The 56533-nt window shown below is 46.2% G+C and carries 65 protein-coding genes, 1 pseudogene and 1 riboswitch (1 of these 67 cut by a window edge); of the genes and pseudogenes, 10 read left to right on the forward strand and 56 right to left on the reverse strand.

Annotated elements, in window-relative coordinates:
* Positions 1 to 207 precede the first annotated feature (207 nt).
* From C7R92_RS05860 to C7R92_RS05895, 9 genes and pseudogenes are all read right to left on the reverse strand, one after another.
* Complete coding sequence (locus C7R92_RS05860) at positions 208 to 738, reverse strand: 3'-5' exonuclease (protein ID WP_106833538.1); 531 nt, start codon at positions 736 to 738, stop codon at positions 208 to 210.
* A 26-nt stretch (positions 739 to 764) separates the two neighbouring features.
* Entirely contained in the window at positions 765 to 1181 is a 417-nt protein-coding gene (locus tag C7R92_RS05865) for a GNAT family N-acetyltransferase (RefSeq protein WP_106833539.1), read from the reverse strand.
* 35 nt (positions 1182 to 1216) lie between these two features.
* Positions 1217 to 1396: a hypothetical protein gene (locus C7R92_RS31860; protein WP_146147601.1), complete on the reverse strand. Its 180-nt coding sequence runs from the start codon at positions 1394 to 1396 to the stop codon at positions 1217 to 1219.
* Between the two features lie 357 nt (positions 1397 to 1753).
* Positions 1754 to 1972, reverse strand: a complete 219-nt coding sequence (locus C7R92_RS05870) for a hypothetical protein (protein WP_069849310.1) — start codon at positions 1970 to 1972, stop codon at positions 1754 to 1756.
* A gap of 43 nt (positions 1973 to 2015) precedes the next feature.
* On the reverse strand, positions 2016 to 2420 hold the full coding sequence (locus tag C7R92_RS05875; RefSeq protein WP_106833540.1) for a hypothetical protein: 405 nt from the start codon (positions 2418 to 2420) through the stop codon (positions 2016 to 2018).
* Positions 2421 to 2441: 21 nt separating this feature from the next.
* A complete protein-coding gene (locus C7R92_RS05880; protein WP_106833541.1) occupies positions 2442 to 3215 on the reverse strand; it encodes a CPBP family intramembrane glutamic endopeptidase in 774 nt (257 codons plus the stop codon).
* Positions 3216 to 3271: 56 nt separating this feature from the next.
* Positions 3272 to 3886, reverse strand: coding sequence for a hypothetical protein (locus C7R92_RS05885; protein WP_106833542.1), 615 nt, complete (start codon positions 3884 to 3886; stop codon positions 3272 to 3274).
* 30 nt (positions 3887 to 3916) lie between these two features.
* Complete coding sequence (locus C7R92_RS05890; protein WP_106833543.1) at positions 3917 to 4465, reverse strand: hypothetical protein; 549 nt, start codon at positions 4463 to 4465, stop codon at positions 3917 to 3919.
* A gap of 463 nt (positions 4466 to 4928) precedes the next feature.
* Positions 4929 to 5570 (reverse strand): annotated as a pseudogene (locus C7R92_RS05895) (magnesium chelatase domain-containing protein).
* A gap of 253 nt (positions 5571 to 5823) precedes the next feature.
* Between C7R92_RS05895 and C7R92_RS05900 the strand changes: the two are divergent.
* The gene (locus C7R92_RS05900) at positions 5824 to 6132 is read left to right on the forward strand and encodes a hypothetical protein (protein WP_106833544.1); all 309 of its coding nucleotides are present in this window, start codon (positions 5824 to 5826) and stop codon (positions 6130 to 6132) included.
* A 273-nt stretch (positions 6133 to 6405) separates the two neighbouring features.
* Here the strand turns inward: C7R92_RS05900 and C7R92_RS05905 are convergent, their stop codons facing one another.
* The 38 genes from C7R92_RS05905 to C7R92_RS06090 all read right to left on the reverse strand — a co-directional run bounded on the left by C7R92_RS05905 (position 6406) and on the right by C7R92_RS06090 (position 39595).
* A complete protein-coding gene (locus C7R92_RS05905; RefSeq protein ID WP_017249353.1) occupies positions 6406 to 6951 on the reverse strand; it encodes an RNA 2'-phosphotransferase in 546 nt (181 codons plus the stop codon).
* 211 nt (positions 6952 to 7162) lie between these two features.
* Positions 7163 to 7354 carry a hypothetical protein gene (locus tag C7R92_RS05910; protein WP_007719678.1) on the reverse strand — a complete coding sequence of 64 codons (192 nt, stop codon included), beginning with the start codon at positions 7352 to 7354 and terminating at the stop codon, positions 7163 to 7165.
* A gap of 105 nt (positions 7355 to 7459) precedes the next feature.
* Complete coding sequence (locus tag C7R92_RS05915; RefSeq protein ID WP_106833545.1) at positions 7460 to 7789, reverse strand: low molecular weight protein tyrosine phosphatase family protein; 330 nt, start codon at positions 7787 to 7789, stop codon at positions 7460 to 7462.
* Entirely contained in the window at positions 7786 to 8340 is a 555-nt protein-coding gene (locus C7R92_RS05920; RefSeq protein WP_106833546.1) for an NADAR family protein, read from the reverse strand. The genes C7R92_RS05915 and C7R92_RS05920 overlap by 4 nt, the downstream gene beginning before the upstream one ends.
* A gap of 43 nt (positions 8341 to 8383) precedes the next feature.
* Positions 8384 to 9160: a nucleotidyltransferase domain-containing protein gene (locus C7R92_RS05925; RefSeq protein WP_106833547.1), complete on the reverse strand. Its 777-nt coding sequence runs from the start codon at positions 9158 to 9160 to the stop codon at positions 8384 to 8386.
* 96 nt (positions 9161 to 9256) lie between these two features.
* Positions 9257 to 11101 carry an Ig-like domain-containing protein gene (locus C7R92_RS05930; RefSeq protein ID WP_106833548.1) on the reverse strand — a complete coding sequence of 615 codons (1845 nt, stop codon included), beginning with the start codon at positions 11099 to 11101 and terminating at the stop codon, positions 9257 to 9259.
* Positions 11102 to 11435: 334 nt separating this feature from the next.
* On the reverse strand, positions 11436 to 11813 hold the full coding sequence (locus C7R92_RS05935) for a YraN family protein (RefSeq protein ID WP_106833549.1): 378 nt from the start codon (positions 11811 to 11813) through the stop codon (positions 11436 to 11438).
* The gene (locus C7R92_RS05940) at positions 11813 to 12103 is read right to left on the reverse strand and encodes an EscU/YscU/HrcU family type III secretion system export apparatus switch protein (protein ID WP_017249360.1); all 291 of its coding nucleotides are present in this window, start codon (positions 12101 to 12103) and stop codon (positions 11813 to 11815) included. Before C7R92_RS05940 ends, C7R92_RS05935 begins: the two co-directional genes overlap by 1 nt.
* On the reverse strand, positions 12100 to 13992 hold the full coding sequence (locus C7R92_RS05945; protein WP_106833550.1) for a hypothetical protein: 1893 nt from the start codon (positions 13990 to 13992) through the stop codon (positions 12100 to 12102). Before C7R92_RS05945 ends, C7R92_RS05940 begins: the two co-directional genes overlap by 4 nt.
* A 43-nt stretch (positions 13993 to 14035) precedes the next feature.
* A complete protein-coding gene (locus tag C7R92_RS05950) occupies positions 14036 to 14812 on the reverse strand; it encodes a ribonuclease HII (RefSeq protein ID WP_106833551.1) in 777 nt (258 codons plus the stop codon).
* 125 nt (positions 14813 to 14937) lie between these two features.
* Positions 14938 to 15831 carry a ribosome biogenesis GTPase YlqF gene (gene ylqF, locus C7R92_RS05955; RefSeq protein ID WP_007719698.1) on the reverse strand — a complete coding sequence of 298 codons (894 nt, stop codon included), beginning with the start codon at positions 15829 to 15831 and terminating at the stop codon, positions 14938 to 14940.
* Positions 15832 to 15859: 28 nt separating this feature from the next.
* Positions 15860 to 16423 (reverse strand): signal peptidase I, encoded by a 564-nt coding sequence (gene lepB, locus C7R92_RS05960; protein WP_106833552.1) that lies wholly within the window; start codon positions 16421 to 16423, stop codon positions 15860 to 15862.
* 135 nt (positions 16424 to 16558) lie between these two features.
* Positions 16559 to 16906 carry a 50S ribosomal protein L19 gene (rplS, locus tag C7R92_RS05965; protein ID WP_007719703.1) on the reverse strand — a complete coding sequence of 116 codons (348 nt, stop codon included), beginning with the start codon at positions 16904 to 16906 and terminating at the stop codon, positions 16559 to 16561.
* 167 nt (positions 16907 to 17073) lie between these two features.
* Positions 17074 to 17805 carry a tRNA (guanosine(37)-N1)-methyltransferase TrmD gene (gene trmD / locus C7R92_RS05970; protein WP_106833553.1) on the reverse strand — a complete coding sequence of 244 codons (732 nt, stop codon included), beginning with the start codon at positions 17803 to 17805 and terminating at the stop codon, positions 17074 to 17076.
* 12 nt (positions 17806 to 17817) lie between these two features.
* A complete protein-coding gene (gene rimM, locus C7R92_RS05975; protein ID WP_069849337.1) occupies positions 17818 to 18345 on the reverse strand; it encodes a ribosome maturation factor RimM in 528 nt (175 codons plus the stop codon).
* Entirely contained in the window at positions 18342 to 18779 is a 438-nt protein-coding gene (locus tag C7R92_RS05980) for a YlqD family protein (RefSeq protein ID WP_106833595.1), read from the reverse strand. Before C7R92_RS05980 ends, rimM begins: the two co-directional genes overlap by 4 nt.
* 86 nt (positions 18780 to 18865) lie before the next feature.
* Positions 18866 to 19093 (reverse strand): KH domain-containing protein, encoded by a 228-nt coding sequence (locus C7R92_RS05985; RefSeq protein WP_007719711.1) that lies wholly within the window; start codon positions 19091 to 19093, stop codon positions 18866 to 18868.
* A gap of 23 nt (positions 19094 to 19116) precedes the next feature.
* The gene (gene rpsP / locus C7R92_RS05990) at positions 19117 to 19389 is read right to left on the reverse strand and encodes a 30S ribosomal protein S16 (protein ID WP_007719713.1); all 273 of its coding nucleotides are present in this window, start codon (positions 19387 to 19389) and stop codon (positions 19117 to 19119) included.
* 112 nt (positions 19390 to 19501) lie between these two features.
* Positions 19502 to 20914, reverse strand: a complete 1413-nt coding sequence (gene ffh, locus C7R92_RS05995) for a signal recognition particle protein (RefSeq protein WP_106833554.1) — start codon at positions 20912 to 20914, stop codon at positions 19502 to 19504.
* Positions 20915 to 20924: 10 nt separating this feature from the next.
* Positions 20925 to 21263 (reverse strand): putative DNA-binding protein, encoded by a 339-nt coding sequence (locus C7R92_RS06000; RefSeq protein ID WP_017249368.1) that lies wholly within the window; start codon positions 21261 to 21263, stop codon positions 20925 to 20927.
* A gap of 142 nt (positions 21264 to 21405) precedes the next feature.
* A complete protein-coding gene (gene ftsY, locus C7R92_RS06005) occupies positions 21406 to 22413 on the reverse strand; it encodes a signal recognition particle-docking protein FtsY (RefSeq protein ID WP_017249369.1) in 1008 nt (335 codons plus the stop codon).
* Positions 22414 to 22458: 45 nt separating this feature from the next.
* Positions 22459 to 26031 (reverse strand): chromosome segregation protein SMC, encoded by a 3573-nt coding sequence (gene smc, locus C7R92_RS06010; protein WP_106833555.1) that lies wholly within the window; start codon positions 26029 to 26031, stop codon positions 22459 to 22461.
* A 259-nt stretch (positions 26032 to 26290) separates the two neighbouring features.
* The gene (gene rnc, locus C7R92_RS06015) at positions 26291 to 26977 is read right to left on the reverse strand and encodes a ribonuclease III (protein ID WP_232030391.1); all 687 of its coding nucleotides are present in this window, start codon (positions 26975 to 26977) and stop codon (positions 26291 to 26293) included.
* 54 nt (positions 26978 to 27031) lie between these two features.
* Positions 27032 to 28273, reverse strand: coding sequence for a beta-ketoacyl-ACP synthase II (fabF, locus tag C7R92_RS06020; protein ID WP_017249371.1), 1242 nt, complete (start codon positions 28271 to 28273; stop codon positions 27032 to 27034).
* 136 nt (positions 28274 to 28409) lie between these two features.
* Positions 28410 to 28643 carry an acyl carrier protein gene (gene acpP / locus C7R92_RS06025; RefSeq protein ID WP_005834336.1) on the reverse strand — a complete coding sequence of 78 codons (234 nt, stop codon included), beginning with the start codon at positions 28641 to 28643 and terminating at the stop codon, positions 28410 to 28412.
* Between the two features lie 85 nt (positions 28644 to 28728).
* Positions 28729 to 29469: a 3-oxoacyl-[acyl-carrier-protein] reductase gene (fabG, locus tag C7R92_RS06030; RefSeq protein ID WP_017249372.1), complete on the reverse strand. Its 741-nt coding sequence runs from the start codon at positions 29467 to 29469 to the stop codon at positions 28729 to 28731.
* On the reverse strand, positions 29463 to 30413 hold the full coding sequence (fabD, locus tag C7R92_RS06035) for an ACP S-malonyltransferase (protein ID WP_106833557.1): 951 nt from the start codon (positions 30411 to 30413) through the stop codon (positions 29463 to 29465). The genes fabG and fabD overlap by 7 nt, the downstream gene beginning before the upstream one ends.
* A 2-nt stretch (positions 30414 to 30415) precedes the next feature.
* A complete protein-coding gene (locus C7R92_RS06040; protein WP_026043147.1) occupies positions 30416 to 31432 on the reverse strand; it encodes a beta-ketoacyl-ACP synthase III in 1017 nt (338 codons plus the stop codon).
* Positions 31433 to 31437: 5 nt separating this feature from the next.
* Positions 31438 to 32445 carry a phosphate acyltransferase PlsX gene (gene plsX / locus C7R92_RS06045; protein WP_017249375.1) on the reverse strand — a complete coding sequence of 336 codons (1008 nt, stop codon included), beginning with the start codon at positions 32443 to 32445 and terminating at the stop codon, positions 31438 to 31440.
* A 13-nt stretch (positions 32446 to 32458) separates the two neighbouring features.
* Positions 32459 to 33055, reverse strand: coding sequence for a transcription factor FapR (fapR, locus tag C7R92_RS06050; RefSeq protein WP_412678981.1), 597 nt, complete (start codon positions 33053 to 33055; stop codon positions 32459 to 32461).
* Positions 33056 to 33176: 121 nt separating this feature from the next.
* On the reverse strand, positions 33177 to 34145 hold the full coding sequence (locus tag C7R92_RS06055; RefSeq protein WP_106833558.1) for an ABC transporter ATP-binding protein: 969 nt from the start codon (positions 34143 to 34145) through the stop codon (positions 33177 to 33179).
* 11 nt (positions 34146 to 34156) lie between these two features.
* Positions 34157 to 34945 carry an ABC transporter permease gene (locus tag C7R92_RS06060; RefSeq protein WP_106833559.1) on the reverse strand — a complete coding sequence of 263 codons (789 nt, stop codon included), beginning with the start codon at positions 34943 to 34945 and terminating at the stop codon, positions 34157 to 34159.
* Between the two features lie 4 nt (positions 34946 to 34949).
* On the reverse strand, positions 34950 to 35729 hold the full coding sequence (locus C7R92_RS06065) for an ABC transporter permease (RefSeq protein WP_106833560.1): 780 nt from the start codon (positions 35727 to 35729) through the stop codon (positions 34950 to 34952).
* A 186-nt stretch (positions 35730 to 35915) separates the two neighbouring features.
* Positions 35916 to 36677, reverse strand: a complete 762-nt coding sequence (locus tag C7R92_RS06070) for a DeoR/GlpR family DNA-binding transcription regulator (RefSeq protein ID WP_106833561.1) — start codon at positions 36675 to 36677, stop codon at positions 35916 to 35918.
* Positions 36678 to 36822: 145 nt separating this feature from the next.
* On the reverse strand, positions 36823 to 36993 hold the full coding sequence (gene rpmF, locus C7R92_RS06075; protein ID WP_005834357.1) for a 50S ribosomal protein L32: 171 nt from the start codon (positions 36991 to 36993) through the stop codon (positions 36823 to 36825).
* Between the two features lie 140 nt (positions 36994 to 37133).
* A complete protein-coding gene (locus tag C7R92_RS06080; RefSeq protein ID WP_069849346.1) occupies positions 37134 to 37652 on the reverse strand; it encodes a YceD family protein in 519 nt (172 codons plus the stop codon).
* Positions 37653 to 37736: 84 nt separating this feature from the next.
* Positions 37737 to 38804: a SepM family pheromone-processing serine protease gene (locus tag C7R92_RS06085; RefSeq protein ID WP_106833562.1), complete on the reverse strand. Its 1068-nt coding sequence runs from the start codon at positions 38802 to 38804 to the stop codon at positions 37737 to 37739.
* The gene (locus tag C7R92_RS06090) at positions 38801 to 39595 is read right to left on the reverse strand and encodes a patatin-like phospholipase family protein (protein ID WP_106833563.1); all 795 of its coding nucleotides are present in this window, start codon (positions 39593 to 39595) and stop codon (positions 38801 to 38803) included. The genes C7R92_RS06085 and C7R92_RS06090 overlap by 4 nt, the downstream gene beginning before the upstream one ends.
* 147 nt (positions 39596 to 39742) lie before the next feature.
* Here C7R92_RS06090 and ylbJ point away from each other — a divergent pair, with 147 nt between their 5' ends.
* Positions 39743 to 40975, forward strand: a complete 1233-nt coding sequence (ylbJ, locus tag C7R92_RS06095; protein ID WP_106833564.1) for a sporulation integral membrane protein YlbJ — start codon at positions 39743 to 39745, stop codon at positions 40973 to 40975.
* A 1-nt stretch (position 40976) separates the two neighbouring features.
* Here ylbJ and coaD read toward each other — a convergent pair whose 3' ends face one another.
* A complete protein-coding gene (gene coaD, locus C7R92_RS06100) occupies positions 40977 to 41456 on the reverse strand; it encodes a pantetheine-phosphate adenylyltransferase (protein WP_106833565.1) in 480 nt (159 codons plus the stop codon).
* A 46-nt stretch (positions 41457 to 41502) separates the two neighbouring features.
* A complete protein-coding gene (gene rsmD / locus C7R92_RS06105; protein WP_069849354.1) occupies positions 41503 to 42069 on the reverse strand; it encodes a 16S rRNA (guanine(966)-N(2))-methyltransferase RsmD in 567 nt (188 codons plus the stop codon).
* A gap of 442 nt (positions 42070 to 42511) precedes the next feature.
* Here rsmD and C7R92_RS32255 point away from each other — a divergent pair, with 442 nt between their 5' ends.
* Both C7R92_RS32255 and ku read left to right on the forward strand, forming a co-directional pair.
* Complete coding sequence (locus tag C7R92_RS32255) at positions 42512 to 42655, forward strand: hypothetical protein (protein ID WP_167403187.1); 144 nt, start codon at positions 42512 to 42514, stop codon at positions 42653 to 42655.
* A gap of 123 nt (positions 42656 to 42778) precedes the next feature.
* Positions 42779 to 43738, forward strand: a complete 960-nt coding sequence (gene ku, locus C7R92_RS06115) for a non-homologous end joining protein Ku (RefSeq protein ID WP_106833566.1) — start codon at positions 42779 to 42781, stop codon at positions 43736 to 43738.
* 58 nt (positions 43739 to 43796) lie between these two features.
* Here ku and C7R92_RS06120 read toward each other — a convergent pair whose 3' ends face one another.
* On the reverse strand, positions 43797 to 44678 hold the full coding sequence (locus tag C7R92_RS06120; RefSeq protein WP_017249387.1) for a cation diffusion facilitator family transporter: 882 nt from the start codon (positions 44676 to 44678) through the stop codon (positions 43797 to 43799).
* A gap of 249 nt (positions 44679 to 44927) precedes the next feature.
* A riboswitch (TPP riboswitch) is annotated at positions 44928 to 45040 on the forward strand.
* 151 nt (positions 45041 to 45191) lie between these two features.
* Between C7R92_RS06120 and thiC the strand changes: the two genes are divergently transcribed.
* Together thiC and C7R92_RS32260 are read left to right on the forward strand one after the other, a co-directional pair.
* Positions 45192 to 46946: a phosphomethylpyrimidine synthase ThiC gene (thiC, locus tag C7R92_RS06125; RefSeq protein ID WP_106833567.1), complete on the forward strand. Its 1755-nt coding sequence runs from the start codon at positions 45192 to 45194 to the stop codon at positions 46944 to 46946.
* A 15-nt stretch (positions 46947 to 46961) separates the two neighbouring features.
* Positions 46962 to 47132 carry a hypothetical protein gene (locus tag C7R92_RS32260; RefSeq protein WP_016743262.1) on the forward strand — a complete coding sequence of 57 codons (171 nt, stop codon included), beginning with the start codon at positions 46962 to 46964 and terminating at the stop codon, positions 47130 to 47132.
* Positions 47133 to 47180: 48 nt separating this feature from the next.
* Here C7R92_RS32260 and C7R92_RS06130 read toward each other — a convergent pair whose 3' ends face one another.
* On the reverse strand, positions 47181 to 47510 hold the full coding sequence (locus C7R92_RS06130; protein WP_106833568.1) for a DUF1904 family protein: 330 nt from the start codon (positions 47508 to 47510) through the stop codon (positions 47181 to 47183).
* A 397-nt stretch (positions 47511 to 47907) separates the two neighbouring features.
* Here C7R92_RS06130 and C7R92_RS06135 point away from each other — a divergent pair, with 397 nt between their 5' ends.
* Positions 47908 to 48849, forward strand: coding sequence for an ATP-dependent DNA ligase (locus tag C7R92_RS06135; protein WP_017249391.1), 942 nt, complete (start codon positions 47908 to 47910; stop codon positions 48847 to 48849).
* 21 nt (positions 48850 to 48870) lie between these two features.
* Here C7R92_RS06135 and C7R92_RS06140 read toward each other — a convergent pair whose 3' ends face one another.
* The 4 genes from C7R92_RS06140 to C7R92_RS06155 are packed head-to-tail and all read right to left on the reverse strand — an operon-like array spanning position 48871 to position 53241.
* Positions 48871 to 50229: a GerAB/ArcD/ProY family transporter gene (locus C7R92_RS06140; RefSeq protein WP_106833569.1), complete on the reverse strand. Its 1359-nt coding sequence runs from the start codon at positions 50227 to 50229 to the stop codon at positions 48871 to 48873.
* Between the two features lie 12 nt (positions 50230 to 50241).
* Positions 50242 to 50415, reverse strand: coding sequence for a hypothetical protein (locus C7R92_RS06145; RefSeq protein ID WP_244195659.1), 174 nt, complete (start codon positions 50413 to 50415; stop codon positions 50242 to 50244).
* A 55-nt stretch (positions 50416 to 50470) separates the two neighbouring features.
* Positions 50471 to 51640, reverse strand: a complete 1170-nt coding sequence (locus C7R92_RS06150; RefSeq protein ID WP_106833570.1) for a Ger(x)C family spore germination protein — start codon at positions 51638 to 51640, stop codon at positions 50471 to 50473.
* Positions 51637 to 53241, reverse strand: a complete 1605-nt coding sequence (locus tag C7R92_RS06155; RefSeq protein WP_069849376.1) for a spore germination protein — start codon at positions 53239 to 53241, stop codon at positions 51637 to 51639. The genes C7R92_RS06150 and C7R92_RS06155 overlap by 4 nt, the downstream gene beginning before the upstream one ends.
* A gap of 149 nt (positions 53242 to 53390) precedes the next feature.
* Here C7R92_RS06155 and ligD point away from each other — a divergent pair, with 149 nt between their 5' ends.
* The 3 genes from ligD to C7R92_RS06170 all read left to right on the forward strand — a co-directional run bounded on the left by ligD (position 53391) and on the right by C7R92_RS06170 (position 55529).
* Positions 53391 to 54293, forward strand: coding sequence for a non-homologous end-joining DNA ligase (gene ligD, locus C7R92_RS06160; protein ID WP_069849378.1), 903 nt, complete (start codon positions 53391 to 53393; stop codon positions 54291 to 54293).
* 73 nt (positions 54294 to 54366) lie between these two features.
* Positions 54367 to 55164, forward strand: a complete 798-nt coding sequence (gene lgt / locus C7R92_RS06165; protein WP_017249397.1) for a prolipoprotein diacylglyceryl transferase — start codon at positions 54367 to 54369, stop codon at positions 55162 to 55164.
* A gap of 125 nt (positions 55165 to 55289) precedes the next feature.
* On the forward strand, positions 55290 to 55529 hold the full coding sequence (locus C7R92_RS06170; protein WP_017249398.1) for a hypothetical protein: 240 nt from the start codon (positions 55290 to 55292) through the stop codon (positions 55527 to 55529).
* A 65-nt stretch (positions 55530 to 55594) separates the two neighbouring features.
* Here the strand turns inward: C7R92_RS06170 and C7R92_RS06175 are convergent, their stop codons facing one another.
* Positions 55595 to 56533 carry the 3' portion of an inorganic phosphate transporter gene (locus C7R92_RS06175; protein ID WP_017249399.1) on the reverse strand. The gene runs 81 nt beyond the window's last position, so only the last 939 of its 1020 coding nucleotides appear in the window; its start codon lies beyond the right edge, outside the window; it ends in the stop codon at positions 55595 to 55597.

Below are 56533 nucleotides of genomic sequence, written 5' to 3' on the forward strand. Positions count from 1 at the left end.
CACAAAAGATTTTACAGTCTCCATTTTTATTAGTAAGGAAAATCAGTAAAACTATTAAATTGCATTTTGAACACTCCCCCCGAAATTTCAATTAATTCAAATGTTCTTTTGTTTTGACTCTTCCCATCGTTTCCTGTAATTTATCAAATCATTATCAGCACATTCCTTTGAACAATAAACACCTTCAGTGATAAAACCCTCATTTGATTAGAATTCCAACTTGTCAAAAATCTTAATAAAGATTTTAGCTATATTTCTTGCATCGTCAATTCCGCGATGATGGGTGCCATCAAGAGGAATGTTGAGCATTTTCAGCGCTTTTTCCATGCCCACACCACGTTCAGTACCAATCATCTTTCCATGCTGATGCTTGATACTAATATGATTTCGAATCCAGTTTGTAGGTGTCTTATGTAATTCGCAATCCATCTTGAATTGCTTCTTGTCATAGAAACCCCATGAGCATAGATAGTAGTCATTACCAATCCAGTTTTTAAAATTACTTATCGCTTTCCCAAAACTAGGAGCATTATCAACTTCTTCTTGTTTTATGGATGTAAGACTCTTACAGAAATCTGACAACACAGGATTTAATTTGGGTTTGATAAATGTCTGAAATTCTCCCACTACGTTTAAGTTCTCATCGAGTTTTACAGCTCCTATTTCAATGATTTCATTTTGTTTTGTTCTGTCGTTTTCCCAACATGTCGCTTCTAAGTCTAGTATAATATAGCTCATTAGGCACTCTCCTTCTTCCGATCAAATTAACATTTCATCCATTCCCAAATGTTGCTGCCTGTCTTTTCTTCTTTCAATCTCCAACTACTTTTCTCATAATACTCATTCATTTTAGAAGTAATCGGACATATTACCTCAATTGGGTACTCCCCCAAGATCTGAAGCATTTTATCCATTAACCTTTGCCCTCGATGGCTTGAACGAATCGCAAACTGATATAGCGAAATAGTTTGATCAGACTTTCTAGGATAAAAGCGCAATGCTCCTACAATTTGGTTATCGTCTATTGCTACAATCATCTGCCTTCTTCGAACAGCGGCTAACGCTCCATCAGGACATAAAAATTCCCTATTAGAAATACCGTCATTATCCTCTTGAATGTTGTTCTGAAAGAAAAATACAATGTCATTCCCTAACCATGAATCTGCAATTGTTATCTTCATTGTTCAATCCTCATGAAATCCCCACTTTATTCCTTTTAGTTATAACTTTCGCACAGCTCATCTTCTTCAACAACCTTCTTATGATATGCACACACCAAAACTTGTTCTCCATGCTTATCGTCACCACTCATGGAATTGCTGCATCCAAAACAATCTAAAAATCGATGACTTTGAAATTCTTTCTGTAGTTGTTTAACAATTTTATCTTTGCTCAATTTTATCTAACACCTTTGACAGTCCTTTAAAATGCCAACTTCATTCAATTTGCTCCCATTCCCACTCTGAAATGGTATTAGCTATAGCTTCTTTACATTTCCTTTTAGCCCAAGTAAGTGATTTCGTCTATTTAGGTGGTCGTATGTAAGGCTCACTGTAGTTTCCTTTTGAATCAATGTCCTAAATCTGATAGGAGTACTGACCATCAAAGTACGTAAAAAAGGAAACTACAGGTATTTCTACTCTAGTATCAAATTTAACTTCCTGCTCTGCCCAAGTACGAAAAACTGTTCTTTTCCACTTCAAGCTTTCCCCCCATTTCCCTTAAAAACGATCTTTCACTCATTACTTTTGCATTAATCAATCGGAAATAGCTCTTTCAATTCATTTATGATCGTTTCAGTCTGTTCAGCTTTGACTCGATTTGTATCATATGCAGCACTATTACCAATCTCTTTAGCAGCGTTACTAAGATAGGTGTAATTGTTTACATCGTTTTCAAGCTTTTCGATATATCTATGTAACTTTCCAACTCTAATCTGTTTTGTACCTCTTGTTTTCTTTGTGTTTTCCATCTTAAACTCCTTCGCTCACTGCTGTTTGAATCAAATCGCTGTTTTATTCTAATTTCAATAATATCTTTGAATTGTCTTCGATTTGATAACCAAGTTTTTCATAAATTGTTTTCAGTTCTTTTGAAGTAACATTTGCGTCTCTGGGAACGATTTCACCACGAATAAAAGATATAGATTTCTTATACCCTTGTGCAAGAATATCTTGTGTTATGGATGAAGCACTATCAACTAGAAGTTTATTCATGAGTCTTGCATGTCCACGTTTTTTATATTCTGATTTTATATCGTTTATATACAATCCCCCCTCAAGGATGTACTCAAAATTAAGAAAGGAAATCTGCTCTTCTTTGAAATTGTAACCCCTAACCCATCCAGAAATGCTTGAAAAATTACATTCTAACCTTATATAGTCCTTAAAATCGTCTGATGTTTCTACTGTTAGTCTCATTATTAATCACTCCCCACGAAATTACCTTTTCATTTGAACTCTTGGCGTAACATCCCGTACAATCCTAAAGCCGATTACCGCTGTCAGGATTAGAAAAAGCAATGCAGTTACTATACTACCTTCAATACCATACACTCCGCCATGTATCAAAGTTCCTTGGGAAGATTCTGTTATTAATACGAGCTGTTCACCTCGCCAAATTCCCAAAATTCCAGAAGTATAATTCCACGCAAAATGGAAACCTACTGGAAGCCAAAGTGCTCCAGATTTTTCTCTCATGAAGGCATACATGATTCCAGCAAAAAACAACGTAGTAAATGCAGTTAATGTGAATCCCGCTCTAAAGATATGTAAAGCAGCGAATAATCCAGAGCTGATTACTGAAGCTACTAATCCACTGAACACATACCTTAGACGCCCATAAACGTATCCTCTAATAAATATCTCCTCAGACAAAGCTACTACAAGACATATAACGAACCAAATAAGAATTGCCTCTTTATCAAAAGCAACACCCACTAATTTATGTCCGTCAAACAAATAAACAATCGCATAAATGGTAATGAGTGTTAGAAAACCCGCAACCATCCCTTTTGAAAAATCAGAAGTCAACCTGTCCATAGTAAATCCTATTATCCAACGTTTTCTTTCAAACACAATGTAATCAACTAATGAAGCAATTGCTAAACCCACAGCCGTTGCGTAATCTTGACTTTGCAAGGTAAGTCCAACAATGAAGAATAAAAATACAAATAATACTAATCTCAATAGGATTTGTACTAGATTCTTTATCAACACTTCTCATCCGTTCTAATCAAATCACCGTTTTATTCACTTCTTTACTGCCCCTCTTAGTCACCTTTGAAGATAAACCAACTTTCAAACCTTTTCACCACATCATTGGCTAACTCAAGGTCAAACTCTAAAAATCTATTGAAGAGAGGCACTCTTGCAAATTCCATTAAGTTCGATTCAACCATTTCTAGCTTTGCAATAAACTCCACATAATCAAAATCAATATAGTACAGTTCATTCTTGTCTACATCTTCTTCATTAGAGTCATCCGACCAAACACGCACTATATTTTCAGCGAATTCCATTCTTGGTGTTGGATTATGACCCATCCAAGGGCTTTTCCTGTTAATAACACTATCTAGCACATCTCTCCAAGCTTCTAGACCAGAACAACAACTCGGAGGAATTATCCTATCATTGCTTTCGAAATAGATTCCTCCTCCAATTACTACATCCGATTCATCAAATAATCGCTTTAACACTTCATGAGGTGTACCCTTAATGTCTATATTGTTGTATCCCAAAAGCATCGCAATAAACAAATCAACTTCATCACTAGTAGTTTGACCTGTTAACTTGACATATTCAGTATAAGCCACATCTGTATTCAACCAATCAGGTATCTGATAATAAGGCTCTTTTATAACTGCAACAACTAAAGGGTAATGCATGCAACTCTCTCCCTAATTAAAATCTTCATTTTATCGTAATTCGCTTGGTTCGCTTATAAATTCAAGAAATTGAACTCCCATCCTACTCAATCTTGGTGCAACCATTCCACTGCCTGTCATCATAGTGTTTAACCCACTTGCTCCAGTTCCTGATAGCCCTTTATTGTATAGATCATTAAAAATCTGTTTAGTAAATTCATCATTTGACCTTAATTCAGTGTATGCGAGATAAACTACATCACTGAGCCCACCCATAGAAAAATTAGAATTTAATCCCGCAGCTTCAAGGTATTGTTTAGGATCTTTTAATAAAACAAGAATCCGCAAGTGCCACTCATTAAATATGTCGATAAAAGAAAGAAACATTTGTTGTAAATTCTCATCGACACTCGTAGACAGTGCAGAATTTGTTATAGCATTTAACAATGCCACTCTTTTATCATCTTGATGTGTTCTTAGAGAAATCTGGGTTGCTTGTAGTGTTACCGAAAGAAAGTTTTCATTTGTAGACAATTGTTCAATATTGAACCTATCTACTTTAACTTCTAGTTCTTTAAGCCGCTCATCTATCATAATCAAAATGTTTTCTTTCCTTTTCTCAGAAGGCTGAGTCACGAGCAATGTAAATAGTTCAGAAAGTCCATTCCCAACAACGGGTACCTGCCCAAAGTTGCTTTTGCTAATCCGTGTGCATAATCGCCAATAGTGTTTTTCAGACCTTTCTTAACATCCACCAATAACCCCTCCAATGAAAACCATCTTGTATCGTTATTTCCTTTGCAATAATAAAAGCTCTAAGATTTTTCATTCTAGCCCAACTATTTATGATCCATCTTCTTATAAATTCGAAATAATATTCTTATGACAATTATACCAAATATTTCTGGCACCTTCGATCTAGCACTGGTAAATATTCCTTTTTTGAATACTACTCACTAGTGCAGTATTGTGACTATTTATCCGCTCAAATAAATACAAAAAGACACAAGCATTTGGTTACTCATGTCCTTTCGCATTTACTTGACTTTGTTTCAGTTAACGTTCACATTATGAAGATCTCCAAGCCATGTTTTACAAATTGCTGTCCGTAAACATTGGCAAAGTCGGGAGGCAGCTGGTTCGTATTCGTCTTGCCTGTTTCCAATTCGGAAATAATCAAGTCTGAGTTCTTACTATGAAGTCCTTCTTTCCAGTAGTTCACGGCCTCTTTCAAATTACTCGCAGGCAATACGGTAATGTCGACGAGCCGTGCTTCCGCTGCATTTTGCCCGGGGAGGATCACGTGGGTAAATCCTGCAATTTTAGCTTCTAGCAGAATGGGGAGTCCACCCGTTACAGGACGAAGAGAACCGTCTAATGCCAACTCTCCAAGAACGAGGATTTTCTCTGGTCTAGAGAGCATTTACTTCGAGGCGAGTAAAATACCAAACCCAATAGCTAGATCGAAACCTGAGCCTTCCTTGCGCTGGTCTGCCGGTGCCAGATTGACTGTGATCCGCTGCATTGGGTAGTCGTATCCTGCGTTACACAGGGCAGCACGAACACGATCTCTCGCTTCTTTTACAGCAGAACCACCCAGTCCGACCAAGTCGAATTGAGGTAAGCCTTTTGCTATGTCTGTTTCTACAGTGACGACCATTCCATCTATGCCGAGCACCCTGCCTGAATAACTGCATGCGTACATGTTCTCTCCCCCTCTGGTTATAGGGTAGGAAAAGAGAGAGGGGGTGGGCAAGTAAATTGATGCTTGTGGCTAATCGTTGATACCACTTTGTCAATATAGTTAGGAAAATAGTTCCAATTACCTACTGTTCATTCAATTTAAAACAACAAAACCTCTTGATCAATGATCAAGAGACATAGTAACCCATACATTTATGGAAAACTTTCTCTCCAACAGGTATACTGCAAATAAACAGGTAAGGAGTTGGTTCGATTTGATTTTTACTCTTGATCATCATCAAATTTCCATCCACCACGAACATGCTGAACCTGTTCAGATCGACTGGGACGAAGTATACAGTGTCTCTTACTATAAGATCGATTGCATCGAGTACGAAATGGGTTACCTCGTTTTTGACTTGGTATACGGTGAGTTCATTGAGATTAATGATAGTGATCAAGATTGGGAAAAAATCGTCAATGATCTCGAAAAATACTTACCCTCGCAAACAAGCGATTGGAGGCATTCATTACGTAGTTGGTCGATCGACGACGGTATTCTTTATCTTTATGAGAAAACGTAAGAACGAGGCGAACTGAACCTCCTCACTTTATCCAACGATTTAGAACTTGTATTATTGCTGAAACCATTTGAATATGATGGGGAAAACGATAATCGCTCGGTCATCTTTATCTTCACTGCTTTCTCTTCAATTCATTCAGTAGTTCAATGATTTGCTGGTTTTGATCCACTTGCTTTTTACCTCCTTACGATTAACGTTGATATAAAAAAAAGACCCGCGTTCCGAATGCGAGTCTTTTCTCATGCTTTGTTGTTTCTTCTTGATCAAATCGAGCTACTTCTGATAGACAGAGATATACTCTTTTTTCACGTGATCTGCTAACCAAACGAGCTCATTTCCATGGTAAAACTTCACACCATCTTGCCAAGCTTGCCTCGCATCGATTCGCAAAAGTACCGGATGATCGTCTCGTCTTTTCCCAACCTGCTGTGCTGTTTGGACGTCTTCAGACAGATGCACATACTGTCTTCCTTTTGGAACAAGCCCGCTAGTCAAAATAGAATCGAGGAATCTTTGCGGCGTGCCGTGAAAAAGAAACGCAGGTGGTTCTTTTTCTTCCTTTTGGATCTTTTGTGGCACTGAATGTCCATAGAGGGCGCGAATTTTGCCTTGATTGATCTCATGGCGCTTTTTTTCTGATAACGCAATCATCGTATGTAAATCTTCTTCGGTAACCGCTCGCCACTTGCGCTGTTCATGAAGTGACAAAAGTAATTGCTTGATAGGAACCCATCCTTGTTCGTCTAACTCAAGCTCATATTCATGGGGGGCATGACGAAGCGCATAGGACAGTTCTTTACTCAATTTTTGATAATCCATACACTCATCTCCCATTACAACAGGTCATAGCCACTTCTTTTACGCAAAAAAGTAACCAAGACTCACGATTGCAGCAATAAATAGGTGAACGATGAAATTTCCTGTTAGTCGAACCCAGAGCAGTTGGCTTTTCATCGTCCAAAATCCATAAAGGAGAGCAACGATCAGGTAAGCCAGAACATAAATGAAAAACAGAGGACTGCTCTCCTCTTTAGGACATTTCTTTTTTTATGTTAGCAATTAGCTTGTCAGCATTGTTTTCATCGTTATCAAACATAACCAGGTCTTGCAAAGCAATCCCTTCCACGGATTGAATTGCTGTGGACATAGAATCGGCCAGTTGCTGCATATCAGCTTTGTCTGCTACTTCAACATCTAGAACCAGTACAAGTTTTTTCTTCATGGTGATAATCCTCGCTTTACGATAAGTATGGATAATGCGATCGAGCCATATCATCCCCATTATACATAATAATCCGGTATACATCGACAACTGGTAATCACAGATTTATTCCGGGATCTCTATATATACGGAAACACTCGATTTTAATATCTCGATCAGCACCTCATCCATGTATATGTATTCATCAGGAATGCCCAAGCAAATGATCCTTTTATCCATCAGTTCCGAGCTAAACTTTTCTCGTAACCGCCTTACATGTTTTTTCTCCATACAAAAAATGAGATCAGCCCAGCCGATAAGACCACTTGTTACTTTGATGCGCGCCCCAGTTTCAGTACCTGCTGATCTTACTTCATAATCATTGATCCCGTGAAAAATCTTTTCTGCTGTCAAGCTCCTCCATTTATTTCTACTGCAAATGAACAGTAGCTTCATTCTTCCTCCTCATCTAAATCTTCAAACTTCCATTCCTCTGGTACCGGATAATAAGCGTCATACTCTTTCTTGGCATCCTCGCTCATTTCCTCTAGCCATGGCCAATAATGCATGACATAGTCCTCACCAAATCCCATCCGCCAAAACAAACTATAAGGATGCTCTTCTGGAAACACAATCCATGGTGGCAAATAGAAATGCGGTTGATACCCCTCTAGGCTTTCACGTACTTCCATCCACAATCTTCCTAGTATGTTTCGATCGTTACTCGTACGATCGATTAAGGCTGCATCCCCAGTAGAAAGCAGAATTTCACGAATGACAGGATACTGTTCTACTTTTGCTTGTAATATCTTGCGCATGATCTCTTTTTCAAGGATAGTTCCCGAAACTTTCTTGGCTTGCAGATAGTGTTCCGAAGTTGTCCATCGTTCCCCTTCCACCTCTATCGGATGACCAGAGAAATGGGAGAAGCAGCCGTAAGGTTTTTCTGGTTGATCGAAGTGAATTTCAAGAGGTTGCTGTATATGTTTTCGGATATGATCCTGCATGAATATTTGTACCTCCCTATCTAGCGTAGCGTTTTCATAATGACTACCTGACATTCCACGCCTTCTGTAAATACTTCCGAAATATATCATCCAGCTTGTCTGTTGGGTCATCCAGCTCATTTGTATATTGGCTAGTCAGTGCAGTCAGACGCTCAATTTGTTCCTCAATAAAATGGTGAAGCTCTTCGATTCTTGGCTCCCAGTTCAACTCATCCCCAGCTATTTTTCTTTGGAGCAGCTCAGAAATTTTACCTTTTAACCTAGAATCGGTTATCAGCGCTTCAACTAACTGATCAAATCCAATGGGGGGGTTCGTATGATTCGTTTCGATCCAGATGCATGCGAGGATCGGGCGTAACACGTAAAAATACTTTTTGATTTTGACTTGCTCCCCTTGCAGATAGTCCCGAAAATTCCCCTTTGCCATACTGAGGTAATGATGCAAGGAAGCCTTTGGCGAAAATACTTCCCCTTGCAACCTTACCAGCTCATCTCGAAAGCCAAGTGTATCGAGATAGACGATATCTGACACAAGCCATTCTTGTAGAGGCGGATTCGATTTTCGATATAGCTTGAGGGCTTTTCGAATATCCCAGCCATTTATATCTAAAAGGTCATTGATCGGTACATCTACAACATCCCGTTTGTCGTCAATGGACAAATACCATTCTGGTTTCTTCACATAGACAAAACGTACATCATAATCGCTATCTTTGGACGGAAATCCCCATGCCCGGCTTCCTGATTCAACAGCGAACAATATTTTCAAGTCATGCTCTTGCTCGATTTCTTTTAACTTTTCCAAGATGATCTCTCGCACGGTACATTCCTCCTCCACAAGAAATTACAGGGATTACTTACACTTTGAAAAAAACTCGCTGAACCAATTAAGATTCAGCGAGCTTTCTATCCTATCTTATTTTACGGTAACTTCAATTTCAACTGTATAGCCTTTGTATTTTGCTGTAATAGTAGCCTTACCTTTCTTTTTCCCTTTTACAGTTCCATTGTCTGATACGGTGGCTACAGAAGACTTGGAGGACTTCCATGTAGCTTTGGTACCACTGATACCATCGCCATCATAGGTGAGTCTAATCTTTTCGGAGTCACCTTTTTTGAGCGAAATAGAGTCGTCATCTGCCTCCAACTTGCCTGAGCTTGAGCCGTCAACTTTTACCTCAATCTCCACTTTTTCGCCTTTATACGTAGCTGTAATCGTTGCCGTTCCTTTTCCTTTTGCAGTAATCGTACCATTGCTGCTGACAGTCGCTACAGAAGTTTTAGAGGATTTCCATGATGCTTTAGAACCACTGATGATGTCGCCATCATACTTCAATACAACGATTTCTCTGTCACCTTTATCCATGGTGAGGCTGGTATCATCAGCTTCCAGTAATGAGGAGGAACCATCAACAGTTACATCGATATCTACTGTTTCGCCTCTGTAACTAGCTGTAATCGTTGCCTTACCCTTACCTGTCGCTGTAATAGTACCGTTGCTGCTGACAGTTGCTACGGAAGATTTAGAAGTTTTCCAGGTTGCTTGGGAATTACTGATCACAGCACCATCGTAAGTCAGAATAATGATTTCACGATTTCCTCTCTTCATGGAGAGTTTGGTGTCGTCCGCTACCAACTTACCTGAGGTATTTGCATCAACTTTTACTTGGATCTCTACCTTGTTACCTTTGTATTCAGCTGTAATGTAAGCAGTTCCTTTACCTTTAGCTGTTACAACCCCGTCACTTACAGTTGCAACAGACGAATTGGATGTTTTCCAAGTTGCTTTGGAACCAGACAATCTTTCATCGTCATATCTTAACTGAATAGTCTCTTTTTGTCCGTCTTTCAAGGAAATACTAGTATAATCCGCTTCCAGTCTACCTGAAGCATCTGTATCGACATAGACGTCAATTTCTACCTCGTCGCCTTTGTATTTTGCAGTAATCGTAGCTGTACCCTTGGCTCTAGCAGTAACGACCCCATCATCACTGACTCTAGCTACGGAAGTATCCGACGATTTCCAAGTTGCTTTGGAACCAGACAGTTTATCATCGTCATAAGTCAATTTAATTGTTTCTTTATCGCCTTTTTCCATCTTGAGTCGAGAGACGTCTGCTTCTAGTTTCCCATCTGAGTTGCTTTGGCCAACATTTACTTGAATTTCTACTTTTTGGCCTCTATATTCCGCAGTAATGATTGTGCTTCCAGAAGATACACCTTTTATTTCACCATCATCTACAGTAGCAATGGATTTATCCTCAGTACTCCAATCTGCCTTTGATCCAGCTAGAGTCTTATCAGCATATTTCAAACTAATTGTCGATTTCTTACCTTTTTTAATATTGATTTCAGAACGATTTGCTTCCAAAATCTCAGCTTTTGAAACGGTGACTCTGATTGTTACTTTATCTCCATTATATTTTGCTGTAACAAAAGTCGATCCTGCCTTCTTACCTGTCACGACTCCATTGTAAACAGTAGCGATACTAGAAGTGCCTACTTCCCAGTTAACCAGTCCATTATCGATCGTGCTGCCATTATAAGTCAGGCGAATCGTTTCCGTTGAACCTGCGGAGATATTCATTGAACTCGAGTTGGCTTTCAGGCCAGACGTGCTTGCTACCACGCTATAGGCTTGTAAAGGTTGTGGTGTCGTGACTTGTGCAGAAGCAATACCTGTAACTGAAAACTGAACAGTACAAATAGTTGCAACCGCTAAGGAGACGTTTTTCATTAAGTTGCTTTTGATCTTTTTCATGTTTTTACCTCCAAATTATTTCCTATACTTGTATTGACGTATGAGATGGAAAAATGTCACACCAAATATGCTTTTTTTTGAAAAATATTTGTTATTATTTCAAACAATTGTTTGTAACCCAAATACAAAAGCAAAAAGTGACACTAGTTATGGGCTTGTCTGTACGAATAGATCCATTTCATCAAAAAAAATGCTTCCCAGCTTTTGAGCCGGAAAGCGGATATTGATGCTTGGAGGAGTTTCATCGCGTCGAGTACAGTACATAGTACGCTGGCTCTGCGACTGATGCTGTAGACGTATCCCCAATATATCCGTAGTCGAGAGCCCGTTTTTCCTAGAAAGCACTCTCATAATGCTCAATGACCGGCTTCATGAAGTCTCCACCTCGTGTTAATGTACCGGTGAAAATCGCGATGACATCAAACCGAAAGGCCGGGATTGGCTGTGAGTTTTTTTGCAGGTATTCGATGGCAAGCTCACGCAGCTTCTGTTTCTTCTTCCAAGTAATGGACTCGCCCGCTGATCCAAAAAATTGGCTGCTCCTCGTTCGGACCTCAATGAAAACTAAGCAATTTCCGTCTAGCGCAATCAAATCCATTTCCCCACGTTTTGTTCGAACATTTCGATCGACAATGCAAAAACCCTTGTTCACTAAATAGCTTTCAGCAAGCTGTTCTCCTTTTTGACCAAGAAGACGGCGGCGATCGCTCATTATTTGGTTCCTCCGCCTTTATCGATACGATAGACAAAAGCAAGGATTTCTGCCACAACTTGATACAACTCCGGAGGAATTTGTTGATCCAAATCCAGCTTGCCCAAAACCTCTACAAGTGATGGGTCCTCTTGTACCGGTATATCATGCTCCTTCGCTGTCTTCAGGATATTGTCAGCTACGTACCCCTTGCCTTTTGCCACAACCTTTGGCGCTTCCATGGTACCCGCCTGGTATTTTAGCGCAACTGCCTGTTTGCGTTTTTGCTCTGAAGAGGATGGCGGCTTCATACGCGAAGGTCAACCCCTTTATAGTCAGCCAGGATGGGGCCTTTGGCTTGGATCGGACTTGTCGACTTCCCGCGCTCGGCCGGGACTGGCTGGACCCGCATAGCCGATAGATGGTAACCAACATCCTGTAATTGGTCAGCAAAACGATCCTTGGAGCCTTGAATGAGTGCTTCCACCCATGGCGTATCGTTAAAAATTTGCAGGTTAACGATTCGATTCACGATACTGACATCAATCATGGTTGTCCCCATACTTTGGAGTTCCAAATGAAAGAATAGACGGCAGTTCTCCGGATCAAGTTGTCCAGAGCCTTTCTTTTTTGACTCAATTTGGACGAAAGCCGTCTCATCCCCTTCTGCTTGGCGAATCGGAATTTGCATCACGATTTGAGACAAAGCTTGGTTAGAGGGCTGTACCATCATCAACTGTTGTCCGGTCACTTGTTGCAGCAGTTGATCAGCAGCTTCTCGCAAGGCGGTTGGTAGTGCCTGAGCTGGCGCTTGACTGATTTGCAACAAGAGGGATTTGACTGTATCCATCTGCTTTAATGAATGCGAATCGATTGCCCCCTGTGAAAATGCCTGGCCCATCAATTCTCTCTCGTGGGTTACGCCTAAATGACGAAACAATTCAGCAATCGAGTTAGCAGCTGTGGCTCCATTCACTGCACCAGATGCTTGAGACATCACTTGTGGAATGACCTTTTGCCCCGCATCTGTCACTACGGCCCTTTGCTCTGCCATCTGCTTGTTTTGGATCGGCTCCTGATTCATCTGTGCTGACTGAGGAATAGGCAACGGCTCAGTTCGAGCAATTTTTGACTCGACGCTTGGACCACTAGTCTGGTTAGGCAGTAACTGATTACTCTTTCCGATCATCGCGTTTTGCTGCGATTCCACCTGCTTTGTTGCAGGGCTTGGTGCAGTTACTGCCTCAGTGGAACCAGATGACGAAACAGCTTGTGATGGCGATGGTATGTTACTGAAAGCCTGGGTTGATGGTTGGGGTGATGTCTGCACTTGCGCTGAAGGCTGACCGCTCTGCGCAGGCAGCGGCTGAGTCTGGCTTCCTCCAGACGCGTTCTGAGAAGCACCTTGATTGGGCTGATTCCCTTGTGGCATTTGTTTGACCGCCAGTCCCTCGTCTGTTGCATCGTTGCCCGCGATAAGTAAAGAGAGTCCTGCCAACTTTTCTTTTAACTGACTAACAAGCTGTTTGACATCTCCCGTTGCTGCATTAGCCTGTCCGGGGACTTGCTGTGATTGGCTTTGAGACATTTGACCTGTCGTCTGTGAAGGCTGGCCCTCTCCCTCTAAAAAGAGCGAGGCTTGCTGCAGCAGGTTTTGGATCAGCTGACCCATTGGCTTGTCAGATAAAAAAGCTTTGAGCCCTCCGATTGTATCAGGAGTCAGTGGCAAATTTCGTTTCATGGCAGTCATGAATGCCTCTATCGTGGCATTGTCTACTCCTAAGCGCCCAGCAACGGCTGAAAAAGCTTGTATCGTTTCCTTATTCACAGGAAGATTGGCACCAAGCAGAGCTTGCACGATCGCTTTGTTCTCTTTTGTATCGGCAATCCCTAGTGACCGCATTAGTCCTTCTAGAGATGCGTCTTTGCCAGCTCCTTCCCCGACGCTTTCCAAAACCTTCAACGTGACGACGCCTGTTGATGGTTGGACTTGCAGCCAAGCTTTCTGGCCCGGTTCCAGACTTGCTTCCATTTTAGCCTGAACCTGCATTCCCCCGACTTGTACGAGCGCCATATTGTCCGGGTAATGCTTGATTACCGTGCCTTTAAACACTTGTCCGGGAGTAAGCTCAACCGGCTTCGGAGCGGATATGGGTGCTTTTTGCACGAATGATTGAATAAGTTGCGACGGGGAAAACATGCAGATCCTCCTCCTCTAGGCAGTATGTTACTAGCTTCACTTTTTAGGCGTGTTCTTTTACACCAGTGAATGTCTTGCGATGGATCGGCGTAGGTCCAAATCGAGCGATTGCTGCCAGATGCTCAAGGGTGCCGTAGCCTGCGTGCTTGTCAAAGCCATAGGCTGGATATTGTTCGGCATACTGGGCCATCAATCGATCACGGGTAACCTTTGCTACGATCGATGCGGCTGCAATCGAGACACTCTTGGCATCCCCTCCGATAATCGGTACCTGCTCGCAATCCATTCCGGTTAGCTGCACGGCGTCAATCAGTAATGCATCTGGCACTTTACCTGCCTGTTGGATCGCCAGCTTCATCGCCTCTTTTGTAGCAGCCAATATATTGATCGCATCGATTCTTGCTGCATCGACAATTCCGATTCCCAGAGCAAGTGCATCTCTTTGAATGATTTCGCAAAAAGCTTCCCGAGTGGATACAGGTATCTTCTTCGAGTCATTCAGTCCTGGCAAGTAAAAATCCTTGGGCAGGCATACGGCACACGCGACAACTGGACCAGCCAATGGTCCTCGTCCGACCTCATCTACCCCGAATATGTATTGATGCCCCTTATCAAACATGGCTTTCTCATAGACGGTCATGTCAGCCCACATCTGGGCGAGCTTTTCTTGACGTGCAATCGCTGCTTCCGCCTGCTTCGCCAGAGCCTGTACACCCGCTCTTTTATCTTCTTTCAGCAATTGTAAAAAATCTTTGGGTACCTCGTCCAACTTTTCCATCGTCACTCGTATTTCTTTTATCGACATATCCGCTAGAATCATTGACTCATTTCTCCTTACAGATCTCAAAGTACCCATTCAAAAAGACGACGTTTTGAACATCCTCTCATAGTAAAAAACCTGCCTACCGTATATGTCGATAGACAGGTTTTTGATGGCTGGAAAGCTTATTCGGGAAAAGAAACTGGCTTACCAATCGGTTCGTCCATTTCCCAGTCAATCGGGCGCTCGACAGAGATCGTTCCCAGCTTGCCGGAACGCAGCTCACGCAGGAAAATTTCCGCTGCCTTGTCGTAGTCGATATTTCCGCCAGAAACGAGACAACCGCGCTTCTTCCCGATTTCTTCGAGCATTTCTACTCGATCCTCAGGCAGTTCTTTTAGCTTGAAGCGTTCGATCAGGCGTTCCGGATAGTAGTGCATCATGTAGCTGATGACAAATAATGCTACCTCCGTAAAATCGATGAGCTCGTCTTTAATTGCCCCACTTGCCGCCAGTCGCAGACCTACCATCTGATCTTCAAATTTCGGCCAAAGAATACCAGGCGTATCGAGCAGCTCCAGTGTATCACCCATTTTTACCCATTGTTGCGCCTTGGTTACCGCCGGACGATCCCCTGTAGCCGCTACTGAGCGCTTGGACAAGCGGTTAATGAGGGAAGACTTGCCGACATTGGGGATTCCCAAGATCATGATGCGGATGGCACGACCTTGCATCCCCCGCTCACTGCGCTTTGCCAGCATGTCAGCAGCTAGCTCCTTACACATTTCTGGGAGCTTGCTGACACCTTTACCACTCAGGGCATCAATCGGCAATGTGCGAATGCCTTGTTTGCGAAAATAAGCAATCCACTCATCTGTTGCCCGTTCATCCGCCAAATCTGCTTTATTAAGTAATATCAAACGTGGTTTATCACTGACAATCTCGTCAATCATCGGATTACGGCTGGAAAGCGGCAGACGTGCATCGAGAAGCTCAATGACAACATCGATTAACTTCAGCTTTTCCGTTACTTGACGACGTGCTTTAGCCATATGGCCAGGAAACCATTGGATCGTCATGATGTCTCACCTACCTTGAAGCTTTGCATTATCTTGTCAAGCGAATTCCCGCAACCGGCCAAAAAGTAAATTCAGCTCTACCAACAACCGTACTGACGGCAACAGGACCGATGGCTCTGCTGTCATGACTGTTCAACCTGTTATCGCCCATCACAAAGATATGGTCTGCTGGTATTTGGACCGGGGGAAAATCGTGGGTAAAGAACGGCTCTGCCTGCTGCTTCGCTTGTTCTTTAAATTGTGCAAGATACGGTTCCTCTACCACTTTGCCATTGACCAGTAGCTGATCGCTTTTGACCTCTACTGTATCACCCTCAACAGCAATGACTCTCTTGATGTAATCTCGTTCCTTTTCAGCATGAAACACGATGATTTCACCAGGCTTCGGATCTTGCAAAAAGTAAATCGCCTTGTTTACAACTAATTTTTCACTGTTATGTAATGTACTTTCCATGGATTCGCCTTCTACAATAAACGGGGCGAACAAAAAGGTACGAATGAGAAACGCCAAGACTAAAGCGATCCCAAGTGCCTTTATCCATTCCCATAGTTCATTTTTCTTCTTATGACTGGAGGTAATTTCTTCGCTCATGACTTACGATCCTCCCATGAAAGCTCGTCCAACCTTAGCTGTAACATATGTCAAGATGAACTATTTTATTTCGAGATCGTTAAATGGAAAAAAGAGGCCTGGCAAGCAGGCCAGTCCTCTTTCTAAGCTTTACGCTTATCGACGGATTTCTTTAATACGAGCTGCTTTACCTACGCGATCGCGCAGATAGTACAGTTTCGCACGACGTACTTTACCATGACGCACGATTTCGATCTTGTCGATCTTAGGCGTGTGTACTGGGAATGTACGCTCAACACCTACGCCGTAAGAAATCTTACGAGCTGTAAATGTTTCGCTTACACCTGTACCGCGACGGCGAATGCATACGCCTTCGAACAGCTGGATACGCTCACGCTGACCCTCGATAACCTTAACGTGTACACGAACAGTGTCACCAGGTCGGAACGCAGGAATGTCCTGTTTCAATTGCGCTTTTTCCAGTTCACGGATAATTTGGTTCATTTGAATTTCCTCCTTCCGATAGACGTTCTTACTCGTCTAACCCATAGGTCCAGCCGCTAGGGCTGCGTTACGAGTAGCGGACCGCCTTAGTCAGCGGGCAAAATTGCCACAAGAAGTATATTAACACAGGGGGCACAAAACTACAAGACTCTTCTCCTATTTGTTCCCTACTTTTTTTCCTGCTCCAATTCAGCCAATAGCTTTTTCATTTCATTTGTCAGCGCAATCTTTTCCAACAAATCTGGACGCCGTGCTTTTGTTCGACGCAGCGATTCTTTTAACCGCCAGCTTTCAATATTGGCGTGGTGGCCTGACAACAATACATCTGGCACCTTCCAGCCGCGAAACTCAGCTGGTCTTGTGTAATGAGGGTATTCGAGCAGTCCTGTTGAAAAGGAATCCTCAACAGCTGACGTCTGGTTTCCCAACGCCCCTGGCTGCAAACGAACGACACTGTCAATGACCACCATCGCCGCAAGCTCTCCCCCAGTCAGTACGTAGTCGCCAATCGAAATCTCATCCGTGACGAGATGCTCGCGAATTCGCTCGTCGTACCCTTCATAATGACCACAAATGAAGACAAGGTGCTCTTCTTGCGCCAACTCTTCTGCAAGCTTCTGCTGATAAGGTACACCCTGTGGGCACATCAGAATCACTCGGGTTTTTTTCTCTCCTGACAAGGCTTCTACAGCTCGGAATAACGGCTCAGGCTTTAAGACCATTCCTCCGCCACCGCCATAAGGGGTGTCGTCTACCGTACCGTGCTTGCTCTCAGAGAAATCGCGAAAATTGGTAACGTGAAAATCAACCAGTTCTTTTTCGCTTGCCTTTCCCAAAATGCTGCTGGATAAAACACCTGTAAACATTTCGGGAAAGAGCGTAAAAATATCGATCCGCATCTGAAGTTCCTCCTACAGCAAGCCTTCCATCAGATGGCAGACCACACGTTTGTTCGCAATGTCCACTTCCTTGATGCAATCATCGATATATGGCAGCAAGATTTCTCCGCGTTTCCCCTTCACTACCCACACATCGTTTGCTCCTGGCTGCATGACATCCACGATTTTCCCCAGTTCTTCGCCCTCGTCAGTTACTACGACGCAGCCGACGAGCTGATGAATGTAGAACTCGTCCTCTTCTAATTCCATCAGCGCTTCCTCTGGAATTTTCAACTCTCCGCCCTTGTACTTTTCGATATCGTTAATATGCTCATAGCCTTGGAAGCTCACAATCTCAAAATTTTTATGCGAGCGACGAGAAACGATTTTCAATTTTAGCGGCTCACTGAGTGTCGGATGGAACAAGTACAGCTCATTTCCTTTGCGAAAACGCTGATCTGGAAAGTCAGTCGTAGGTGTTACACGTACCTCACCACGCAGGCCATGCGTATTAACCAGTTTGCCTACTCCGTAAAAACTATTTTGGCTCAACGTGTTCATTCCTCCTTTTTTTTGTTCCCATTTTTCGTTTGTAGCCGAATCTCATGTACCAGACCATCTTTTATCATGATATCCGTTCCGGACATCATTTCATCCCAGACATCACCCTCTTGAATCGTGACAGGGCTTTGAACCGTCTGGTAATCGATTTCGCTTCCCTCTGGGAGATTTTCTACCTGCTGGAGGGTATATGTCAGGTGATCTATCTTTTCCTTGCGTCGGCGCTCTTCCTGCGCGATTTTTTCCTGCGCCAACGCATATGTATCCGTAGACTTTTTCTTCGCCTCGGTTAATAGCTTTTTCGATTGAAACTGCCACTGCTCCCACTCTTTACGCTGCAAACGAAGTCGTTGGCTATACTGATCAATGAGAGCAGCCCGTGATGCTTCCGTAATGATCAGCTTAACCTGTACCGTCCGAAATATAGTAAGCACCTTCGCCACTCCTTTCGGAAAAACCATCATGGTTTATACGCATCTTGGATACTAGAAAAAAGACTGGGAAAGCTCCCAGCCTTTTCTCATACAATTTCAACCGTGACACGCTTGTCCGTTTCCACGGATGCGGCGATCACGACCGTGCGCAGGGCTTTCGCGATTCGTCCTTGTTTACCGATAATCTTCCCCATATCATCAGGGTGTACCGACAATTCAAAGACGAGGGTTCGCTCTTTGTCCACTGCGTTAACACGAACCTCATTCGGATGATCGACGAGAGCTTTAGCGATCGTTTCGACCAGCGCTTTCATCATCAAACCTCCAGATGACCGACTTATTTGCCGTATTTGGTTTCGTGCACTTTAGCCATAACGCCTTCTTTGGAGAGAAGGTTACGAACGGTATCAGTTGGAGCTGCACCATTCAGGATCCATTGAACCGCTTTGTCGGTATCAATTTTCACCACTGCCGGTTGTGCAACCGGGTTATAGTAACCGATTTCTTCAATGAAACGGCCATCGCGTGGGGAACGGGAGTCAGCTACTACTACACGGTAGAAAGGAGCTTTCTTGGAACCCATACGCTTCAGACGGATTTTAACTGCCATGTTGTGTCACCTCCTGTATTAATCAACGCTAGAAGAGCATCTGCGTTGGTGCTACTATATCTGAACCATCGCGGCCAGCTGACAAGTCAGTGTCGCGAGAGATCATGCCTACTTACTTGAACGGTGGTTTGAAGTTAAAGGGGAAGTTCATCCCGCCCTGGTTGTTGCCTCCGCCTTTTCCCATGAAAGGTAATCCGAAGCCTTTTTTCTTCGACTTCTTGACCATCTTGTCAGCAGCGCCTGAGAATTGCTTCATCATCTTTTTCATTTCCTCGAACTGCTTGAGGAAGCGATTGACTTCTTGAATGCTCGTTCCACTTCCGCTTGCGATGCGCTTGCGACGGTTGGCATTCAATAAATCAGGATTAGCGCGCTCTTGTTTGGTCATGGATTTGGCGATCGCTTCAACGCGGGCTATCTGCTTCTCATCCACGTTCATTTTGCCCTTCATCTTGTTCATTCCTGGCAGCATGCCGAGAATGTCTTCAAAAGGACCCAGGTTGCGAAGCTGCTGCATGGAATCCAGGAACATGTCGAAGGTAAACTCACCTTGACGCATTTGGCGTTCCATATCGCGTGCTTTGTCTTCATCTACGGATGCCTGTGCTTTTTCAATCAGGCTGAGTACGTCCCCCATACCCAAAATACGGGAAGCCATACGATCCGGATGGAACGGTTCGAGCGCATCCAGCTTTTCACCCATCGCCGCGAATTTGATCGGCTTGCCAGTGACAGCTTTGACGGACAGTGCCGCACCGCCTCGGGTATCACCGTCGAGCTTCGTGAGAACCACACCAGTCAGTTCGAGCTGGCTGTTAAAGCTCTCTGCTACGTTGACGGCATCTTGACCTGTCATCGCGTCCACGACGAGCAAAATCTCATCGGGCTTGGTTACCTCGCGAATCTGCTTCAACTCGTCCATCAGCGCTTCGTCAATATGCAGGCGACCTGCGGTATCGATGAGGACTACGTCGAGATGATTCGTCTTCGCGTGTTCAATCGCTTGGCGAGCGATATCGACAGGACTGACTTGATCACCGAGAGTGAAGACGGGAACATTGAGCTGCTCCCCTAAAACCTGAAGTTGCTTAATCGCAGCAGGACGGTAAATGTCTCCCGCTACCAGAAGCGGCTTGCGGTTTTGCTTTTGCAAGTACTTGGCCAGCTTACCGGTTGTGGTCGTTTTACCTGCCCCTTGCAGACCTGCCATCATGATGACGGTCGGCGGGCGGTGCGCCATCGTGAGCTGAGCAACGTTACCACCCATCAGGGCGACCAGTTCTTCATTCACGATCTTGATCACCATTTGACCAGGTGTCAGGCTTTTCATGACTTCCTGACCGACTGCGCGCTCCTTGACACGAGCAACGAAGTCTTTTACTACTTTAAAGTTAACGTCTGCTTCCAACAGGGCCAGACGAACTTCACGCATCGCTTCATTCACGATGGTCTCGTCTATTTTTCCTCTGCCGCGCAGTTTGTCAAACGCGTTTTGCAGCCGATTGGCTAAGCTCTCAAACGCCATGCGAGCCCTCCTAATCCATCTCTGACAGTTGGTGGAGCAAAGTGTTCAGCTCGTCTCTTGTCTCGCTCTCCGAAAGCTCATTTACAAGTTCATTCATGCGATTCAACACGTCCATGCGCTTTTCATGACGCTCAGCGAGGCGAAGCTTCTGATCGTATTCGAACAGTTGCTTCTCCGCCCGCTTAATATGATCATAAACAGCTTGGCGGCTGACCTCATGCATCTCGGCAATTTCTCCGAGCGATAAATCGTCCAGATAATACAGCTCAAGATATTCTTGCTGCTTGCCCTTGAGTAGCGGCGCGTAAAAGTCAAACAAGAGATTGACTTGATTGGTCTTTTCTAACATGAAACCAATCCTTTGCTATGAGGTACTCGTTTCAAACTGTAAAGACTTTTTCTTTACAGCACGTAGATTATAGTACCTAATTCCACACCTAGTGTCAAGGTTTTTTATTGACATCATTTTTTTATCTTCGAAACACTATGTTTTACGCGTTTTCCTGCTCTTCTGTTTCATCTTTTTGAATCAATCCAGCAAAAAGTGCATGAACAAATTGCTCGGGATCAAACTGCTGCAAGTCATCCATTCTTTCACCCAAGCCAACGTATTTCACTGGAATGTTCAGCTCGTTGCGAATCGCAATGACGATACCACCCTTTGCTGTGCCATCCAGCTTGGTCAGGACTAAACCTGTTACACCAGCAGACTGTCCAAAGGTTTTCGCCTGCGAAAGCGCATTTTGCCCAGTCGTAGCGTCCAATACTAGCAAGACCTCATGTGGAGCTCCTGGCAATTCGCGTTGTAATACGCGGTGTACCTTCGCCAACTCTTCCATGAGATTGACTTTGTTTTGCAAGCGGCCTGCGGTATCGCACAACAGCACATCGACTTGGCGGGATTTCGCTGCCTGAATCGCATCGTAGATCACAGCAGCCGGATCAGAGCCTTGCTGCTGCTTGATTACGTCAACGCCTACACGCTCTCCCCAAACCTCCAGCTGTTCAATCGCTGCTGCACGGAACGTGTCACCTGCTGCCAGCAGCACTTTTTTATTTTGCTGCTTGAACATATGAGCCATTTTACCGATCGTGGTCGTTTTCCCTACTCCGTTTACCCCTACGAACAAAATGACATTCAGACGACCGTCCTCTACGTTCAGAGACGTATCCGCAGCAGCATCATTTTTCAAAAGGGCAACCAGTTTTTCTGAGAGAATGGGCTGCAGGTCGATCGCATTCTCGATTTTTTGCTTGCGCACTTCTGTCCGCAGGTCGTCAATGAGCTCCATTACGGTATTGACGCCCACATCGGACGTAATCAAAATTTCCTCTAATTCATCGAAAAAGTCATCGTCGATCTTTTTGTAGCGACGTACCAGATCCTCTACTTTTTCTACTAGCAGGTCTCTCGTTTTAGCCAAACCATCCGTAAACTTCTGGGTGACCTCTTCGGATTTTTGGACAATAGCATCACGAAGGCGCTTGAAAAAACTCATGTTCATCTTCCTTTGCGGGTAGTATCAATTGAATGGAAAATCCGTTTAAGAGGCTGATTCGATAAACTTGTCACTGTCCTCCAGCTTCACGGAGACGAGTTTGGACACGCCGCCCTCTTGCATCGTGATACCGTATAGCACGTCTGCGCTCTCCATTGTGCCTTTTCTGTGTGTGACGCAAATAAACTGCGTCTGGTTGCTAAAATGGTGCATGTACTCGGCGAAACGGTTAACGTTTGCCTCATCCAGCGCGGCTTCTACCTCATCCAATACACAGAATGGCACTGGCTTCACACGCAGGATGGCAAATAGCAAGGCCATCGCAGTCAAAGCACGTTCGCCCCCGGATAAGAGTGCAAGATTTTGCAGCTTCTTGCCAGGTGGCTGCGCCACGATATCGATACCCGTCTCAAGCAGATTATCTGGGTTAGAGAGTACAAGATCTGCGCGTCCTCCGCCAAACAGTTGGACAAACACGTCGCGGAACTGCTCTGAAATCGCATCAAATGTATCTTTGAAGCGGCGCGACATCTCTGCGTTCATTTCTTGGATCACTTGATAGAGCATGTCTTTTGCTTCATTCAAATCAGCTTCCTGCGAGCTTAAGAACTGCTGACGCTCGGATAAGCGCTCATATTCCTCAATCGCGCCAAGATTCACAGTGCCAAGTGCCCCAATCTGCTTTTTGAGACGATTGACCACTTGTGTCTCTTCCTGAATCTCGCCACGTGCCGGATATTTTTGCTTTGCCAGGTCGTAGCTCATTTCGTATTCTTCGGAGAGTTTATTCAACAGATGATCCAGCTCTACCTCGTTGCGGTTGACTTTTACTTCTTCCTGATGAAGCTTTTCCTCGAGCGATTTAACCTCGCGGCGGATTTCCTTCACCTGCTGTTCCACTTGCTCCTGTTTGTAAAAGAGAGTCGCCCTCTCACTTCGCCGCTCTTGAATCAAGCCAGCTACACGGTCTTTATCCTGACGCAATTCACTAATGCGCTGATCCAGCTCAAGCCCGGACGATTCGTTCGTACGCTCCAGCTCATCAAGAGATGCCAAGTTCGCGTTTTGTTCTTCCCATTCGCGCTGCAATTGGCTTTTTTGCTCCAGCAAACGTTCTGTTTGCTCCAAGCGCGATTGATACTCTTGCTTGACCTGCGCATTCAGTACTTTGAGACTTGTTATTTTTTGATTCATTTCTTCTTTGGATTCGAGCTGCTCTTGACGTTTCGCCTCTGCTTCTGCGATCTGCGCACCGAGCTCTTTTTCCTCTTCCTCCATGGCAGCCAAAGAGGCTTGCAGCTGCTCTTGCTTTCGTTTGGCTTCTTCCATCTCGCGGCGATAGCCTTCTATATCTTGTTCAACAAGCTTTGCTCGCTCGCCCAAGGATCTGCCTTCCGATTCTTTTTGCTGCAAGAGTCCTTTTACTTCTTGTTCTTTCACTCTCAGACTTTCGCCTTCTGTACGCAGAGCTTCTTGCTCCTGCTGCATTTGCGCCAGTTCCTTCGTCAACTGCTCCATAAGGGTAGTATGCCCAGAAATTGCCTGGTCGATTTCTACTAGCTGCGCTTCCAGCTCTTCTGATTGACGGTTGCGTCCAAGCAGGTTCGTGCTGTTCTTTTTCAAGGCCCCCCCTGTCATAGAACCGCCAGCATTCACGATATCGCCTTCCAGCGTCACGACGCGATAGCGGTAGCCAAGCGTACGGGCCACACGGTTTGCTTGCTCCAGCTTTTCCGTAATAATGACGTTGCCCAATAAACTTTCGAGGATAGGTCTATACGCTTCCTCAAAGGTCACGAGCTCACTCGCGATTCCGACGACTCCACTCTCCGCCTCCAGCTGGCGCTTATCGCTTGCCTGCAAGGTGCGAGGACGGATGACATCGAGCGGTAGAAATGTCGCCCTACCCGCATTGTGCTGCTTCAAGTGAGCAATGGCTGCACGACCAGATGCTTCGTCGTCCACGACGACGTTTTGCAGTGCGCCACCCAATGCTACTTCCATCGCCGTCTCGTATTGCTGTGGCACGACAACGAGCTCAGCCACCGCTCCATGAATTCCTTTAAAGCCACGCTCGCGTGCTTTCAAAATTTCTTTTACGCCTTGCTGAAACCCTGCGAACTCCGACTGCATTTCTTTTAACAGGTCAAAACGAGACTTCGCCGCTTCCCGCTTTTGTTCCCAGTGGCGCAGCTCTCGACGGGCTGTTTCAAGGCGGGCTTGTCCTTCGCGCATACCCTCAACCAGCTCTTTGTATCTGACACCCGTTTCTTGAATGGTAGAAACGATCTTCTCCAACTGATCTTGGAGCTGGCTCAACTGAGCTAGTCGCTGCTCTTCTTCTTCATCGAGCTGTTTTTTTCCAGACAATTGACGTTCGACTCTGGCCTCGCTTGTCTTGAGAAGCTGCTCTTGATGACGATTTTCGTTGCGCAGATTCGCCATTTCGTTGAGCTTTTCGAAGTAATCGCTCTTCAAACGCTCGACATCATCTGTCAGTGATTGCACCATGGAAAAAAATTGACCTTCTGCTTCTTGTAGCGAAGCGTGGGCTTCGGTCATTCGGCGATCCGCTTCCTTGGCCCGCTCTTGTTCTTCAGCCAATTCTGCCTCAAGACCGTGCTGCTTCTCGGTAATCCGATGCATCTGCTCCATCGTCTGCTGACGATTGGCATTGAGATTGCGCATACGCTCCCGCAATACCTCACGTTGTCCTTCGACTTTCTCGGTCTCTTCACTGACTGTCAAAAGTACTTGTTGCAGCTCTTCGATGGATTGGTCGATTTGGGTGACATGAAAACGCGCTTGCTCCAAATCAGCTTCTTGCTTGGATGCTTCGGTCGTTTGTCCGATTAACAGATTCTTGAGTTCCTCTACGCGTCCTGTCGCTGCTTCCCACTTCGTATGAGCTGCTTCAATTTGCTGCACGTAAAGAGCTACTTCATGCTCAACCAACTGGCGATGAAGCTCCTTGTACGTCTTGGCTATTTCTGCCTGCTCCTGCAAAGGTCCGATCTGCTCCGTAATTTCACTGACGATATCGTGAATACGCACCAGATTTTGCTCGGTGTCATCGAGCTTTTTCTCAGCCTCGCGCTTACGTGTTTTGTATTTGACGATTCCGGCTGCTTCTTCAAATATTCCACGGCGATCCTCGGACTTGGTACTGAGGATTTCCTCAATTTTTCCTTGACCGATAATGGAATACGCTTCTTTACCCAGCCCGGTATCCATAAACAGCTCCATGATGTCTTTTAGACGGCAGGATCTGTTGTTTATGTAGTACTCACTGTCACCAGAACGATACACTCTGCGGGTAACGGATACCTCCGAATATTCCACATCGAGCGAACGATCTGTATTGTCCAAGGTGAGTGTCACTTCTGCGAAATTCACTGGCTTGCGCTTGTCGCTACCCGCGAAAATAATGTCTTCCATTTTCGCTCCACGCAACGACTTCGCGCTCTGTTCCCCCAGCACCCAGCGGATCGAATCAGATACGTTACTTTTCCCACTTCCATTCGGTCCCACTACGGCTGTTACCCCTGGTACAAATTCCAATTCCGTGCGATCGGCAAAGGATTTGAATCCAGCCAGCTCCAGGCGTTTCAAATACATACGTACGGTCCTCCTTAAGAAACCATCCAAGACTGCCTGCCAAACTGACAGATTGAAAACATGCAAGGTTCGGATGGTACCCGAAAAGAAGCCCCTGCATCGAACAGGAGCTACCTACTACGAGCCTACATGGTCATCTGTAGGTAAGTGTAACATAGATAGCGGTCATCTCGCAGTATTTTCCCTATGTTTCCCACCCGAAAGAAAAAAGCTGCACCATCTTGTAGCAGATGATGCAGCCCTTCTCGCTGACGAGTGATTATTTATCCCCCAGCTTGACCAATGCTCGTGCAGCAGCTTGCTGTTCCGCTTCTTTTTTGGAGCGGCCAGAGCCGATGCCAAGCGAACGATTGTTCAAAAGCACCTCAGATACGAATTCTCGATTATGAGCTGGTCCTTTTTCTTCTACAATTCGGTAATGGATGTCTCCCAGATTGTCTTGTTGAACAAATTCCTGCAACTGGCTCTTGAAGTCGGTTACCTGGGCAAACTCTCCTTTGTCGATGCGCGGGTACACGTATTTTTCCATAAATGAAAAGACTGCGTCCAACCCCTGATCCAAGTAAAGCGCACCTACAAACGCCTCAAAAACGTCCGCTAGCAAGGCTGGTCGCTGACGTCCACCTGTCAGCTCTTCCCCTTTTCCCAGCAATACGAGATCGCCAAAATTCAACAGTTCAGCAAACTTGACGAGAGAAGGTTCACAGACAATGGCTGCACGCAGCTTCGTCATTTCCCCTTCGCTCATCTTCGGAAAAGTTTTATACAAAAACTGGGAGACAGTCAACTCCAACACAGCATCCCCCAAAAACTCTAGCCGCTCATTGTCTGATATTCGTTTGCCGCGTTGCTCGTTCACGTAGGAAGAATGGGTGAATGCCTGCCGCAAAACACTTTCATCGCGAAAGCGAAAGCCTATCATTTCTTGCAGCTGTGCAAAATTCATCACCCTCACCACCATTCCAGGAGACTGCCTACTTTTTCTATCAGCAGGGCTCATTTATGCTTCGTATCGCTTCAGGATTACCGTTGCGTTGTGACCGCCGAATCCAAATGTATTGGAAACAGCCACATTGACGGTCGCCTTGCGCGCATGGTTCGGAACATAGTCCAGATCACATTCTGGATCCGGGTTTTCCAAGTTGATTGTTGGAGGCAGTACTTGATCACGCAGCGCATATGCCGTCGCGATGGCCTCGACACCACCAGTAGCACCCAACAGATGGCCTGTCATCGATTTGGTCGAGCTGACAGCCAGTTTGTATGCGTGCTCGCCAAACACACTCTTGATCGCTTGTGTTTCTGCGATATCTCCTTGGTCAGTAGAAGTACCATGTGCATTAATATATTGAACTTCTGTTGGGTCAACGCCAGCGTCTTTCAGTGCGCTTGCCATGCAACGCGCTGCCCCTTCGCCACCAGGAGATGGAGAAGTAATATGATGAGCATCTGCACTCATCCCGTAGCCAATGACTTCCGCGATGATCGTTGCTCCACGTTTTTTCGCATGCTCAAGCTCTTCCAGGATCAGAACACCAGCACCTTCGCCCATTACGAAGCCATCGCGATCTTGGTCAAACGGACGGCTTGCTTTCTGTGGCTCATCGTTTCTGGTGGACATCGCTTTCGCTGAGCAAAAGCCTGCAAATGCCATTGGACGCACCGTTGCTTCTGCTCCACCTGCGATCATAACATCGGCGTGATCGAACTGGATCAGACGCAGTGCATCACCGATCGCATTGGTACCTGTCGCACAAGCAGTAATCGCGCTGGAAGTTGGTCCTTTTGCACCGTATTGAATGGATACTGCACCAGACGCCATGTTTGCAATCAGCATCGGAATGAAGAACGGACTCACGCGACGCGGTCCTTTTTCCAACAATACGGAATGCTGTTCTTCCCATGTTGTCAGACCACCGATTCCGGACCCGATGTATACACCCACTCGTTCCGCATTTTCTGGCGTGATCTCCAGTTTTGCATCTTCTACAGCCATTTTGGCAGCAGCTAATCCAAACTGAACGAATCGGTCTGTACGTCGGATATCTTTCTTGTCCATATACTGCTCAGGATCGAAGTTTTTCACTTCGCCTGCAATTTGTGTTGGATAATCAGAAGCGTCAAAGGCAGCCACACGGTCAATGCCTGATTTTCCTTCCAGTAAGCTGTTCCAGAAAGTCTGCGCGTCATTCCCTACTGGAGAAACGACACCAACGCCAGTAATCACCACTCTGCGTTTCATTGCAATCACCTCTATATGAAAGTCAGCAGTCAGCTTCTCACATTCACTGCATGCAAAACATGTATTTATTTGGATTATGTACAGGTGGCTATTGAAGGAGAAGTCCCGTATGGTACGGGACTTCCAACAGATCCAACTACTTGTGAGATTCTATGTATTTAACAACCTCACCAACAGAAGTGATCTTTTCAGCATCTTCGTCGGAAATCTCTAAATCAAACTCATCTTCGAGTTCCATTACGAGTTCAACCACATCCAGGGAGTCAGCGCCCAGGTCTTCTTTGAAAGAAGCTTCCAAAGTAATTTTGGACTCATCTACACCCAGACGATCGACGATGATTTTCTTTACACGCTCCAAAGTATCTGCCATCTTGCTTCACCCCCTCTCCCGTATTATAGTGGATGAGCTTTCAAAAAACCAGTTTTCGTAAAAACGCTCGATTGAGGTTTTCTAATTACATGTACATTCCGCCGTCTACATGCAGGGTCTGCCCTGTCATGTAGTTGGCCGCATCGGATGCCAGGAACAGCACCACAGCTGCGATATCATCAGTTTGTCCCAAGCGGGCAAGCGGAATTTGGCTTGTGAGTCCTGCTTTGACATCCTCAGGCAATACAGCAGTCATTTCTGTATCGATAAATCCTGGTGCAACAGCATTCACCGTGATGTTACGGCTAGCCAGCTCGCGAGCAGCCGTCTTCGTCAAGCCAATAACCCCAGCTTTTGCCGCCACGTAGTTTGCTTGTCCTGCGTTCCCCAAAACACCTACCACAGAGGTGATGTTGATGATTTTGCCTGAACGCTGCTTCATCATTGGGCGGGTCGCTGCCTTTACGCAGTTGAATACACCCTTTAAATTCGTTGCAATGACATCGTCCCACTCGTCTTCTTTCATGCGCATGATCAGGTTATCGCGAGTAATACCCGCATTGTTCACGAGAATATCGATCACACCAAAATGATCCAAAGCAGCTTTGAACATGTCGTTGACATCTTCTGTAGAAGAAACGTTCGCGCGAATCATGATGGCATCGCGGCCCATTTCTTTAATAAGCGCAACAGTCTCGCTCGCTGCCGCTTCACTACCTGCGTAATTGACAACCACATTAGCACCAGCTTCTGCTAGCTTCAATGCAATCGCACGCCCAATGCCACGGGAAGCCCCTGTGACCAGTGCTGTTTTTCCTGTTAGCATAGTACCCCTCCGTTCAATAGCTCAGTAAGCGAATCCATATCCTGTACAGAGATAATCGTCGCATCCGCTGGTGCGATTTTCTTGATCAAGCCGGCCAAAACTTTTCCTGGACCGATCTCTACAAAGGTTGTCACGCCTGCTTCGACCATCCATTGTACAGAGTCCTCCCACAAAACTGGGGCGGAAACTTGTTGAACTAATTGATCTACAATAATAGTAGCCTCAGACACTGGTCTAGCCGTTACGTTTGCCACAACAGGCACAGTCGCTTCTTGTACCGTAACTCCAGCCAAAACTGCTTGCAGTTTATCTGCTGCGGGCTGCATCAAGCTCGAGTGGAACGGACCGCTTACATTCAACGGAAGGACACGCTTTGCGCCCGCTTCCTTCGCTTTTTCACCGGCCAGTTTCACACCTTCAGCAGAACCAGAGATGACAATTTGCCCCGGGCAGTTCATGTTCGCTAATTGAACAGGATGTCCAGATGCTGTTACTTCTTCGCAAACCGCATGCAGTGCCGCGCGATCCATGTTCAAGACAGCGGCCATTGCGCCTTGTCCCGCTGGCACTGCCTCTTCCATGAACTGCCCACGAGCTCGCACTGTTTTAACTGCATCTGCAAAGGACAAGGCCCCAGCTGCAACCAGAGCAGAATACTCACCCAAGCTGTGACCCGCTACAAACGCCGGCTTATAGTCAGGCAACTTTTCGTTCAATGCTGCCATAACAGCGATGCTGGCTGTCAAAATAGCTGGCTGTGTGTTTGCTGTCAGCTTCAATTCCTCTTCTGGTCCTGCAAAACACAGTCCCGACAAGGAAAAGCCGAGCGCTTCATCAGCCTGCTCAAATATGTGATGGGCAGCTTCCGATTGTTCGGAGAGCGCTTGCCCCATTCCTACAAATTGCGAACCTTGCCCCGGAAAAACAAAGGCTACTTTTCCCATTCCTACTTGCTCCCTTCTGCCGGAGTCGTGCACCACTTCAAGAGCGTCGCTCCCCAAGTCAAGCCGCCACCAAACCCAACCAGAATCAGGTTATCGCCTTCTTTTACGCGACCAGCCTTTACTGCTTCATCCAACGCTACTGGAATGGAGGCAGAGGACATGTTTCCATAACGATCCAGGTTGATCGCAACTTTATCCTCAGACAGACCGAAACGCTGTACAGCAGAGTCGATGATGCGTTTGTTTGCCTGATGCGGCACCAACAGGTCGATCTCATCCTTCGATACGCCCGCTTTGGACAAGACAGCCTCTGTTGCAGAATTCATGACGCGAACGGCGAATTTGAAAACTTCTCCGCCTGCCATGTAGAGATAATGCAGTCCTTGTTCGACAGACTCAGTAGATGCAGGTGTTCTGGAACCGCCTGCTGGTATGCACAAGAGAGATCCGCCTGATCCATCTGCGCCGAGCTCAAAGGACTGGAAGCCGTAGCCCTCAGTAACTTCACCGATAACAGCTGCACCTGCGCCGTCTCCGAACAACACACATGTATTTCGATCTTTGTAATTCGTAATTTTGGACAAGGTCTCAACGCCTACGACCAACACTTTTTTATACAAACCGTTTTCGATGAACTGAGTCGCTGTCGTAATTCCATACAAAAAGCCTGTGCAAGCCGCGGAAAGATCCATAGCAGCCGCACGTGTAGCACCCAGCTTTTCTTGCAGCAAGCAAGCAGTAGACGGGAACGACATGTCAGGCGTTACGGTAGCGACAATGATCATATCCAACTGTTCCGCGCTGATGTTTGCTTTTTCGAGCGCTTCTTTGGCAGCCTCGTAAGCCAAGTCGGAGGAAGCTTGCTCCGGTGAGCTAATGCGGCGTTCTCTGATGCCAGTTCGGGAAACAATCCACTCATCAGAGGTTTCCACCATTTTCTCCAGATCAAAGTTCGTCAACACCCGCTCCGGGGTATAAGACCCTGTAGACAAAATTCCTACTGAACGCTTTGCACTCATCTGCCTCACTCGCTTTCTCCCAAAGTATTTTTCTGTAATGATTGCTGGATAACCTCGTTCACGTCCTGCTGAATAAATCGCGTAGCACTAACAATCGCGTTTTTCATCGCACGTTCATTTGAGGAACCGTGGGCCTTGATCACAGGGGATTTCAATCCCAGCAAGGGAGCACCACCGTATTCCGCATAATCCATTTTCTTTTTAAAGCGAACCAATCCAGGTTTCAGAATGGCCGCTCCTAGCTTATTAATCAGGCTGGAAGTAAACTCCTGCTTCAACTGCGAAAAGATTGTGGAGGCAGCACCCTCTACGGCCTTTAACAAAACATTTCCTACAAAGCCGTCGCATACGAGCACATCACAGGCTCCTTGCATAACATCGCGCGCTTCCACATTTCCTACAAAGTTCAAGTCAGCTTCTTGAAGGAGAGGAAAAACAGCTTTCGTTAATTCGTTCCCTTTTCCTTCTTCCGTCCCGACATTCAGCAAGCCTACTGTCGGCCGTTCGAAGCCCAACACTTTTTCAGCATACAAGCTCCCCATCACCGCGTATTGTACAAGCTGATGTGGCTTGGCATCCATATTGGCTCCGACGTCTAGCGTCAGTGTTACTCGGCCTTTTGTATTCGGGATATAGGCACAAAGCGCAGGGCGCTCGATTCCATCCATGCGACCAGCGTACAGCAAGCCTGCTGTCATTAAAGCGCCCGTATTCCCAGCCGAGATCATCGCGTCGACTTTTTTCTCGCGCGCCATCTCAACAGCTACGACCAGCGAAGAATTTTTCTTACGCCGAACAGCTCGAACCGGTTCATCATCTGGCAAAATCACTTCCGCTGCAGGAACGATCTCGATGTTTGCCGGAATATCCTGCGGCAAGTGGTTCCGAATAGCCTGTTCATCTCCCACCAATACAACTGTAATGGCTGGGTTTTCCTTGATGGCAGCAAGCGCCCCTAATACGGTACTCTTCGGTGCGTGATCGCCGCCCATCGCATCCACTGCAATTCGCAACCGTGACTCCTCCTTACTCCTCATCCATGCTGTTATGGTAGCTCGACATTTCAACTACACGGAAGGTTGCGGTAAAGACCAATTCACCTTGGACCTTTGTCTCTACGCGCACCTTGCATTCGTCGCCGTCTCGGCTTCTTACCACTGCTTTGGCCACCAGCTTTTCCCCTATTCGTACAGGACGCACAAAACGGATTCTCGCCGTAGCTGTCAACGCTACGTCTGCGTTAATTACTGCTACTGCCAATGAGTTGGCCTGAGCAAATATATAATGCCCTCTGGCAATTTGTGTTTTCGAAAAAACGTGTTCTTCTTTGATTTCCAATACGGAAATGGCCTGTGAATCGAGCTGTAGATCAACAATTTCACCGATGATTTCATCGACACCCAATGATTTTACAGGATCAAGACTTTTCTCTGCGACTGTCTTGATACGTTCACGCAGCTCAGGTATTCCTAATTCCAGACGGTCTAAACGTATGGTTTGAATACTGACATGAAATAACTCAGCCAGATCTTCGTCCGTCGCAAATGGATTATCCGCCAGATACTGCACCAAGCGGGACTGGCGATCTTTTTTTGGCAAGCGGGCGATGCCGAACACCCCCATAAGCAGGATTCAATTGTACTATGTATGATTGCGATCTGTTTTTAATACCTGGTACCAAAACACAGTATAAGGGAGAAGATGTGGAATTACAAGTATCCTTCGCGAAATTAGGTAGCCGTCCCTAACGATAAATGAGCCGAATGATCTCCTCAATCCCCGGTTCTTTCATCTGAATATCCAGCGGCTCACCCCAGCCCGCTACTTCGGCAAGGATTCGCGGGGAAGAAATTTTTCCTTTGTCGAAGTAAATCGAAAGGACATTCTCTGCTAGCTCCATCCGCTTGATTCCCTCTAGGTCGTAAAGCTTTTCGGGTGGTTGTCGAAATTCGATTCGAATGAGGCTTGGCAGCCCTATCTGCCGTCGCAAATCGACCAAGCTCGTATCCATCATCTTTTTGCCATGATTGATCACGATGATCCGGTTGCAGAGTTGCTCAATATCGTCCATATCATGCGTCGTCAATAGAATCGTCTTCTTCTGGGTCTGATTCACTTCTTTCAAAAACGCTCTGATGCGAGTCTTCGCGACCACATCCAACCCAATCGTAGGCTCGTCTAAAAACAGGACAGGAGGATCATGCAGCAGTGCCGCCGCTAAATCAGCTCTCATCCTCTGACCCAATGACAGCTTACGCACTGGCGTATCCAGGAATTCATGGAGATCCAGCAGTTCCTGATACGCCTCCATCGATCGCCGATATGCCTTGTCGTTAATTTTGTACATCGCTTGCAAAATTTCGAAGGAATCTCTGACTGGCAAATCCCACCACAGCTGTGTTCGCTGCCCGAACACCACACCGATTTGTGAGGCTACTTGAATTCGTTCCCGCTGCGGACTATATCCGCCAATTCGTATTTCCCCCTGACTGGGATGAAGAATTCCTGCGAGCATTTTGATTGTCGTCGATTTTCCTGCGCCATTCGGCCCGATATATCCAACGAACTCGCCTCTGTCAATGGAAAAAGAGATATCGTGGACGGCTTTGACCTCCCTTTGTTCACGAGAAAAGAGTGTTCGTAGAGAAGCAAAGCGCCCCTCTTTCGCTTTTGTCAGGAAAAATGATTTTTCGATGTGCTTTGCTTCAATCATATTACCCCTCCTCAGCTCCCTGTACTATGGTAGTGTCGAATCCCGACATTCCACAGCATACGAGCGAAATAAAAAGCAATCGCTGCAGCTACCGGGGTGAGTATCGGATAAAACCATGCGCCCCCTTTGCCCAACAGCGTCAACATTGGCAAATAATTCATATATGCGATCGGAATCGCTGAGAAAAACAGCCATTTGAGCCAGTTTGGATATAGCCCGATCGGATAATTGGAAGCATTAGCTGGCGCATAAATGGTAAAGGTCAGCATGTCTTTCATCTGATGCGTCCAAAAAGCGACCCCAGCCGTAGCAAGTCCAATGGAGAAATAGATGACTCCGCCAGACAAAATGGCAATCGGTGAGAATAACACCAACCCCATGATCGATTTCCCTTCCGCCGCAAGTCCCGACAATGAGACGACCAAAACAGACATCCCTTGCACCACTCCTCCCACTCTCGACAAATCAAGATTGCGTGTCAATAGCAGAAGCAAAGGTGAAACAGGTCGGATGAGCAATTGATCGAGCTCTCCTTGCACGATGTACTTCTCAAAGTCGTTGATTTCCGGGGCAAACAGTCGATACAAGGAGACAGATGCCGAGGAAATCCCGTAAAGCATCCCAACCTCGTATATATTCCACCCGACCACATCGTGAAATCGGTACAAAATCGCAGAGAGAATAATAAAATCAAGCACCATAATCATTCCGGTCGTGGCAGCGCTTGTGACAAAATTTATCTTGTATTGCATTTGCGAGCGAATGCTGGCCGCAATCAGTTTGCGATAGAGGGCAAACATATCGTTATCCTCCTTGAATTTCTAGCTTTCTTCTTGCTATGTTCGTCACCAATAAAGCAACTGCCGTTAAAACGAGCGCCCAACCAGCTTGTACGAGCATGCCATAAGGAGGAGCAAGCTCTAGCAAGGTCATGACTGGATAATAAATCATCGCGGAAAAGGGCAAATAAGGTGCTACCTCTCCAATCATCCCAGGCATCAAGTCTATTGGAATCATTTGTCCACCTAACCCAAAGATCAATGACAAAAGGATTAGGTGTACCCAGCGTATTTCTGTCGTCCAGAAGGAGGAAATGCCCGCGAGATAAAAGAGCAACATACCTACGTAAGTTCCTAGCAGTAGCGAGAGGATAAACCAGAAGTAAGTGAACGGATCGGAGGGAAAAAAGAAGCCTACCGCTAATCCTAGCAGCAAGCCGATCGGAACACTTCGGTAGCAAGCGTTGTACAAAAGTCGTCCAAACTCCTGACTGAGCATGTACCAAAGATAATGAACAGGCTTGATCATATCCAGGCTGACAGCCCCGCTTCTTACCGCTATTTGGACGTTCAGACCCGGCGACATAAAGGTTGTCATCCAGAGAACACTCTGGCAAATCGCAATGTAATACCCCATCGTTTTGACATCATATGGGCCATATACTTGTTTTCCAGAAAGGACACCCGTCCAAATGGCAATAAAAACAAGCCCAAAAATCGAGCTTGCGACATTGTTGATGACATGCGATAAACGATACTGAAGATTTCGACGATAGCTCTTGCGAATAATCCGCCAATAGACCATAGAACCCTCCTCTTGGAAAAGTCAGGATTACTAGAATAGCAGGGGCCGTATACAAATGCAAGAAAAAAAAGAAAGAGCCCTTCCCATTTGAAGGACTCTCTTTCGATAAATCCATTTGCTGTCACGCTGGTCACCCATTCACGCCAGCCAAATAGAACTTATCCTCTTTTTTATGGATCAATAGCTTCATGTGGAAGCTACAATCACCTCTACATCGTTAGCGTGCAAAGCTTCAACCATTTCCTTTTCAGGCAGCTTATCGGTCACGATAATATCGATCTGTTCAAAACCGGCAACACGATACAGCATGCTTTTTCCAAACTTGGTATGGTCAGTGAGGATGATCACTTGATCGGCGCGCTTGATCATTTCTTTGATCAGAAAGCCGTGATCTTCCTGCGTAGACATGAGCCCTTCCTTTGTAAGACCGCATGCACCAACCAGTACTTTGTCGACATGAAAATCAGCAAGGTTTTGAATCACGCGAGTACCGAGGACACATTGATCCTCTGCATGTACGTCTCCGCCCAAAAGCTTGACAAGAACGCCTTCTTTTCGGGACATACTGGAGGCAGTCGCTAATGAATTCGTGATGATGACATGATCGCGAGTCTGCAAGGATTCCACTGTGAGCTGAACGGTTGTGGAAGCATCGAGCAGCAAATAATCTCCATCTTTGATCAGACGGGCCGCTGCTGCTGCAATACTGCGCTTTCCTGTCAAATCAAGCTGCATTCGTTCCTGATGGGAGTAGTTCTTTTTGTTGAGGCTGGGCAATACTGCTCCTCCCCTAGTTCGCAGGATTTGACCCTGCTCCTCCAGCTTGACGATGTCACGCCTCGCTGTGTCACGGGAAACCCCAAACTGCTCAACTACCTCTTGCACACTGATTCGCTGGTGCTCCTGCAAATACGCAAGAATTGCAGCGAGCCTCTCCTCTTGAAACACGAAGCCTCAACCCCATCCTGCCTTCATTATAAGTGATTTAAGTGATTTACGCAAGCGATAATAAGTGTTTGTAAGTAATCATAAGCAATAGAAAGAAACAAAAAAAGCAAGGCGATTTCTCACCTTGCTTTCTTAGCAGCGAATATTACTTCGCTACTTTCACGCCTTTGTAGTGACCGCAGCTTGGGCAAACACGATGCGCAAGCTTGTATTCGCTGCAATTATCGCATTTGATCATGCCTGGAATCTCTAATTTGAAGTGCGTACGACGCATTCTTTTACGGGTTTTGGAAGTTCTCCGTTGAGGTACTGCCATCTTCCTTACACCTCCTTCAAGTGACAAATGCTAAGAAGCTCTATTGGGTGGACAGTATAGGCAAAATGCTTATGCCATCCTTCAAAAATGAGACGCTGCCACGAATGGTCGGCGAATCATCTTGAATACAGTAAGAATACTTATTTGCTGTCTTTGAAAAAGTCAGCCAACCCAGCCAATCGCGGGTCAACACGCTCATTCTTGCAGCTGCATGCCTTTTCATTACGGTTCACACCGCAAGTCGGGCACAGACCTTTGCAATCCTCCTCGCAAAGCGGGAAGGTCGGCATTGCCAGTAAGAAATCCTCTTGCAGCAGCGAGTCCAGCTCGATTTCATCGCCTTCCAGAGGAAGGATATCGCTGTCCTCGTCATCTTGCAGGATCGGATCATCCGCAAGCGCAAATGTCTCAGAGAAATCTACTGTTGCCTGATCGACAAAAGGATTCAAACATCTCGCGCAGACAAAATTCACATCTGCCTTCATGCTTCCTTTTACGTAATAGAGATTGCCCAGCTGTACGGCTTCACCACTCGCATTCACAGGAGTAATCCCGCGAACCTCATGATGGCGCTTCTTCAGCTCATCTGCATCCAGAGTTACCTGGAATGGCAACGGCTCTCCTTTTCGGTGCTCTAACTCTGCTAACTTAATGTTCATAGCATTTCACCTCATGCACAACAAAGATGATTATAGACCCTGCCCAAAGCTTTGTCAACCATTTTTGCTTGACAGCTAGTTTGCTCAGGTAGATTTCGGTTTTTGTCCATTCAAGTACGTAATCGCTTCTTCTACCGTCTTGACTGGAACCACTTTCATTGAAGTTCCAATCCGCTTGGCAGTCGCTAACGCCTCCTCGTAATTGGAGTTCGTATCTGGCGTATCCTGCGGAGCAAAGAAGATCTCTGCACCCGCTTTGTCCGCTGCGATTACCTTTTGATTAATGCCACCGATCCTGCCTACTTTTCCGTCTAACGAAATCGTGCCTGTTCCTGCAATTTTATAGCCTTTTGTCAAATCCGTCTCCGTATTTAACTGGTCATAAATCTCCAGTGTCATCATTAATCCCGCAGAAGGACCACCAATCCCTTGAGAGGCAATGGTTACTTCTTTCGGTATGATGATTTCCTGTTTGTTGTCAGGGCGCACACCAATTCCAACTGACTTGGACTCAGGTAGTGGTTCCAAGGTTAACATCGTTTTGGCCTCTTGTCCATCTCTTGTGTACGTAATTTCGACTTGATCCCCTGCTTTTTTTGCAGAGAGGGCTGTCAGCAAATCTTTTGCCTCAGACGTGCGAACCCCGTCAACATACGTAATGACATCACCAATTTGCAATGCTTTATAGGCAGGGAACCCTTCTAGAGTACCCATCACCCACACACCCTGCTTCTCGATTTTCACTTCAAAACCGGCTAGACGGAACGCGACTGCCTCCGCAATTTTTTGTGAATTGTCCATGATCGCTTGTTCTCTACGGATAAAATCTTCGCTGTTCTCGCCCTTGCTGACAACCAGCTCCTTGGGCATCAACTCAACATCCTGCGCCATTTTGGCATACCAATACCACGGCAAATTCGCTTCGCCCATTCTGACCGTCGTGAGCATGAAGGAACCAGTCTCGTCTTTCTTGCCGCCTGCCACTTGAATCATCGGCCCCAACTCAATCGCTGAACCCGGACGACTCACGTAATAATTCGTCGGTACAAAAAAAGAAATACCCAACAAGACAAAAACCAAGGCAAGTATCCAGCTAAAGCCCCTGGTTCCTGTAGATCTGCGTCTATTGGCATAAAGCTGTTCCTCACTCATTCCTGTGCCTCCCAATCTGCAATTAGTTCCTGAATGCGTTGGATATGGTCAGTACCCGCACGTTCACCTAACTCGATAATTTCTTCGACACCCGTGTACGCGATACTGCTATAGTGTCCAACATCCGGCCTGATTACGATGTCTGCCGCAATGATTCGATGTCGCAGAATTTCCCTTTCCATCACATCAATCGTCTGGGCAATTACATCAAAAATACTTTTGACCTCCATCCGGGTATCGAATTGGGCGACATCTACCGCAATCACGATATCAGCACCCATTTCACGCAGCACCGTTACGGGCACACGATCAATAACTCCTCCGTCAACTAAAAGCCGCCCCCCTACCTTTTCAGGTACGAAGATGCCTGGAATGGATATGCTTGCCCTCACTGCTTGATCAATTGGACCTTCACGAAATACAACTCGTTCTCCTGATTCAATATCCGTCGCCACAATGGCAAGCGGCTTGTTCAGCTCTTCCAAGCGCTTTCCGTGCGTTAGCAGGCGAATCAATTGCTTGATCTTCTCCCCTGTAACAAAGCCCATGCTGGGTACTGTCAAATCGAGCCAATGCTTGCGTTTTAAATTAAGGGCAAGCTTTCCCATCATGTGCGGTTCAATTCCGTTGGCATAGACAGCCCCAATCAGACTGCCCATACTGGAGCCAGCCAGCATGTCAATCTGGATGCCATGTGCTTCTAACGCATTCAACACACCAATATGTGCAAAACCGCGAGCGCCCCCAGAACCTAGGGCTACACCCACGATAGGTTTACGCTTTGTCTGCATGGAAAAACCCCTCCCTGTAACCAGCCTATGTGGTAAATCGCTGTACCTTTCACACTTGGGAGATATTCGTCGACCAAGCTTACGCATAGTTCTCCCGCCAGCCACGTAGACATGTACTACTACTTTTCTTCGATTCAGGAGGAATCCATGTCACGCCACTCACCCGTACTTACTTTGTTGCTCGCCCTCTCGACAGTTTTCATTGTTATTTCGTTGATTGCTTACTCGCAGATTTCTTTTGAAGCTGCCGTACGCGGTCTGAAAATATGGTGGGAGGTAGTTTTCCCCTCTACGCTACCCTTTATTGTGCTGTCTGAGGTGTTGATGGGTCTGGGCGTCGTTCATTTCGTCGGTGTGTTACTGGAGCCATTAATGCGCCCACTGTTTAACGTTCCGGGCACTGGCGGGTTCGTACTGGCTATGGGCTTCTCATCCGGATATCCGGTAGCCGCAAAGCTGACAACTCGCCTGCGTCTGCAAGGTAATGTGACGAAGGCGGAGGGTGAACGTCTCGTATCTTTTACAACGACGGGAGATCCCTTATTCGTCATGGGAGCAGTGGCAATCGGCTTTTTCCACAGTGAGCAAATGGGTATCATTTTAGCTCTGACTCATTATTTGTCAGCTGTACTCATGGGCGTGATTTTTCGTTTTCATGCGCCTTTTGCCATTACGTCAGCCCCATTAGAGAAAAATTCACTACCGCTTCCTTTACGCGCCCTACAAGCAATGCATCGGGCACGTATCCGTGATGGGCGTCCGTTCGGAAAATTAATGGGAGAAGCGGTGCAATCCGCCCTGAATACCTTGCTCATGATCGGTGGCTTCATCATTGTTTTTTCGGTCTTAATTCAACTATTCTCCACGATTCATCTGACACAGATCATCAGTACGCTTCTCTCAATCATTCTCGGTCCCTTTGGTTTTCCACCAGCCTTTTCCCAAGCAATCGTGGCTGGTTTGTTCGAAGTAACCCTCGGCGCACAGGCTGCGAGCATTGTGCCTGATGAAGTTTCCTTGGTCTGGAAAGCAGCGATTGCCAGTGCTGTATTGTCCTGGGGCGGTTTGAGTGTTCACGCGCAGGTCGCGAGTATCTTGAGTGAAACGGATATTCGCGTCGCCCCTTACTTGATTGCCAGAGCGCTGCACGCTTTGCTAGCTGCAGTTTTGACCTTTGTCTTTTGGGGACCTCTTGCCACAGTCAGTTCCTGGTTCATGGAGAAAGCCGTCCCTGTATTTGTACATGTGAAATCCGAGATTCCGGCGACGAGCTGGTGGGAGACCCTGCTACTATCAGGGGGAATCGCCATCGGCGTCGGTGCCATTCTGTTGTGTACCAGCCTGACTCTTTCGCGCATGAACCGCAGCAAGACGCGATAATCTACTCGGTCATTTTTCGCTTCAGTGCCTCTTCTACGACTGGCGGCACCAAATCGGCGACACTCGCCTTGTATTTCGCAACTTCTTTCACAATACTTGAGCTCAAGTACGAATATTGATTGTTCGTCATCATGAAAAACGTTTCAATATTTTCATCGAGCTTTTTATTAATCGAGGCGACTTGCATCTCATATTCAAAATCAGAAACAGCACGAAGGCCACGAATGATAACCTGTGCGCCCTTTTTGTTCATATAGTCAATTAACAAACCGTCAAAAGAGTCCACTTCTACATTTTTCATGTCAGCCGTTGCTTGACGAAGCAAATCGACGCGCTCTTCTACGCTGAACAATGAGTTTTTCTTCGAATTGATTAAGACGGCAACAATGACCTTATCAAAAACGTTGGCACCCCGCGCAATAATGTCGAGATGCCCATAAGTAACAGGGTCGAAGCTTCCTGAACATACGGCGATTGCCATAGCGGGTTATCCTCCCTTAGTGCTCTTTTGCACCTTGATTTGAAAGTTAGGCTTGTGGCTCCAAATCGTAATAATACACGGTAACGGCCGTATCCCCATACTTAGCCGCTCGGTCCTTCACACAATGACCAATCGCATCTGGAAAGGAGTCTGCGATATCATGCTCAGTCACGATCCACGCTCCGTCCGCCAACATTCCCAGCTCCTGCAACATCTCAATTTCTTCGACAATTTTCTGCTGGGCGTATGGCGGATCTAAAAAGACGAGATCAAATTTTTGATTGCGCGTACTCAGTGTGCGAATGGCGCGGTCCGCATCCATCCGATATAGTTCTGCATAATCGTCCAGCCTGCAAGTGCTGACGTTTTGTTTTACTACAGCAAATGCTTTTTGATCTCGCTCCACAAAAACAGCCCGATCTGCTCCCCTACTCAATGCCTCGATTCCGAGACCACCTGTTCCTGCGTATAGGTCCAATGCCCATCCGCCATCGAAATACGGACCAATCATATTAAAAATCGATTCTTTGACTTTATCGGTTGTCGGTCTCGTTCCTTTCCCCGGAACTGCTGCCAACCGTCTTCCTCTGTGTTCTCCAGCGATGACTCGCATACTCATTTCACCTGTCTGCTTTCCTATGTATGTTGTATGACGCGATTTTCTAAGACTGAGAATGATATCATACTATCACAACTGCATACACCCGTAAAATTAGCAACTGGAAAAATTTATGTACAAGAAAGGTATACAACCCCATTCGATTGGAAAAGATGTTGAATAGCGACGCAACGGTGTCGCTGACAACCGCGGAGAAGACTTACGTTTCCCCATAAGCTCTTCCTCCGGTTTCTCCTCTCCCATAATTGAAAGGCTGTTCACTTTGGCGCACGACGTGTCTGATAGGAGCATTTCGTGCCATCGCTCCCTTCATCGGGAGGAGTTGAACGGCTGCCCCTCGTCATTTGGCGATGGGGTATTTTTTTGTGTGCAGCGCATACTACATGTACCTGTAACACCCCCTACATGTAGATTGCCTGAAAGGAGTGAGTCGTTCATGGCAGAAAAACGACCGTCTGCACAAAAGTTGAAGGCGTCCAAAGCCCAATCCACTGCGGACCGTACTGGCAAAGATGTCGAGCTGGCGCGAGACATGCAATCGCGTGCAGATCAATCGGACATCGTCAAACATGGGCAGTAGCTATACAAGAAGTCAGCCGTATCAAATCGGCTGGCTTTTTACTTTTCCACCTTCAATTCCCTCGGCACTTCTTCTATGCCGTTACAGATACTATTCAAAAATAGCTGTGAAGGAGGTATCCGCATGCATACGGTGTGGAAGGGCTCGATCAGCTTCGGCCTTGTCAATATACCTGTCCGCATGTTTACTGCAACCGAAGAGCGCGATATTCGCTTTCGCCAACTGCATAAAGAGTGTAATACCCCGATCAAGTACACGAAAATGTGCCCGCACTGCCAGCGCGAGGTCGATACGAGCGAAATCGTCCGTGGCTTCGAATATGAAAAAGGACATTTTGTCATGATTGACGATGAGGATCTGGAAGCCATTACGCCAGAAACACGCAGAGCCATTGAAATACTCGACTTCGTAGACTTGTCGGAGATCGATCCCGTTTATTTTCATAAAAGCTATTTCCTTTCCCCACAAGACACTGGTGAAAAAGCATACGCCCTGCTGCGCTCCGCCATGGAACAGACAGGCAAGATCGGCGTTGCACAGGTGACGATGCGCAATCGGCAAAGCCTGGCCGTTATCCGACTGTATGAGCATTGCATCATGCTGGAGACGATCTTCTATCCGGATGAAGTACGTCCCGTCAGTCAAGTGCCTGCCTTGCCAGAAGCCACTGTTCCATTGGCCGAAAACGAACTAAAGATGGCAACTGAGCTCATTAGCAATATGACGATCCCTTTTGATCCGGCAAAATATACGGATGAATATCGATCTGACCTACAAAAACTGATTGAGAAAAAACTGGAGGGTCAGGAGATCGCTACTGCACCTACCGTTGCAAGAACCAATGTAATTGATCTCATGCAGGCCCTAAAAGAAAGCTTGGAGTCTACAGCTGGTCAAGCCGCAGTACCCATCAAAATCGAGCCTGAACCGACTCCGTCAAAGCCTGCGCGAAAACGCACCACTGCTGCCTCCTCGTCCGAAAAAGAGCAAGCATCGAAAAAGGAGACCGCAACCGGTCAAAAAAAGAAAACGACTACTTCTACAACCAAAACACTGCGCAAAAAGAAGGCAACCTCTGTTTAATCTGCACATAAAAAACCTGCCCACTCTGGACAGGTTTTTTGTATTCACATATAGACATCTAGCTTGGCGCCATCTTCCTGCATGGTTCAATATGGATATGAACAGCGTTAATGCGGTGAATCTTGCGCATCTGTTCTTCAATTTTCTCGGTGATGGTGTGGCTCTCCACCACATTCAGACCTGGATCTACATGGATGACAACATCAACCAGCACGCTGCTTCCGTGGTAGCGGGCTTTGATGTCACTGATATCCTTAACTCCCGAAATCGAGGAAATGGTAGCCCGCAGGTCCGCAAGCTCGCTCTCGTCAAAGCCATCTGTCAAACGGTGAGTTGCTTCCCTGAAAATGTCCCAAGCAGTTTTCAAGATGATGAGACCAACAACAAAAGCAGCTAAAGGATCGAGCCAGTGCAATTGAAATTGTGCGCCAGCTACCCCGATAAACGTCCCGATACTGACGAATGCGTCTGAACGGTTGTCAGCTGCCGCTGCATTTAGTGCTTGGCTGTTTGTTTTGATGGCAAGCTTTTTATTGTAGCGATAAACGCCAAGCATTATGACTGCAGTCGCAAGTGCTGTCCACCCTGCCAACAGGTTAGGAGCCGTATGATGTGGGTCCAACAAGGATGGTACGGCATTCGTAACGACTTGAACTCCGACAAATAGCATAATAAATGATGCGACAAGTGCTGAAATCGTCTCCGCCCGAAAATGACCATACGGGTGATCTTTATCAGGTGGTTTCCTTGCAATTCGCAGCCCGATCAAAACAGCAATCGATGCGACGACATCCGTTGAGTTGTTAAGACCGTCGGCCATTAAAGCTTCTGACGCAGTGACATACGCAACTCCTATTTTTAATACAGAGCAAAATATGTAGGCGAAAATACTCACCCACGCCCCACGTTCTCCTTGTTTTAGATCCGAATAGACATCCATACCTCATCACCTCAAAATACTTCTCCAGCCTGCTTCGACAACGCGGAAAATCAAAGCGCTGGAAGCAGTTGCTTTTTTTCGAACTTCATCGTAACAGATAGGATTCATGTGGGTCTACAGAAACAGTTTTAGTCCGATTCATGAGAATAGGGGGGAGGAAAATGTGTTGCACACCCGCAATTTTTTCACTGGAAAATTTCCCTTGAAATTAAATGGACTTCCCGTTATCCTATTCTTGCAATCCAAAATACAAAAAAGCACGGGAGCTTGGAAATCACCAGGCTGAGAGGATGGTACTGTGCCATCGACCGTTGAACCTGAACTGGGTAATGCCAGCGGAGGAATGTCATATACGACACGAAAAGATGCGTGTATCTTTTTAGGATACCCGTTTCTTCTCTACTCTCGCGTTGGCGTCGCATATTGTTTATGCGGCGCTTTTTCGCGGGCAGTTTCTTTCGCCTCCCTAAACGGTTCTCGCTTTCGTGCAACCAAATCAAGGAGGTTTTTCTTATGTCATTGGTGTCCTCATTTCCAGGCAGTCGCAAAGTATACGAAACAGGTAGTCGTGCGGACATCCGCGTCCCGATGCGCGAGATTTCCCTTCATCCTACCGAAGGATTGTCTGGCTCCACACCCAATCCCTCTCTTCGCGTGTACGATACGAGTGGCGAGTATACCGCAACGGGTTACGTTCCTGACATTCAAGTAGGACTGCCCTCCATCCGCCATGAGTGGATCGATGAGCGAAATGATGTGGAAACGTATGTCGGTCGCGAACCACAACTAGTCGACGACGGCATCCGAAACGAAGAAAAGGCAGCCACCCTCCCCACTTTCCCTCGAGAGGGCTACAAACCAAAACGGGCAAAGTCAGGAAAAAATGTTACCCAGCTTCATTATGCCCGAAAAAATATCATCACACCGGAAATGGAATACGTTGCCATTCGCGAGGGAGTCTCCCCTGAATTTGTACGAGCAGAAATCGCCGCTGGACGTGCGATCCTCCCTTCTAACGTCAATCATCCTGAAAGCGAGCCGATGATCATCGGCCGTAACTTTCATGTCAAAATCAATGCCAACATCGGAACGTCAGCTGTCAGCTCTTCGATGGAAGAAGAAGTCGAAAAAATGATTTGGTCGGTCCGTTGGGGTGCCGACACCATCATGGACCTCTCGACGGGAAAACATATACACACCACGCGGGAGTGGATTATCCGCAATAGTCCTGTTCCAGTCGGGACTGTCCCGATTTATCAAGCACTTGAAAAAGTAAATGGGAAAGCCGAGGATTTGACATGGGAGGTTTACCGAGACACCTTGATTGAGCAAGCAGAACAAGGCGTCGATTACTTCACGATTCATGCTGGTGTACTATTGCGCTACATTCCTATGACAGCTAACCGTGTTACTGGTATCGTCTCTCGCGGTGGATCGATTTTAGCCGCATGGTGCCTGGCCCATCATGAGGAAAACTTTTTGTATACGCATTTTGCTGAAATTTGCGAAATTCTGAAGGCCTATGACATTTGTGTATCGCTCGGAGATGGACTACGTCCTGGCTCCATCGCGGATGCGAATGACGAGGCGCAGTTCGCGGAGCTTGAAACATTGGGAGAACTCACAAAAATTGCGTGGGAACACGACGTACAAGTCATGATTGAAGGTCCTGGTCACGTCCCCATGCATCTCATTCGCGAAAATATGGATAAACAGTTATCCATTTGCCATGAGGCTCCTTTTTACACGCTTGGGCCACTCACGACCGACATCGCTCCCGGCTATGATCACATTACTTCAGCGATTGGCGCCGCCATGATTGGATGGTTCGGAACAGCGATGCTCTGCTACGTAACACCCAAGGAGCACCTTGGCCTACCCAATAAAGAGGATGTACGCAACGGTTTAATCGCATACAAAATCGCAGCGCATGCCGCTGATCTCGCAAAAGGACATCCGCGGGCGAAACTGCGAGACGACGCCTTATCCAAAGCTCGCTTTGATTTTCGCTGGAACGATCAATTCAATTTGTCTCTGGACCCAGAGCGCGCCCGCGAATATCACGATGAAACGTTACCAGCAGAAGCCGCCAAATCCGCCCATTTTTGTTCCATGTGCGGACCTAAATTTTGCAGCATGAAAATATCGCACGACATTCGTCACATCGCCAATGAACAAGGCGCTACCCAAGATCCCGCCATTCTTTCCGGGATGCAGGAAAAATCGCGTGAGTTCCGCGAACAGGGAAGCCGCTTGTACCAGTCGTAATGAAGGGGGATGCCTATGGAGGAAGCCAGTCGTTTACGCGAAAAGATCATTCGACTAGAGGCTGAGCTAGAGCAATCTAAACAGCAATTGCGGCTGATTCAACAGGACTGCAGCCACGTCTATATCGAGACTCCACTTACGCGAACATGCTCCAAGTGCCTGCAAACCGAAAGCCTCTATTATTAATAGAAAAAGGTCGAAATCCCTTTGAAGGATCTCGACCTTTTTTCTTGCTTATTTCGTCATTCCAACTTGCAACGGAAGTCCTTCTTTATAATAGAGAGTGGGCGATAGCAGAATGAAGAAAATATGGATATGCAGAAAGCCTTGCTTCTTCAAAATGCCGTGTATGGCACTAGCAATCGCGTCATGTTGCTTTTGTTCACGGGGAAACATCATGATCTCTACAGACAAAGGACTGTTCGTCAATTGCTCTACAGAAAGCAGCTCCAATTTCACCTTTTCCTGAGCTACCTCAGCAATTTTAGAAAACTCTTCTATAAGAATCTGATAAATGGGCTCTATGTCTTGCTTCGCAAAGCCTTTAAACCGAAGAAACGGCAAGTCAATTCCTTCTTTCGTAAATGAGTTCGCACAGTCATTATAAACAAGTCTCTAATTGTATATCAATGAAAAAAGGATTAAAGAAAGTGAACAACAAACATTCCCAACCCGAGTTAGACACAAAAAGGGCCATATCAGAGAACAGCTCCCTTCCCATGAGGTGTGGTGGACGTACCACGGAAGGAGGAAGCAGTTCAACCAGATACAGCCCAATCCGCTAACCCATCAGTTACTTAATACAAGTAGTATAGCTTGAATTCAATACTTAATCAATAAAAAAGTTTCGTAAAATTCTCACAAGAATGCATCCGCCATCACCACTCGTATAGATCATGCCCATCCGTGAAACTGTATTAGAAAACTGGGCAAGTCCCAACTAAACATAGAGGTGGCAGCCATGGAACTAACTCCGCTTTTTCCTTTTGAGCCTACCAGCACGGAAGCTATACCTATCGGACCACAATGGATAGGCCAAGTGAAATGGGATGGCGTTCGCATTCTTACCTACTACGATGGACACGAGGTCAAACTGTTCAACAGAAAATTAAATGAACGGACTTTCCATTATCCAGAAGTGACCGATATTCGCTCGTATTGTCGTGCCGATTCTGTGATTTTGGATGGCGAAATAATCGCTCTCGGCCCAGACGGAAAGCCTTCCTTTTACGAGGTCATGAGGAGAGACGGGCTCCGCCGTTTAGAGAAAGTCTCCCAGATACAAAAGCTTGTCCCTGTCACATACATGGTCTTCGATGTACTGTACTGGAATCATGAATGGGTAACTTCCTCCCCCCTATCAGAGCGACAACAAATACTGGGCAAAATCATCACTCCTACTCCTCATGTGCAGCTAGTTGAAAATTTTGCTGATGGGGACGCTCTTTACCGTGTCATTGAAGCGCAAGGCATGGAAGGAATCATTCTGAAGGATACGTCCAGCAGCTACTTGATCAATGGGAAAGATCAACGCTGGAGAAAGAAAAAGTACTACCGAGATCTCATTGCTGTCGTAGGCGGCGTTACGCTTCGGAATCATATTGTCAATTCGTTGCTTCTGGGCCTATTCGATCAACACGGTTCTCTTTGGTACATCGGTCATGCAGGTACTGGAAAATTGACGCAAACGGACTGGCGTGCTTTAACGGAGAGAATACAGCCCCTTGTCCAACAGAAGATGACTTTTGTTAACAAGCCACCACGCGCAGCCAATACCTTATGGATACAGCCGGAAATCACCGTCAAAATCAAATTTGCGGAGTGGAAGGAAGGGCATTCCTTGCGACAGCCAAGTATACAAGGCGTCGTGGATGTCCCGCCTCACCAGTGTGTTTTGGAGTAAGGAACCACATGGCTTTCGATCTCATTGTCGAAACGATCCAGCCTGTTTTGCCCTCCCCAGCTTTTGCTTGCCATGATTAAGAGCCTGCATTTCCCCATAGCTCGTCAACAGGGCTATCAGTAAGAGGGCAATGTACACAATGGCTGTCGTGCCCCCTCCTACCGCTGATTTATCCTTTAAAAAGTCCCCAATCAAAATCACGATCACACAGCCACTCAAACAGACTGTCGTGATCCACACCATCGACCGGTAAAATTGATAAAGCTTCGTTCCCTCGGGAATGAGGCTTTGCACTCTTCCTTTGTTCTTTCCCCTTACGTGAATGAGCAAAAAGATCGCCAACGGCAATTGAAAGACGAGCACGATCAACGGCAAGCTATAACTAATAAATTGATCGATATGCGCTACATTTGGAAACGCAAATATGGACGATACAACAATAAACCATCCACACGGAGCATTGAATGTATTGTAATGCCGCTGTCCCCCAAATGATCCCACCCCCACTAAAAATGCCAAGTAAGCGACAATGACTTTGATTGTGAAAGCGGGGAACCACACGCTAAAGAGGATCATTTCGACCCTGTCCAAGAAATCTGTGATGTGGATTTGCTGGACGAGAATATAGATGGGGAAATTCAGTCGACCAGCGATAGTGAAGCCCATCACCCCCAGCAAGACGAGCAACATAATCGTCGTTCCAAAGCCAACAATGATGACCCCGTGCTTCATCGCAGCATAAAATAGTCGCGGCTCTACAATGGCATGTAAGAATGCCCCCATGAGAAAAATATCACCATATACACCCACTGGTAAAAAGTTGCTGACCACGATCCTATTCAAGCTACTGGTCAAGATTGGTTCCAATCGCTCTACGTTGTATTCATTAACCAGCAGGAAATAGAGCGAAATGCACATGATGAAATAAAGGGGAAAATAAAACTCATTTACCCGTGCCGCCACCTCAAGACTCGTTTTGCCATAGTACATCATCAGTAAGACGAAGACGAGTAAGATGACCTCCAATGGCGTGGTTGGCAATAACAAGATATGTAAAAAATCAGCAGCCCCTTTAATATCGATCGCCAGGATGATCCAAATGTAAAACAAAATGAGTAGATTGATAGCTCCACCAATCCACTTCCCGCCAATGATAAACAAGATTTCAAAGATATTTTTCCCGGGGTATGCTTCAACCAGCCCACTCAAAACGTAGGCGATAAAAAGCGCATAAAAGATGGGTAAAATTTGAGAGAACCAAGCATCCATCCTTGCTACCTGAACGACAGACCGCAAGAAACTGATCATCATTCCTGTCATCAAGACACTGCCGACCAGCCAGGCAATTTGTCGATGATTGACAACTTGCTTGTGAATCATACTTGGGCCTCCTTATACGAACTGATCCACCCACCGCTTCACATGAGGAGATAGAAAGTTCATCAAATTACTCGTGGGTAACACTTGATAATACTGGAATTGCAAAGCAAACAGACAAAAAATGGTTAAAACGTAGAAAATAGCAATGACTCGCTGCTGTCTCCCGTCCATTCCTTTTCGCTTCATGATGAATTCTCCAAACGAAAGTAACAACATAGAGATAAAAAAGATCAAAAATATTCTATTCATGATCATCTTCACCCTGGGTAATATTTTTCGTTGTCTGCCCGAAATTGGCCATGTTCACTTTGGATCGGATTTCATATGTGATTTTCGGAAGCTCCTCATTCCACCTGTTCCGATATCGGTCTCGCCACTCTCGCGGATAATTCCTTGACAATGCGATTCCTAACCCGATGAAGTCTGATTGTTTCTGTTGGATCGTTTGCATCATATGTTTCACACCGCTATTGATTTGCTCGACGAGCTTCGCTTGCAGCATTCTAATATTTTTCTCTTCCTCGAGATCGAGGTTTGACTGATTCTCCACCACAACGGCAGAAGCGTAGAGGTCAATTTTGAAATGGATGTGGCCTTTCTTGATCACGGGCTTGATATTCGCCCTTCCTTTTGAAAGACTAATGGTAAGCCGTTCGTGCTTGTTAAGAGACACCACAACAGAAAACGGTGTAAAATCGCGTTGGAACAATCGCAAGCCGAGCAGTTCTTTGGGCTTCGCGATGGCTACGAGCTTGTCCTGTCGAAATAAGCCTACCCCCGTCGCCTCTATTTCTTTTGACTTTCCTTTCGGATGGGAATCCACTGCTGCCAGAACGGGTAAAATGGCATCAACCCCTGGTGTACCGAGCATTTGGGCAACATCCTTCAGCGATACTGTAATGCCCCCCATCTTGACCAACTCACGCATCGCTTCTCCTGAGAAACGTTCAAATTGCGGCTGAGCGGTTAGTAATTCGATTCCTTTGCCTTTTGTCATCACAATGTAAGCTGTCAGTCTGTTTTCCGGAAAGCGTGCCACAATATCCAGCACATCCGACATTCCGTCCTTCGCCAGTTCTTCGCCTATGACGATCATCCGGTGATGGGAGTAGTAAATTTCTCGAGACATTCTTGCTTGGATCAATCCATTCGCATCCCGAATTGTCCTGCCTACTGCGGAATCAACGTAATAACTCTTATCACCACTCGTCCCACCACCACCTCCGGACTGTGCGCCTAGGCTGCTGACCAGTGGGACCTGAATGGATAACCGATACCTTCCGTCTGGTTCCTTATCCATCGCCATTGCAATGACGATGGCCATATCATTTACTTCACGGCGATCCCAACATCCCGATACTAGGAACATACAGAGCGACACTACTACCAATATGCGGGTCACAGTCTTCACGATTGCCCCTCCTCGCTCTGATGACGATTGCCTGTAACCCCTGATTGCCCTCCTCTTTGCTGGATAGAATTCGCATAACCATCGTTCATACGCCTAGCATTTTGAACGCCCAAAAAGCTCGGGCGTTTTTCCATCATCGACCATGGTGCCCTCATCAATACGTCTTTGAGGTCGCCGATCGACAGTGGAGCTAGCGGCGATAAATACGGGACACCAAAAGAACGCAGGTTAGCCATATGACCGAGGATTAGCAACAAGGATACCAGCATCCCATAGATGCCGAGAATCGAAGCCGCAATCATGATCGGAAAGCGCAGCATTCGCAGTGAAATCGATGCATTAAAATGCGGGATAGTAAATGAAGCAATCCCTGTAAGCGATACGACGATAACCATGGGGGCAGAAACAATCCCTGCCTGCACAGCTGCCTGACCGACGACCAGCGCTCCTAAAATACTGACAGCTTGCCCGACTGTTTTCGGGAGACGAATCCCCGCTTCTCGCAAGGCTTCAAAAGAAATTTCCATGATAAAAGCCTCCACAATAGCAGGAAAAGGAATGGACTCGCGCGCAGCCGCAATACTTAAAAGGAGCGTGGTTGGCAGCATCTGTTGGTGATAAGTCGTAATGGCCACATATAAGGCAGGAGTAATGAGCGAAATGATGAGGAACACATAACGCAACAGTCGAACAAACGTAGCCATTTGAAATCGCTCGTAATAATCCTCACTCGCCTGCATCATCATCCAAAACGTAACAGGCGCTATCAAAACCATCGGTGTCCCATCCACAAATATCGCGACACGTCCCTCCAGCAATGCCGCAGCAACTGTGTCTGGGCGTTCTGAATACATAACCTGAGGGAAAGGCGAGTACGTGTTATCCTGGATCATCTCTTCGATATATCCACTTTCCAGCACCGCATCCATATTGATCTTGCTGATTCGACCAGTGACCTCCTGTACGATCTCTGGATCAGCAATCCCATCAAGAAAGGCAACCACCAGATTGGTGTTCGTCTCACGTCCAACTACCAAGGACTTCATTTTCAATCGAGGTGTTCGCAATTTGCGCCGCAGCATCGACGTGTTCGTGCGAATATTTTCGATAAAACCTTCACGTGGCCCCCGTACGACAGCTTCTCCTTCTGGTTCGTTAACGGAGCGTTTTTCTGCTCCACGAATGCCAAGCGTGAGCGCTTCTGTGTTGCCCTCAACAAGAATGCCTGTATCACCTGAAAGCACAGCTTGTAGCAGCTTTTTATAATCGTCTACTCTTCCCATCTGGGAAACGGGCAAAAGTGACTCTTCTATCACTTTTATATCTTGATCGCCGTCTTCAAGCACCATTAACGATTTCAGCGCAGAATTGACCTCTTTGGTATCAATCAGCCCATCTACGAAGACAGCAATCGCACGGACACTGTTTTTTTGACGGAATTCTCGTATGACAAAATCGGAGCAATCAGAGAACATTTTTTTCAACAGATCTATGTTCTCTCCCAATTGAGGCGAAATCGGTATACCCTCCAACTCAATCAAGCTGCAGGCATTCATTGTCTCAATCAGTTCTTTCATTTTATCTTTCTTCTTGAATTTCATTTCATCACCAACCCAACCACTGGAAAGCTACCCGTATTATGGTTGATTGGCAGGAAATATATGCAAAGAGGAATTCCTTTTACATAGAGAAACTCGGATGGGAGATAGTAGGAACACCTATCCCTTTTAAAAAGAAGGTGAAAACAACATTGCGTCCTGCAACAAAAGAGTACGAGCTGACGATCGACACTCACACATTGTCCATTACAAATCCTGACAAGCCTCTATGGCCACTAGCCAAGGTAACCAAGCTAGATTACTTGCGCTATTTGCTGATTGTCTCAGCCCCACTCCTACGGTATAGCAAGGATCGGCTCTTAACCGTCATTCGCTACCCTCACGGAGTTGGCGACAAGCACTTCTACCAAAAAAACGCCCCTGACTATGCGCCCGACTGGATCCAAACGCACACGTGGGAAAATGTTCGTTACGTACTGTGCAATGACCGGGCGACACTCGTGTGGATGGCAAATCAAGCAGCATTGGAGTGGCACGTCTCCTTTCACCTCGCCACGGATGAGACTCCGACAGAGCTCGTATTTGACCTCGATCCTTCAACAGATGATTTTGCCGTTGTGATAGAGTCTGCCCTCTTGTTGAAACAGCTTCTCGATGAATTACAGCTGCCTTCCTGGGTCAAAACATCTGGTTCCAGCGGCTTGCAAGTATACGTTCCGATTGAACTCCGCTATACGTTTGAACAGACGCGCCAGGTCGGACATTTTATTGCATCCTATCTAGTCAGCAAGCATCCATCACTATTAACCATCGAGCGCTTGGTGAAGAATCGGGGAGATAAGCTGTACATTGACTATTTGCAACATTGGCGAGGAAAAACATTGCCAGCCCCTTATTCAACTCGTGCAAAAGAACAGGCAACCGTATCAACACCACTCCTGTGGGAGGAGGTTCCCCATTCTCATCCCACAGACTTCACCGTTTATACGGTACCCAAACGGCTGGAAACATTCGGAGATTTATTCTCATCCGTATCTACTCCGACGAAACGAGCCTCCCTTGATGCCATCCTCGGCTTTTTGCAGTCCCAGTAAGCCATTAGTTGGAATCCAGCAGCCCATTTGTGCTATACTTGGCACAGATGTTTTGAGGCAAGGAGGCACATTCATGATCGATCCGATCGCAATTGCAATCGGCCCCTTAAAGATTCACTGGTATGGCATTATTATGGGGCTGGCGTTTTTCTTGGGTACTTATCTCGCTCGCTACAATTCCAAACGTTCTGGCATTGATCCTGATCACGTCTTGAACATGGTGGTTCTGATCATTCCAGCAGCCATCGTTTGTGCAAGATTGTATTATGTTACGTTTGAATGGGAGCAGTACAAAGACAATCCACTGGACATCTTCGCAGTTTGGCAAGGCGGCTTGGCTATTCACGGTGGATTAATCGGTGGTGTTCTGGCAGGAAGCTGGTATATTCGAAAACATAATCTGCCGTTCCTACGTTTGGCTGACATTTTTATGCCAAGTGTTATCTTGGGTCAAGCCATCGGACGTTGGGGTAACTTTATCAACCAGGAAGCCCATGGTGGTCCCGTCTCTGCTGAGTTTATGGAAAAGTTCCCTGCATTCATCCGTGAGCAAATGTTTATCGGCGGACAATATTACCACCCTACGTTTTTGTATGAATCGATCTGGAACCTTTTCGTTTTCGCCGTTCTCATGTTCATGCTGTACCGATTCAAAAAATTCGATGGGCAGGTCTTGTTCAGCTACATGATCCTGTATTCACTCGGTCGCTTTTACATTGAGGGAATGCGTACAGACAGTCTGTTAATAGCAGATACTCTACGTGTCGCTCAATTAGTCAGTCTGTGCTTAATTGCTGCCGGTGTCATCTTGATGCTCGTGTTTGCACGCAAAAGCAAGCAGACAGGACATTCCCAAAACTCGATTGAATAGTGTCAACATGCCATATCTATTACCACTCAGGTCAGTCCAACTGGGTGGTTTTTTCTTTACCTTGTCTGAATTGTCGCAATGCAGGCAATAACTAGGAGAAAGAATGAAAAAAGGAGGGGAATCAGATGGATGATGGAATTTTGGAAGAGTATCTCGATCGCTACGTACGTATTCATTTTGCTCCTGATATGATCGGTCAAGGATTATCTGCATTTGCAGAAGGCAAATTGTATGATTACAGCCAAAATGGGATATTAATTGAAGAACGGGATGGCTCGCTGGACTATATCCCATTCTCTGCCGTACGCCTCGTGCAAATTAAACCCAAGCCCGGTTTATGGGAGCGTTTAACTGGATCAAGTTAATGAAAAAGACACCTTCCCGCATACTCTACTACACGGAAAGGTGTCTGTTGTATAAAGATGTAGCTCTACAGAAATACGTCAAAAACGACGTAGCATGCAGCAGCCAAAAGTCCTGTAATCGGAAGGGTAATGACCCAAGTGACCAAGATTCGGCCAGCCAGGCCCCATTTTACTGCGTTCAGCTTTTGCGATGCCCCAACCCCCAAGATGGCGGATGTGATCACGTGCGTTGTGCTCACCGGCAGTTTCAAAGCTGTAAAGATTGTGATAATCAAGGCAGAAGACAAGTCTGCTGAGAAACCGGAAACTGGCTTGATTTTCATAATCTTACCACCCAAGGTCTTGATGATACGCCATCCACCAAAGGCTGTACCTAAAGCCATTGCAACAGCAGCTGATAGTTTTACCCACAGTGGAATGACGAATTCGCCCGGTGCTTGAATCAAGAATCCACCTGAAATCAGAGCAAGGGTGATTACGCCCATTGTTTTTTGCGCATCGTTGGCTCCATGGCTGAAGGCCTGCCAAGCTGCTGACACTACTTGCATCGAACGGAAACCTCGATTGGTTTTGTGGTACGCTGAGTTACGAACAAACCAAGAAACAAGCTTGATCACGACAAAACCAACAGCAAACGCAACAAGCGGGGATACGATCAACGCTTGGATAATGCTAATGAAGCCTGACCAGTTAATGGCACCACTTCCTGCGGCACCAAAAGCAGCACCTGCAACGCCTCCGATAATCGCATGCGAGGACGAGCTAGGAATTCCGAACCACCAGGTGATTAGGTTCCACAAAATCGCAGATGTCAACGCGGCCAAAACGACGACCAATCCATTTTCCAGCTTAAATGGATCGGTAATGCCTCCCCCGATTGTCTTCGCTACACCCGTATACGAGAGTGCCCCAAGCAAGTTACACACGGATGCAATAATAATCGCGGTTTTCGGACTTAATGCACGCGTCGAAACAGAAGTCGCAATCGCGTTCGCCGTATCATG

It is taken from the genome of Brevibacillus porteri (assembly GCF_003013475.1).
Lineage (GTDB): Bacteria > Bacillota > Bacilli > Brevibacillales > Brevibacillaceae > Brevibacillus > Brevibacillus porteri.

Bases quoted from the DNA above. Each gene is read 5' to 3' on its own strand.
- C7R92_RS05860 (WP_106833538.1), bottom strand. From the start codon at position 738: ATGAGCTATATTATACTAGACTTAGAAGCGACATGTTGGGAAAACGAC.
- C7R92_RS05865 (WP_106833539.1), bottom strand. From the start codon at position 1,181: ATGAAGATAACAATTGCAGATTCATGGTTAGGGAATGACATTGTATTT.
- C7R92_RS05870 (WP_069849310.1), bottom strand. From the start codon at position 1,972: ATGGAAAACACAAAGAAAACAAGAGGTACAAAACAGATTAGAGTTGGA.
- C7R92_RS05875 (WP_106833540.1), bottom strand. From the start codon at position 2,420: ATGAGACTAACAGTAGAAACATCAGACGATTTTAAGGACTATATAAGG.
- C7R92_RS05885 (WP_106833542.1), bottom strand. From the start codon at position 3,886: ATGCATTACCCTTTAGTTGTTGCAGTTATAAAAGAGCCTTATTATCAG.
- C7R92_RS05905 (WP_017249353.1), bottom strand. From the start codon at position 6,951: ATGGATTATCAAAAATTGAGTAAAGAACTGTCCTATGCGCTTCGTCAT.
- C7R92_RS05910 (WP_007719678.1), bottom strand. From the start codon at position 7,354: ATGAAGAAAAAACTTGTACTGGTTCTAGATGTTGAAGTAGCAGACAAA.
- C7R92_RS05915 (WP_106833545.1), bottom strand. From the start codon at position 7,789: ATGAAGCTACTGTTCATTTGCAGTAGAAATAAATGGAGGAGCTTGACA.
- C7R92_RS05920 (WP_106833546.1), bottom strand. From the start codon at position 8,340: ATGCAGGATCATATCCGAAAACATATACAGCAACCTCTTGAAATTCAC.
- C7R92_RS05930 (WP_106833548.1), bottom strand. From the start codon at position 11,101: ATGAAAAAGATCAAAAGCAACTTAATGAAAAACGTCTCCTTAGCGGTT.
- C7R92_RS05935 (WP_106833549.1), bottom strand. From the start codon at position 11,813: ATGAGCGATCGCCGCCGTCTTCTTGGTCAAAAAGGAGAACAGCTTGCT.
- C7R92_RS05940 (WP_017249360.1), bottom strand. From the start codon at position 12,103: ATGAAGCCGCCATCCTCTTCAGAGCAAAAACGCAAACAGGCAGTTGCG.
- C7R92_RS05945 (WP_106833550.1), bottom strand. From the start codon at position 13,992: ATGTTTTCCCCGTCGCAACTTATTCAATCATTCGTGCAAAAAGCACCC.
- C7R92_RS05950 (WP_106833551.1), bottom strand. From the start codon at position 14,812: ATGATTCTAGCGGATATGTCGATAAAAGAAATACGAGTGACGATGGAA.
- ylqF (WP_007719698.1), bottom strand. From the start codon at position 15,831: ATGACGATCCAATGGTTTCCTGGCCATATGGCTAAAGCACGTCGTCAA.
- lepB (WP_106833552.1), bottom strand. From the start codon at position 16,423: ATGAGCGAAGAAATTACCTCCAGTCATAAGAAGAAAAATGAACTATGG.
- rplS (WP_007719703.1), bottom strand. From the start codon at position 16,906: ATGAACCAAATTATCCGTGAACTGGAAAAAGCGCAATTGAAACAGGAC.
- trmD (WP_106833553.1), bottom strand. From the start codon at position 17,805: ATGCGGATCGATATTTTTACGCTCTTTCCCGAAATGTTTACAGGTGTT.
- rimM (WP_069849337.1), bottom strand. From the start codon at position 18,345: ATGAACACGTTGAGCCAAAATAGTTTTTACGGAGTAGGCAAACTGGTT.
- C7R92_RS05985 (WP_007719711.1), bottom strand. From the start codon at position 19,093: ATGAAAGCGCTGGTCGAAACGATCGCTAAAGCTCTCGTCGATCATCCG.
- rpsP (WP_007719713.1), bottom strand. From the start codon at position 19,389: ATGGCAGTTAAAATCCGTCTGAAGCGTATGGGTTCCAAGAAAGCTCCT.
- ffh (WP_106833554.1), bottom strand. From the start codon at position 20,914: ATGGCGTTTGAGAGCTTAGCCAATCGGCTGCAAAACGCGTTTGACAAA.
- C7R92_RS06000 (WP_017249368.1), bottom strand. From the start codon at position 21,263: ATGTTAGAAAAGACCAATCAAGTCAATCTCTTGTTTGACTTTTACGCG.
- ftsY (WP_017249369.1), bottom strand. From the start codon at position 22,413: ATGAGTTTTTTCAAGCGCCTTCGTGATGCTATTGTCCAAAAATCCGAA.
- smc (WP_106833555.1), bottom strand. From the start codon at position 26,031: ATGTATTTGAAACGCCTGGAGCTGGCTGGATTCAAATCCTTTGCCGAT.
- rnc (WP_232030391.1), bottom strand. From the start codon at position 26,977: ATGAATTTTGCACAGCTGCAAGAAATGATAGGCTTTCGCTTTCGCGAT.
- fabF (WP_017249371.1), bottom strand. From the start codon at position 28,273: ATGAAACGCAGAGTGGTGATTACTGGCGTTGGTGTCGTTTCTCCAGTA.
- acpP (WP_005834336.1), bottom strand. From the start codon at position 28,643: ATGGCAGATACTTTGGAGCGTGTAAAGAAAATCATCGTCGATCGTCTG.
- fabG (WP_017249372.1), bottom strand. From the start codon at position 29,469: ATGCTAACAGGAAAAACAGCACTGGTCACAGGGGCTTCCCGTGGCATT.
- fabD (WP_106833557.1), bottom strand. From the start codon at position 30,413: ATGGGAAAAGTAGCCTTTGTTTTTCCGGGGCAAGGTTCGCAATTTGTA.
- C7R92_RS06040 (WP_026043147.1), bottom strand. From the start codon at position 31,432: ATGAGTGCAAAGCGTTCAGTAGGAATTTTGTCTACAGGGTCTTATACC.
- fapR (WP_412678981.1), bottom strand. From the start codon at position 33,055: ATGGGGGTGTTCGGCATCGCCCGCTTGCCAAAAAAAGATCGCCAGTCC.
- C7R92_RS06055 (WP_106833558.1), bottom strand. From the start codon at position 34,145: ATGATTGAAGCAAAGCACATCGAAAAATCATTTTTCCTGACAAAAGCG.
- C7R92_RS06060 (WP_106833559.1), bottom strand. From the start codon at position 34,945: ATGTTTGCCCTCTATCGCAAACTGATTGCGGCCAGCATTCGCTCGCAA.
- C7R92_RS06065 (WP_106833560.1), bottom strand. From the start codon at position 35,729: ATGGTCTATTGGCGGATTATTCGCAAGAGCTATCGTCGAAATCTTCAG.
- rpmF (WP_005834357.1), bottom strand. From the start codon at position 36,993: ATGGCAGTACCTCAACGGAGAACTTCCAAAACCCGTAAAAGAATGCGT.
- C7R92_RS06080 (WP_069849346.1), bottom strand. From the start codon at position 37,652: ATGAACATTAAGTTAGCAGAGTTAGAGCACCGAAAAGGAGAGCCGTTG.
- C7R92_RS06085 (WP_106833562.1), bottom strand. From the start codon at position 38,804: ATGAGTGAGGAACAGCTTTATGCCAATAGACGCAGATCTACAGGAACC.
- C7R92_RS06090 (WP_106833563.1), bottom strand. From the start codon at position 39,595: ATGCAGACAAAGCGTAAACCTATCGTGGGTGTAGCCCTAGGTTCTGGG.
- ylbJ (WP_106833564.1), top strand. From the start codon at position 39,743: ATGTCACGCCACTCACCCGTACTTACTTTGTTGCTCGCCCTCTCGACA.
- coaD (WP_106833565.1), bottom strand. From the start codon at position 41,456: ATGGCAATCGCCGTATGTTCAGGAAGCTTCGACCCTGTTACTTATGGG.
- rsmD (WP_069849354.1), bottom strand. From the start codon at position 42,069: ATGCGAGTCATCGCTGGAGAACACAGAGGAAGACGGTTGGCAGCAGTT.
- C7R92_RS32255 (WP_167403187.1), top strand. From the start codon at position 42,512: ATGGCAGAAAAACGACCGTCTGCACAAAAGTTGAAGGCGTCCAAAGCC.
- ku (WP_106833566.1), top strand. From the start codon at position 42,779: ATGCATACGGTGTGGAAGGGCTCGATCAGCTTCGGCCTTGTCAATATA.
- C7R92_RS06120 (WP_017249387.1), bottom strand. From the start codon at position 44,678: ATGGATGTCTATTCGGATCTAAAACAAGGAGAACGTGGGGCGTGGGTG.
- thiC (WP_106833567.1), top strand. From the start codon at position 45,192: ATGTCATTGGTGTCCTCATTTCCAGGCAGTCGCAAAGTATACGAAACA.
- C7R92_RS32260 (WP_016743262.1), top strand. From the start codon at position 46,962: ATGGAGGAAGCCAGTCGTTTACGCGAAAAGATCATTCGACTAGAGGCT.
- C7R92_RS06135 (WP_017249391.1), top strand. From the start codon at position 47,908: ATGGAACTAACTCCGCTTTTTCCTTTTGAGCCTACCAGCACGGAAGCT.
- C7R92_RS06140 (WP_106833569.1), bottom strand. From the start codon at position 50,229: ATGATTCACAAGCAAGTTGTCAATCATCGACAAATTGCCTGGCTGGTC.
- C7R92_RS06145 (WP_244195659.1), bottom strand. From the start codon at position 50,415: ATGAAGCGAAAAGGAATGGACGGGAGACAGCAGCGAGTCATTGCTATT.
- C7R92_RS06155 (WP_069849376.1), bottom strand. From the start codon at position 53,241: ATGAAATTCAAGAAGAAAGATAAAATGAAAGAACTGATTGAGACAATG.
- lgt (WP_017249397.1), top strand. From the start codon at position 54,367: ATGATCGATCCGATCGCAATTGCAATCGGCCCCTTAAAGATTCACTGG.
- C7R92_RS06170 (WP_017249398.1), top strand. From the start codon at position 55,290: ATGGATGATGGAATTTTGGAAGAGTATCTCGATCGCTACGTACGTATT.